The 57,336-nt window shown below is 42.4% G+C and carries 56 protein-coding genes, 5 tRNA genes and 1 pseudogene (1 of these 62 running past the window's edge); 24 read left to right on the forward strand and 38 right to left on the reverse strand.

The annotated features are described in order from the left end of the window. Positions 1-22 precede the first annotated feature (22 nt). Positions 23-487 (reverse strand): CreA family protein, encoded by a 465-nt coding sequence (locus J8Z24_RS12100; RefSeq protein ID WP_125254003.1) that lies wholly within the window; start codon positions 485-487, stop codon positions 23-25. Positions 488-826: 339 nt separating this feature from the next. On the opposite strand from J8Z24_RS12100, the gene J8Z24_RS12105 reads away from it, so the two are divergent. The 3 genes from J8Z24_RS12105 to J8Z24_RS12115 are packed head-to-tail and all read left to right on the forward strand — an operon-like array spanning position 827 to position 5,936. Beyond that, complete coding sequence (locus J8Z24_RS12105; protein WP_252094758.1) at positions 827-3,274, forward strand: TonB-dependent receptor; 2,448 nt, start codon at positions 827-829, stop codon at positions 3,272-3,274. A gap of 54 nt (positions 3,275-3,328) precedes the next feature. Then, a complete protein-coding gene (locus J8Z24_RS12110; protein WP_252094759.1) occupies positions 3,329-4,813 on the forward strand; it encodes a tetratricopeptide repeat-containing sulfotransferase family protein in 1,485 nt (494 codons plus the stop codon). A gap of 46 nt (positions 4,814-4,859) precedes the next feature. Continuing rightward, positions 4,860-5,936 carry a hypothetical protein gene (locus tag J8Z24_RS12115; RefSeq protein WP_252094760.1) on the forward strand — a complete coding sequence of 359 codons (1,077 nt, stop codon included), beginning with the start codon at positions 4,860-4,862 and terminating at the stop codon, positions 5,934-5,936. Between the two features lie 3 nt (positions 5,937-5,939). Here the strand turns inward: J8Z24_RS12115 and J8Z24_RS12120 are convergent, their stop codons facing one another. Beyond that, positions 5,940-6,521 carry a YqaA family protein gene (locus J8Z24_RS12120; protein WP_252094761.1) on the reverse strand — a complete coding sequence of 194 codons (582 nt, stop codon included), beginning with the start codon at positions 6,519-6,521 and terminating at the stop codon, positions 5,940-5,942. Positions 6,522-6,682: 161 nt separating this feature from the next. Here J8Z24_RS12120 and J8Z24_RS12125 point away from each other — a divergent pair, with 161 nt between their 5' ends. After that, positions 6,683-7,270 (forward strand): acyl carrier protein phosphodiesterase, encoded by a 588-nt coding sequence (locus tag J8Z24_RS12125; RefSeq protein WP_128732213.1) that lies wholly within the window; start codon positions 6,683-6,685, stop codon positions 7,268-7,270. 13 nt (positions 7,271-7,283) lie between these two features. Here the strand turns inward: J8Z24_RS12125 and J8Z24_RS12130 are convergent, their stop codons facing one another. Then, positions 7,284-7,661, reverse strand: coding sequence for an MmcQ/YjbR family DNA-binding protein (locus J8Z24_RS12130; protein ID WP_252094762.1), 378 nt, complete (start codon positions 7,659-7,661; stop codon positions 7,284-7,286). A 178-nt stretch (positions 7,662-7,839) separates the two neighbouring features. Here J8Z24_RS12130 and J8Z24_RS12135 point away from each other — a divergent pair, with 178 nt between their 5' ends. From J8Z24_RS12135 to J8Z24_RS12155, 5 genes are all read left to right on the forward strand, one after another. Then, positions 7,840-8,157 carry a hypothetical protein gene (locus tag J8Z24_RS12135; RefSeq protein ID WP_125254010.1) on the forward strand — a complete coding sequence of 106 codons (318 nt, stop codon included), beginning with the start codon at positions 7,840-7,842 and terminating at the stop codon, positions 8,155-8,157. Between the two features lie 28 nt (positions 8,158-8,185). Beyond that, positions 8,186-8,920: a helix-turn-helix transcriptional regulator gene (locus J8Z24_RS12140; protein ID WP_176032834.1), complete on the forward strand. Its 735-nt coding sequence runs from the start codon at positions 8,186-8,188 to the stop codon at positions 8,918-8,920. Positions 8,921-9,037: 117 nt separating this feature from the next. After that, the gene (locus tag J8Z24_RS12145; RefSeq protein ID WP_252094763.1) at positions 9,038-9,592 is read left to right on the forward strand and encodes a hypothetical protein; all 555 of its coding nucleotides are present in this window, start codon (positions 9,038-9,040) and stop codon (positions 9,590-9,592) included. Between the two features lie 334 nt (positions 9,593-9,926). Beyond that, positions 9,927-10,676 (forward strand): hypothetical protein, encoded by a 750-nt coding sequence (locus tag J8Z24_RS12150; RefSeq protein WP_252094764.1) that lies wholly within the window; start codon positions 9,927-9,929, stop codon positions 10,674-10,676. A 108-nt stretch (positions 10,677-10,784) separates the two neighbouring features. Then, positions 10,785-10,943, forward strand: a complete 159-nt coding sequence (locus J8Z24_RS12155; protein ID WP_167508253.1) for a hypothetical protein — start codon at positions 10,785-10,787, stop codon at positions 10,941-10,943. A 162-nt stretch (positions 10,944-11,105) separates the two neighbouring features. Here J8Z24_RS12155 and J8Z24_RS12160 read toward each other — a convergent pair whose 3' ends face one another. After that, a complete protein-coding gene (locus tag J8Z24_RS12160; protein ID WP_176032831.1) occupies positions 11,106-11,288 on the reverse strand; it encodes an alternative ribosome-rescue factor A in 183 nt (60 codons plus the stop codon). Positions 11,289-11,531: 243 nt separating this feature from the next. Here J8Z24_RS12160 and J8Z24_RS12165 point away from each other — a divergent pair, with 243 nt between their 5' ends. Beyond that, complete coding sequence (locus J8Z24_RS12165) at positions 11,532-12,461, forward strand: alpha/beta fold hydrolase (RefSeq protein ID WP_252094765.1); 930 nt, start codon at positions 11,532-11,534, stop codon at positions 12,459-12,461. 410 nt (positions 12,462-12,871) lie between these two features. On the opposite strand, the gene J8Z24_RS12170 is transcribed toward J8Z24_RS12165, so the two are convergent. Genes J8Z24_RS12170 through J8Z24_RS12180 form a run of 3 tightly spaced genes read right to left on the reverse strand, consistent with a single transcriptional unit; the run spans position 12,872 to position 16,055 of the window. Beyond that, positions 12,872-14,002: a sodium ion-translocating decarboxylase subunit beta gene (locus J8Z24_RS12170; RefSeq protein ID WP_128732224.1), complete on the reverse strand. Its 1,131-nt coding sequence runs from the start codon at positions 14,000-14,002 to the stop codon at positions 12,872-12,874. 10 nt (positions 14,003-14,012) lie between these two features. Next, positions 14,013-15,794 carry a sodium-extruding oxaloacetate decarboxylase subunit alpha gene (gene oadA, locus J8Z24_RS12175; RefSeq protein WP_147389805.1) on the reverse strand — a complete coding sequence of 594 codons (1,782 nt, stop codon included), beginning with the start codon at positions 15,792-15,794 and terminating at the stop codon, positions 14,013-14,015. A 12-nt stretch (positions 15,795-15,806) separates the two neighbouring features. Then, positions 15,807-16,055 (reverse strand): OadG family protein, encoded by a 249-nt coding sequence (locus tag J8Z24_RS12180; RefSeq protein ID WP_176032829.1) that lies wholly within the window; start codon positions 16,053-16,055, stop codon positions 15,807-15,809. A 458-nt stretch (positions 16,056-16,513) separates the two neighbouring features. On the opposite strand from J8Z24_RS12180, the gene J8Z24_RS12185 reads away from it, so the two are divergent. After that, complete coding sequence (locus J8Z24_RS12185) at positions 16,514-17,014, forward strand: YcxB family protein (protein ID WP_128732226.1); 501 nt, start codon at positions 16,514-16,516, stop codon at positions 17,012-17,014. Positions 17,015-17,275: 261 nt separating this feature from the next. Here J8Z24_RS12185 and csrA read toward each other — a convergent pair whose 3' ends face one another. The 6 genes from csrA to J8Z24_RS12215 form a co-directional block, all read right to left on the reverse strand. Further along, positions 17,276-17,461, reverse strand: a complete 186-nt coding sequence (csrA, locus tag J8Z24_RS12190; protein WP_010375935.1) for a carbon storage regulator CsrA — start codon at positions 17,459-17,461, stop codon at positions 17,276-17,278. A gap of 90 nt (positions 17,462-17,551) precedes the next feature. Further along, a complete protein-coding gene (locus J8Z24_RS12195; protein WP_125254023.1) occupies positions 17,552-18,775 on the reverse strand; it encodes an aspartate kinase in 1,224 nt (407 codons plus the stop codon). Positions 18,776-18,782: 7 nt separating this feature from the next. Beyond that, positions 18,783-21,386 carry an alanine--tRNA ligase gene (alaS, locus tag J8Z24_RS12200; protein ID WP_252094766.1) on the reverse strand — a complete coding sequence of 868 codons (2,604 nt, stop codon included), beginning with the start codon at positions 21,384-21,386 and terminating at the stop codon, positions 18,783-18,785. Positions 21,387-21,390: 4 nt separating this feature from the next. Then, positions 21,391-21,879, reverse strand: coding sequence for a regulatory protein RecX (locus J8Z24_RS12205; protein WP_125254025.1), 489 nt, complete (start codon positions 21,877-21,879; stop codon positions 21,391-21,393). Further along, positions 21,879-22,676, reverse strand: coding sequence for a BPSS1780 family membrane protein (locus J8Z24_RS12210; protein ID WP_125254026.1), 798 nt, complete (start codon positions 22,674-22,676; stop codon positions 21,879-21,881). Before J8Z24_RS12210 ends, J8Z24_RS12205 begins: the two co-directional genes overlap by 1 nt. 261 nt (positions 22,677-22,937) lie before the next feature. Further along, on the reverse strand, positions 22,938-23,564 hold the full coding sequence (locus tag J8Z24_RS12215; protein WP_128732228.1) for a GTP cyclohydrolase II: 627 nt from the start codon (positions 23,562-23,564) through the stop codon (positions 22,938-22,940). A gap of 162 nt (positions 23,565-23,726) precedes the next feature. Between J8Z24_RS12215 and J8Z24_RS12220 the strand changes: the two genes are divergently transcribed. From J8Z24_RS12220 to J8Z24_RS12230, 3 genes are read left to right on the forward strand one after another with little or no spacing between them, the layout of a single operon-like run. Beyond that, positions 23,727-24,947, forward strand: a complete 1,221-nt coding sequence (locus J8Z24_RS12220; RefSeq protein WP_252094767.1) for an AsmA family protein — start codon at positions 23,727-23,729, stop codon at positions 24,945-24,947. Beyond that, positions 24,947-25,369 carry a type 2 periplasmic-binding domain-containing protein gene (locus tag J8Z24_RS12225; RefSeq protein WP_252094768.1) on the forward strand — a complete coding sequence of 141 codons (423 nt, stop codon included), beginning with the start codon at positions 24,947-24,949 and terminating at the stop codon, positions 25,367-25,369. The genes J8Z24_RS12220 and J8Z24_RS12225 overlap by 1 nt, the downstream gene beginning before the upstream one ends. Further along, complete coding sequence (locus J8Z24_RS12230) at positions 25,362-26,948, forward strand: sensor domain-containing diguanylate cyclase (protein WP_252094769.1); 1,587 nt, start codon at positions 25,362-25,364, stop codon at positions 26,946-26,948. The genes J8Z24_RS12225 and J8Z24_RS12230 overlap by 8 nt, the downstream gene beginning before the upstream one ends. Before the next feature lie 111 nt (positions 26,949-27,059). On the opposite strand, the gene J8Z24_RS12235 is transcribed toward J8Z24_RS12230, so the two are convergent. From J8Z24_RS12235 to J8Z24_RS12245, 3 genes are all read right to left on the reverse strand, one after another. Then, complete coding sequence (locus tag J8Z24_RS12235; protein WP_353507000.1) at positions 27,060-28,937, reverse strand: DUF3413 domain-containing protein; 1,878 nt, start codon at positions 28,935-28,937, stop codon at positions 27,060-27,062. A 190-nt stretch (positions 28,938-29,127) separates the two neighbouring features. After that, positions 29,128-29,634, reverse strand: a complete 507-nt coding sequence (locus J8Z24_RS12240) for a DUF3087 domain-containing protein (protein ID WP_125254032.1) — start codon at positions 29,632-29,634, stop codon at positions 29,128-29,130. Between the two features lie 415 nt (positions 29,635-30,049). After that, a complete protein-coding gene (locus tag J8Z24_RS12245; RefSeq protein ID WP_252094770.1) occupies positions 30,050-31,426 on the reverse strand; it encodes a Na+/H+ antiporter NhaC family protein in 1,377 nt (458 codons plus the stop codon). A gap of 212 nt (positions 31,427-31,638) precedes the next feature. Here J8Z24_RS12245 and J8Z24_RS12250 point away from each other — a divergent pair, with 212 nt between their 5' ends. Further along, complete coding sequence (locus tag J8Z24_RS12250; RefSeq protein ID WP_125254034.1) at positions 31,639-32,487, forward strand: MurR/RpiR family transcriptional regulator; 849 nt, start codon at positions 31,639-31,641, stop codon at positions 32,485-32,487. Positions 32,488-32,541: 54 nt separating this feature from the next. Here J8Z24_RS12250 and J8Z24_RS12255 read toward each other — a convergent pair whose 3' ends face one another. The 12 genes from J8Z24_RS12255 to xerD form a co-directional block, all read right to left on the reverse strand. Further along, a complete protein-coding gene (locus J8Z24_RS12255; protein WP_147389819.1) occupies positions 32,542-33,699 on the reverse strand; it encodes an exo-beta-N-acetylmuramidase NamZ family protein in 1,158 nt (385 codons plus the stop codon). A gap of 509 nt (positions 33,700-34,208) precedes the next feature. Beyond that, positions 34,209-34,285 (reverse strand) — tRNA-Arg (locus J8Z24_RS12260). Positions 34,286-34,339: 54 nt separating this feature from the next. Further along, a tRNA-Arg gene (locus J8Z24_RS12265) sits at positions 34,340-34,416 on the reverse strand. Positions 34,417-34,718: 302 nt separating this feature from the next. Beyond that, a tRNA-Arg gene (locus J8Z24_RS12270) sits at positions 34,719-34,795 on the reverse strand. A gap of 54 nt (positions 34,796-34,849) precedes the next feature. Further along, positions 34,850-34,926 (reverse strand) — tRNA-Arg (locus tag J8Z24_RS12275). Positions 34,927-34,948: 22 nt separating this feature from the next. After that, positions 34,949-35,041 (reverse strand) — tRNA-Ser (locus tag J8Z24_RS12280). Between the two features lie 119 nt (positions 35,042-35,160). Then, positions 35,161-35,346, reverse strand: a complete 186-nt coding sequence (locus J8Z24_RS12285) for a hypothetical protein (RefSeq protein WP_147391061.1) — start codon at positions 35,344-35,346, stop codon at positions 35,161-35,163. A 529-nt stretch (positions 35,347-35,875) separates the two neighbouring features. Beyond that, the gene (lysS, locus tag J8Z24_RS12290; RefSeq protein WP_128731925.1) at positions 35,876-37,426 is read right to left on the reverse strand and encodes a lysine--tRNA ligase; all 1,551 of its coding nucleotides are present in this window, start codon (positions 37,424-37,426) and stop codon (positions 35,876-35,878) included. A gap of 27 nt (positions 37,427-37,453) precedes the next feature. Beyond that, positions 37,454-38,552 (reverse strand): peptide chain release factor 2 gene (prfB, locus tag J8Z24_RS12295; RefSeq protein WP_125250840.1). Its coding sequence is split into 2 segments (ribosomal slippage): positions 37,454-38,476 and positions 38,478-38,552, totalling 1,098 coding nucleotides; the frame shifts between segments, so codons are not numbered across the junction. Positions 38,553-38,729: 177 nt separating this feature from the next. Continuing rightward, positions 38,730-40,454 (reverse strand): single-stranded-DNA-specific exonuclease RecJ, encoded by a 1,725-nt coding sequence (gene recJ, locus J8Z24_RS12300; protein ID WP_252094771.1) that lies wholly within the window; start codon positions 40,452-40,454, stop codon positions 38,730-38,732. Positions 40,455-40,553: 99 nt separating this feature from the next. After that, on the reverse strand, positions 40,554-41,285 hold the full coding sequence (gene dsbC / locus J8Z24_RS12305; RefSeq protein WP_147391064.1) for a bifunctional protein-disulfide isomerase/oxidoreductase DsbC: 732 nt from the start codon (positions 41,283-41,285) through the stop codon (positions 40,554-40,556). Between the two features lie 97 nt (positions 41,286-41,382). Then, positions 41,383-42,276 (reverse strand): site-specific tyrosine recombinase XerD, encoded by an 894-nt coding sequence (xerD, locus tag J8Z24_RS12310; protein ID WP_125250971.1) that lies wholly within the window; start codon positions 42,274-42,276, stop codon positions 41,383-41,385. Positions 42,277-42,386: 110 nt separating this feature from the next. On the opposite strand from xerD, the gene fldB reads away from it, so the two are divergent. After that, the gene (fldB, locus tag J8Z24_RS12315; RefSeq protein ID WP_252094772.1) at positions 42,387-42,911 is read left to right on the forward strand and encodes a flavodoxin FldB; all 525 of its coding nucleotides are present in this window, start codon (positions 42,387-42,389) and stop codon (positions 42,909-42,911) included. 46 nt (positions 42,912-42,957) lie between these two features. Here fldB and J8Z24_RS12320 read toward each other — a convergent pair whose 3' ends face one another. Then, positions 42,958-43,659, reverse strand: a complete 702-nt coding sequence (locus tag J8Z24_RS12320) for a tRNA1(Val) (adenine(37)-N6)-methyltransferase (RefSeq protein ID WP_252094773.1) — start codon at positions 43,657-43,659, stop codon at positions 42,958-42,960. 67 nt (positions 43,660-43,726) lie between these two features. On the opposite strand from J8Z24_RS12320, the gene srmB reads away from it, so the two are divergent. From srmB to J8Z24_RS12340, 4 genes are all read left to right on the forward strand, one after another. Further along, positions 43,727-44,953, forward strand: a complete 1,227-nt coding sequence (gene srmB, locus J8Z24_RS12325; RefSeq protein ID WP_147391065.1) for an ATP-dependent RNA helicase SrmB — start codon at positions 43,727-43,729, stop codon at positions 44,951-44,953. 670 nt (positions 44,954-45,623) lie between these two features. Further along, positions 45,624-46,046, forward strand: a complete 423-nt coding sequence (locus J8Z24_RS12330) for a hypothetical protein (RefSeq protein WP_252094774.1) — start codon at positions 45,624-45,626, stop codon at positions 46,044-46,046. Positions 46,047-46,578: 532 nt separating this feature from the next. Beyond that, entirely contained in the window at positions 46,579-46,809 is a 231-nt protein-coding gene (locus J8Z24_RS12335) for a hypothetical protein (protein ID WP_252094775.1), read from the forward strand. A gap of 145 nt (positions 46,810-46,954) precedes the next feature. Next, positions 46,955-47,281 (forward strand): hypothetical protein, encoded by a 327-nt coding sequence (locus J8Z24_RS12340; RefSeq protein WP_252094776.1) that lies wholly within the window; start codon positions 46,955-46,957, stop codon positions 47,279-47,281. 28 nt (positions 47,282-47,309) lie between these two features. On the opposite strand, the pseudogene J8Z24_RS12345 reads toward J8Z24_RS12340, so the two are convergent. Further along, positions 47,310-48,258, reverse strand: a pseudogene (locus J8Z24_RS12345) (IS110 family RNA-guided transposase). Between the two features lie 338 nt (positions 48,259-48,596). Here J8Z24_RS12345 and J8Z24_RS12350 point away from each other — a divergent pair. Then, positions 48,597-49,130 carry a hypothetical protein gene (locus tag J8Z24_RS12350; RefSeq protein ID WP_168756800.1) on the forward strand — a complete coding sequence of 178 codons (534 nt, stop codon included), beginning with the start codon at positions 48,597-48,599 and terminating at the stop codon, positions 49,128-49,130. Between the two features lie 107 nt (positions 49,131-49,237). Here the strand turns inward: J8Z24_RS12350 and J8Z24_RS12355 are convergent, their stop codons facing one another. Together J8Z24_RS12355 and J8Z24_RS12360 are read right to left on the reverse strand one after the other, a co-directional pair. Then, entirely contained in the window at positions 49,238-49,528 is a 291-nt protein-coding gene (locus J8Z24_RS12355) for a type II toxin-antitoxin system RelE family toxin (protein WP_005377002.1), read from the reverse strand. Continuing rightward, positions 49,518-49,766, reverse strand: coding sequence for a type II toxin-antitoxin system Phd/YefM family antitoxin (locus J8Z24_RS12360; protein WP_005377003.1), 249 nt, complete (start codon positions 49,764-49,766; stop codon positions 49,518-49,520). The genes J8Z24_RS12355 and J8Z24_RS12360 overlap by 11 nt, the downstream gene beginning before the upstream one ends. A gap of 211 nt (positions 49,767-49,977) precedes the next feature. Between J8Z24_RS12360 and J8Z24_RS12365 the strand changes: the two genes are divergently transcribed. Further along, positions 49,978-50,388 carry a hypothetical protein gene (locus tag J8Z24_RS12365; RefSeq protein ID WP_176031917.1) on the forward strand — a complete coding sequence of 137 codons (411 nt, stop codon included), beginning with the start codon at positions 49,978-49,980 and terminating at the stop codon, positions 50,386-50,388. 195 nt (positions 50,389-50,583) lie between these two features. Here the strand turns inward: J8Z24_RS12365 and J8Z24_RS12370 are convergent, their stop codons facing one another. The 4 genes from J8Z24_RS12370 to J8Z24_RS12385 form a co-directional block, all read right to left on the reverse strand. Further along, positions 50,584-51,618: a S66 family peptidase gene (locus J8Z24_RS12370; protein WP_176031918.1), complete on the reverse strand. Its 1,035-nt coding sequence runs from the start codon at positions 51,616-51,618 to the stop codon at positions 50,584-50,586. 71 nt (positions 51,619-51,689) lie between these two features. Continuing rightward, entirely contained in the window at positions 51,690-52,895 is a 1,206-nt protein-coding gene (locus J8Z24_RS12375; RefSeq protein ID WP_217704576.1) for an NAD(P)/FAD-dependent oxidoreductase, read from the reverse strand. Next, positions 52,882-54,291, reverse strand: coding sequence for an FAD/NAD(P)-dependent oxidoreductase (locus tag J8Z24_RS12380; protein WP_252094777.1), 1,410 nt, complete (start codon positions 54,289-54,291; stop codon positions 52,882-52,884). Before J8Z24_RS12380 ends, J8Z24_RS12375 begins: the two co-directional genes overlap by 14 nt. Continuing rightward, entirely contained in the window at positions 54,291-54,602 is a 312-nt protein-coding gene (locus tag J8Z24_RS12385) for a 2Fe-2S iron-sulfur cluster-binding protein (protein ID WP_125250854.1), read from the reverse strand. Before J8Z24_RS12385 ends, J8Z24_RS12380 begins: the two co-directional genes overlap by 1 nt. 376 nt (positions 54,603-54,978) lie before the next feature. On the opposite strand from J8Z24_RS12385, the gene J8Z24_RS12390 reads away from it, so the two are divergent. Beyond that, positions 54,979-55,206: a helix-turn-helix domain-containing protein gene (locus tag J8Z24_RS12390; RefSeq protein ID WP_252094778.1), complete on the forward strand. Its 228-nt coding sequence runs from the start codon at positions 54,979-54,981 to the stop codon at positions 55,204-55,206. A gap of 109 nt (positions 55,207-55,315) precedes the next feature. Here the strand turns inward: J8Z24_RS12390 and J8Z24_RS12395 are convergent, their stop codons facing one another. Both J8Z24_RS12395 and J8Z24_RS12400 read right to left on the reverse strand, forming a co-directional pair. After that, complete coding sequence (locus tag J8Z24_RS12395; protein WP_252094779.1) at positions 55,316-56,062, reverse strand: SDR family oxidoreductase; 747 nt, start codon at positions 56,060-56,062, stop codon at positions 55,316-55,318. Between the two features lie 32 nt (positions 56,063-56,094). Then, positions 56,095-56,583, reverse strand: a complete 489-nt coding sequence (locus J8Z24_RS12400) for an Lrp/AsnC ligand binding domain-containing protein (protein ID WP_125250857.1) — start codon at positions 56,581-56,583, stop codon at positions 56,095-56,097. 404 nt (positions 56,584-56,987) lie between these two features. Between J8Z24_RS12400 and putA the strand changes: the two genes are divergently transcribed. Continuing rightward, a protein-coding gene (gene putA, locus J8Z24_RS12405; protein WP_147390728.1) for a bifunctional proline dehydrogenase/L-glutamate gamma-semialdehyde dehydrogenase PutA crosses the window boundary here: on the forward strand, positions 56,988-57,336 show its start. It continues 3,455 nt past the right edge of the window; 349 of the gene's 3,804 nt are visible here — the first part of the coding sequence; it begins with the start codon at positions 56,988-56,990; its stop codon lies off the right edge, out of view.

Below are 57,336 nucleotides of genomic sequence, written 5' to 3' on the forward strand. Positions count from 1 at the left end.
GTTTACCCTGAGCAAACGTGAGTTAATCGGCTTTGGCATTTCGATAAGCCTGCGTACCCCATAATGGCACTGTCGACAGGCTGTGCTTAAAGCTGCCTGAGGTTTCCTTTGTGGTGTAAGCCAAATACATCAAGGTTTGATTTTTCGCGTCAAAAATTCTTCTCACTTTCATGGATTTAAAAAACACACTTTTTGACTTTTTAAATACCACTTCGCCAGAGTCACTCTTGTCTATATTCGCCAGCATTGCAGGTGTTATTTCGCTCGTTTGACGACAAGAGATAGAACTATCACTTGGGTCTGAAAAACTCAGATCATCTTCAACACTCGCTACATGACAAGTCACGCCTGTAACAACAGGGTCAACCATAGAGTCCAGCTTTATATCTTTAAGCGTAAACAGACCGAGTGATACATCTCCAACTTCACTGTCAGAGCAACCAAGTAATGTACAAGATGCCAACAATGCAAACATCAGCTTTTTCATTATTTTTCCTTAGGGTATTTGACGTACAAAAGAAGCATACGGAGTTAATACTCTAAGCTATTTGAAAATTTTCGCAAATCGATACAACCAAAAAAGAAATAACCATTCAAAAAATCAAAATAATTATTCACAATATAAGAATAAGCATGTTAGCATGCGATGCAGTTTCAGGGTGGATAAATTACCTAAAAAATACACAAAGTATGATTAGCTAACTTGCCACCAGTTGTATGAAATTCTCTCTAAGCTCGGGACAAAAATGCACTATTTGCATAGTTACCCATCTCTAAAGATTGAAATTTCGTCACGTTTAATTCTTAATTTGAGGTTTCACCATTCATGAGTAAGCTCCATCCAAGCTTAGTCGCACTAGCTGTTAGTTCGAGTTTTTTTGTTGTGAATCAATCACACGCTGAAGAGCGCAAGATTCAAGAAAAGTCAATTGAACGAATTCAAGTGACTGCCACTCGACGTGCTGGCACAGTTCAAGAAGCACCATTAAATATTACTGCTGTAGACAGCGATGTGATGAGCGACCAAAATATTGGTGACCTTGAAGATGTAGCAAGGTGGGTTCCTGGTCTTACAATGACAGAACAAGGAGGCCGTGAGGGTTCACCTATTATTGTCCGAGGTTTGAATACTAATTCATCAGAGCGAGCCTCTGACTCGGGTACCGTAGCGACTTACCTTGGCGAAATCCCGATTAATGTCGATTTGCGACTCACTGACATTGAGCGTGTTGAAGTTTTGATTGGTCCGCAAGGCACGCTTTACGGTGCAGGCACACTTGGCGGTGCAATTAGAACCATGCTAAAAGCACCTGTGCTTGATATCATTGAGGGCAAGCTCAGTGGCGACGTATTCAGTATCAACGAAAGTGACAGTAACGGTCATGAAATCGGTGCTGTATTCAATATGCCGTTAGTAATAGATGAGTTAGCTGTTCGCGCTAGCATTAACCGCTATCATAACCCCGGCTTTATGGATTATAGCTATGTGGTTAAACAACCTGGCGTTTCAAACCCAGACCCCGACTGGTCCAATGCTGAGGATGTTAAAGCGAATATCAACGCAGTGGCGGATGCAAATGACGAAACCATCACCACTACGCGTGTTTCTCTACGTTGGTTGGTGAACGAAAATATCGATACCACACTGAACTATTTCCATCAAAAACAAGCAAATGGTGCTAACTCGATTTCACAGTACCAAAGCCTTGGCGCACAACACCCGCTTGCCGACTCTATCAAACCATACGAGTCAGCCTATCGTGTGCTTGAACCTAACGAACAAGAAGATGACCTACTTAGCCTTGAAATCAACGCCGATTTGGAGTTTGCAGATTTAGTTTCGGCATCCGGTTGGTCAAGCAAAGAACAGCAAGGCCAACGAGATCAAACCGATCTCCTTTATGATATTTGGCCAGGCTACGCGGACTTTCCTAGTTTTACCGCTTTGACTAAAGACACTACAGATCAAGACACGTTTACCCAAGAGATCCGTTTAGTCTCTAAAGGGGATGACGCCCTAAATTGGATTGCAGGGGTATATTACAGCAAACAGGAAATTAGCTCAGATGATAGAGAGTACACGCCGGGGCTCACGGAGTTTTGGGGCGACGAAATCAACAATATTGAGCAAGATCTTGAGTATATCGCTCTGACTAATGCCACCAGCAAAGAGTCAGCATTGTTTGGCGAAGTTGGCTACGCATTTTCAGAGGATTTTAATATCACTGTGGGCGCGCGTTTCTATCGCTATGACGTTAACACTAAATCAGCGGCTGAAACCCCGCTCTATTCTGGTGGTCTGCCAAGTCTTGAGCAAATTTCGTTTGAACAAGTCAGTGCCAAAGACAATGGTAGCTTGTTTAAGTTTAATGCCAATTACACTTGGCAAGACGGACTACTGACGTACTTTACTGTCAGTGAAGGGTTTAGGTTAGGCGGTGGTAACGGTTTGGAGTCGTGCCCAGAAACATTGCCTGAGCAACAGATCATCTGTGCACTGCCGCATGAACTTAGCTATAGACCAGACACCACCACTAACTATGAGCTGGGGTTAAAGTCTACATGGCTGAATAATAAGCTGCATTTTAATGCCGCATTATTCAGTGTTGATTGGGAAGATGCGCAGATCTCATCTGTGACGGTAAACGGCCAAGAAATCATAACCTCCAATGCAGGCTCTGCGAACTCGACTGGTATCGAGTTATCAACCCGCGCTATATTGAGCGACCATTGGACAGTTTACGCAACCTATTCTTATGCAAAAGCGCAGCTGACTGATGATGCACCAGCCCTGTTTGCGGTATTCAAAGAAGGTGACTACAGCGCTGAAGAAATCGCGCTTTACCAGCCATACTATGACGGTACAGATGGCGACCGCTTACCTGGCGCCCCAAAACAGCAGTTTTCATTCGGTTTAAGCTACGAACAGGAAGTGTTCGACGACAAAATGCTTAACGTGAATTATGGAGTAACCGCGCAGAGTGACGTATACACTAAAGTCGGGTTAAAGGCTGACGGAGAGGTACTGCCAGGATTTGCCTTATCTAACCTCAGTGTCAAGCTTTCAAGCGAGCAATGGGCCGTCACCTTGTATGTTGACAACTTGTTTGACAAATTTGCTTTCACCTCGGTAAGACGAGACAAATCTTGGGCTGGTGAAGCTAAATTTGCGGCATTAAACAAAGCTTTGCCTGAGCAGCAGCGAGTGTACGGGCACTATGTCACAGCACCTCGTACTATAGGCCTCAAGCTAGACTATCAGTTTGAGTTATAATCAGTAAAAACCAAGATAGAGAGTGAGGCCGCCTTCACTCTCTTGTATATTGCGATGACACCATACAATCAGATCCAAAGCTACATTCAACAGCGCCAATTTCAAGTAGCGCATCACGCATTAGTCGCTCGCATCAATACCAATGCCAATGACCACCAAGCGTACGCTTTATTAGCCGAGTTGAATATGACTCTTGGCAACCTCAATAAAGCGCAAAAAATTTACGATAAGTGCTTAAGTTTATTTCCCTGTGTCCTTTATTCTCTGAGCGCTGCCAAACTTGCGCTGTTTACACAATCACCATTAGCTGCAAAGCGCTATATACAGCATTTACTAGGCTGCACACAATTGTCGGGGTCAGAGCACGATACGCTTGCAAATATCTTACTGAGATTAAATCAATATACTGACGCTGGTTGGCATTTTAACCGTGCCTACACGCACGCACCGCACAGCCCTGAAATCGCGATAAACTATGCAATACACTTGAAAATGTCTGGTGAATTAGCTCAAGCGCGGACGCTGCTTGCCTCTTTAGTGCAAGCAAACTCAAGTAATGCAAAGTGCCAGTTAGCCTACTCAGAGCTTGCTCCTGTGGAATTAGCACCGACTCGCATCACTCAATTAGCTACTGAGATAACAGCGCAAACTACACCACTTGCATTACAGCGGCTTCACCATGCACTGGCACTCGAATACGAAAAGCAAGAAAATTATCCCAAGGCATGGCAAAGCTTTATTGCCAGTAAGCAAGCGATCAGTGCTGAGATTTCCTATTCACCTAAACAGATGACGGATTACTTTCAAGCACTTAGTAAACTTCTCGACAAACCTATTGAATTTGCACCAGAGCCGTCACTTGCACCAATATTTGTCGTTGGGCTGCCGCGCTCAGGCACCAGTCTGATGGAGCAAATTTTAGCGCAATTGCTGTTACAGCCACTGGGAGAGACCAGTATATTGCCTCAAGCACTTAGATTTTGTCATGATTATAACAGCAATATTCAACGCCTAAGCCGCGCCTATGAAGAGGCTAACGCCATTGAGCAATATCGTCTCTTTAGCGCGCAATCCGTTGATGGTGACAAACGTTTTATAGACAAACAGCCATTTCATTTTTTCTTTATCGATTTGCTTGCTAAGGCGTTTCCACGCGCAAAGTTTGTCGTGATGAAGCGAGACAGAACAGATACTTGTATCGCAAACTTCCGTCAACTCTATCAAACGAGCAGCCCCTTTCATGGCTACTCATACCGGATACAAGATATTCAAACTATGTATGATGATACTTATGCGTTTTTGCAAAAAGCCACACAAAAGCATCCGACTCAAATTAAATTTGTGAATTATGAATCGCTAGTAGAAGCGCCCCGATTGACTATGCAATCGCTTTGTCACTTTCTCGAATTGGATTGGCAAGACAATGCTCTTCACTTTTATAAGCGGGGTTATTACTCAGCAACAGCCAGCAAAATGCAGATCAGACAGCCATTAAATAACTCCAGTGTAGGCAAATATCGAAATACATACCCGATTTAGGAATATTGCTCCGTTACGGTGATGATGCTAACGTTAGGAAAAAGGAATGCAAAACAATAACGACATGAAGCAACTACTCCCTACCCTTTGTTTCGCAGCGCTCGTGGCTTGTACACCGGCCGAAATAACAAAAACCGAACACGCGCTTAACCATGCCCAACAACAAAGAGACATAGAAGCACAGGCAAATGCACTTAAAACGCTCAGTGGATACGATAGCACCACATGGCAAGCGATATACCAAGAAACACAACTGGCTTTTGCTTTGCTATTAGATGCAAAAACAGCTTATGAAAGCGCAGATATCGTTACGGCTCAAATAAAAGCGGCACAATCAAAAAGTATTAATAACTCACTACAAGCGGATAATTTACTGCGCGCATTATCTACAGATTACCCACTGACTGAATTGATCGATGTATTGGTGAAACTACACACACAAGCTAGCCAAGAAAAAATGACACTTCATGGTTTTTTTAACCAACCACCCAGTAAGTGGGACATTATTGAAGTTAATGAAAAACTCTCGCTGATCAACACGCATATTCAAGCAATCAAAAAGCAGATTGAGGCGATCCCAGAAGACAACAGGGACAAATTAGCTTACCAAACGGTGCTGGCAGAAGCGAGAGCTCAGGTGAATCTGTTGGGCAAACAGGAAAGTGTGCTGTTGCGCAACCTCCAACAACAATTGAGTAAGCGACATGCAGAGCAATTTGTACGGCTCCACCACACAGTGACAGAGCAGCTTAATAACTTTGAAGAACGAGTGGTAGCCTCGATGATCCGCCAAGATCAAAATAAGTTAATTGAGAAAATGCAGCACCAAAGCGAGCTGCTGTACAACATTGATCTCATGTTAAAGCAGACAGGCTCTGCAAGACATGCTGAGTTTGAACCTTTTTACCTTGCTTATATTCAACTGCTAAATAAGTCCAAAGATTACAGAGAGTATGCACAAAAGGGAAAAGCCGCGCTCACATTATTGAAACGTGCCGACGTTCCAAATAATTATTATCAGCAGTATAAAACGCTCGCATCAACCCCATTGACATTAAGCAATGATTTTTTGATGTTTGCGCGCTCACAACATGAGTCTAAATTTTTATATCGAAAGCATTAATGATTAACGGCTGGCTATCCACCAAGCCAACAGCACCATAGCCGTTGTAAAAACAACGGCTTTTATTTTATGCTTTTTAATTAGCTTTTCTGCCTGATCACCTGCAAAGTAAACGACCGCCGCCAAACCAAAATAGCGCAGTGAACGGGCAATACAAGTTGCAATTAGAAATTGTAAGAGTGAAAATTTAGTAGCACCTGCTGCTAACATGGCAATCTGAAACGGTATTGGTGCTATGCCTAAGGTCAGCACAAACCAAAATCCCTGACTTTGCATCTGCGCTTTCACTTGCTCAAATTGAGACTGACTCGACAGCAGCTCAATAACAGAATCCCCCACTACATCAAATAAATAATAACCCAACGCATAACCAAATAGGGCGCCAATCACACATCCAACTGTTGCCATTAGTGCAATTAGCCACAGCTTTTCTCGCCTTGCTTGCATCAGCGGCACCATCACTGCCTCGAGGGGAATGGGCACGATAGTTGACTCTAAAAAGGATGCAACGGTGATCCCGTTAAGCATATTTTTTGATTCGACCAGTCGCTTAGTCTTTTGCTTCAATTTAGCCTTAACTGCCATTATGCGCTCCCTGTTCACGGTGGAACCTGAAACTCAGATTATGTTATGACTCCAGCTTAATCTAACGTAGATTGCCCCTGACTGAATTAACCCCCTCTTATCTTCTTAAATCCGGCTCAATGAGTTACCCTGTTCACAGCAACATAACTGAGAAGGCTTCCATGAACTATTTGGCGCACTTGTACTTTGCAAAACCCACAGGCGCATCATGCTTTGGTAATCTACTTGGCGACTTTCAAAAAGGTGTTGATGTAAAGATGCTGCCAAACGCCGTGCAGCAAGGTCTGAAAACCCACATTCAAGTCGATAAGTTCACTGATAGTCATGCAATAACCAGAGCTGCGAAACAACTTTTTTCGCCATCACGCCGTCGCTTTGCAGGGATAGCCATAGACGTATTGTATGACCATTTTTTAATTAAGTATTGGGACAGCTTTCATACAACACCTCTACATCAATTCAAACGTAGCCGGTTCGCCTTACTCCAAGACAGTTTAGGTGCTATGCCAACCAACATGCAGCGCGTTGTAACGGCAATGACAACACATGACTGGTTTGCAACTTATGAGTCTGTTTCAGGTGTTGGTCTGGCGCTGGATAACATTGCAAGGCGCATTCGTTTTGCTAACCAATTTACAGGCAGCGAAGCTGACATAAACAAGCATTATCAAGAACTTGAAAGCGGGTTCAACACCTTCTTTCCACAGCTCATTGCACATATCAGTGATGTTCAGGGTGAACTGCACTGATAGCTAGCTATGTTCAACCCCATATATCTTTTTGCTGTTTTTTCGGCATTTTTTCGACCACAAGGTGAAATGAGTTATCCATCATCCGTTCAAGTTCTCCAGTTGGAATGGATCCATCAAGCACCACCGTGTTCCAAAGTTTTTTATTCATGTGGTAACCCGGTAACACCGCACTAAAAATATCTCGCAGCGCTTGTGCTTCATCAGGATCGCATTTGAGATTTACGCGCCAATGGCGATGCTCGTCATCTTCTTTACCCATTTTACCAAGCGCCAAAGTCGCAAACATTCTGTCCTTTACTTTATACACATCAACACCTTCACCAAAAGGCTGACTTACACTGGTACAAGGCTTGGCTAGTAAGTAATCATGTACTTGTTGATGATCCATTGTGCAACTCCTGTTTAATAGAACTTGACGACTCGATATAGTTTGAACCTAATCACTCATAGTGTATATCAGTACATGTTTGGTATCTTATCTATAATACTGTATATTTGAACACTACTGACACTCCCTGACACAGCCCCATGATTTACTGCTCTACGAACTTAATAGGAGACGTACTATGCAACAACATATCGTAGAGATCGTAAAATTTAAATTAGCTATTAGCGCAACAGAGCAGGATTTAATGCGTGTTAACACTGACTTTGCTCCATGGATTGAGCAACAGCCTGGGCTGCTATATCGGTCACTCAGTAAAGATGACCAAACCGATGAATATATCGATGTATTCTATTGGCAATCATTAGCACATGCGCAAGCAGTATCTGAACAATTCCCAACCACTGAAGTATGTAAGCGACTAATGCAGTATACAAACAGTGAAAGTGTCTCCATTAGTCGAAGCCATATCGTCACTCAAACTCAATGTAGTGGATAAGCACTACATCTTTTAAAAAGGAAAATTCGTGCATAAATCCGAACGCCTCTTCCAGCTAGTGAATTTGCTCAAGGGTCGGCGATTAGCTGTAACAGCCAAATCGTTAGCCGCTCACTTTAGCGTATCGGAGCGTACGATTTATCGCGATATTCAGGACTTACAAAGTTCTGGCGTGCCAATTGAAGGGGAAGCTGGTATCGGCTATGTCATTGCCGATTACCCGCTTCCTCCTATGATGTTTAGTTATGACGAATTAACAGCACTCTTGCTTGGCAGTAAAATGGTCAGTGCTTGGACGGATCCCGAACTAAGCGCCCATGCAAAATCAGCCATTTCCAAGATAGAAGCTGTACTACCTGCGCATCTTAAGCAACAACACGAACATTCTCCCTATTTGGTATCTAGCTTTAAACATGGGCCACAACAGCAATCGTTTAGTGCCAAGCTCAGAGCGGCCATCGAAACTCAGCGATGTGTAACCCTTGACTATAAAGATGCCTTACAGCAACACTCTCAGCGCGTTATCGAGCCACTTGGATTAGTCTATTGGGGTGGTAAGTGGACACTCATCGCATTTTGTCAATTACGCAGCGACTACCGCGAGTTTCGTTTGGATCGTATCACTGCGATAAATAAAAATGAGCTGACCTATGCTGTTAGCCCTGATAAAAACCTCAACCATTATGTTGAACTAGTTAAAGCCAAATACGCCGAAGAAATTGCACAGCACCAAGGCCAAGCACCCGATAAGAGTGGTCAATAACCCTAAGCTCACTGCCCGATTCATATTTTGTTACTAATACTTGCATATCTAAAATCAACCTTTTCAAACTGTACCACGACTAATTCTGTACATCAGACTTTTCCCTTTGAGGTGCTTATGAAAACCACAAAATCAATACTCATTATTTCGGTAACACTGGCGTTGAGTGCCTGCGTTGGCTACTCCAAAGCAAATCCAACTGAGGTGCAAACACAAGGCAACTATCAGCTTATCGCTTACCAAGACTGTACCCCAATAATCAAACACACCATGGACTCCGAGCAGGTTGGTGCATATAAAGCACTTAAAGCGGCAGAGCGTGATATGTCAGCTAAAGAGTTACCAATAAGAGATATTGAGGACAAGCTTGCACTGCTGAGCAAAGAAATAGAGGCCATTAGTATAGAAGCGATACGAGAAGACGACAGTCAACTTGTGATCAATAAAGCGTTATTGGCTAAACAAGAAGAAAAGGCCAAGCAGATTGAAGCAATAATTGAAAATCATAGCGACAGTTTTGATGCTATTGGTGACTATGCCGAAAAAATCGAAGCCGCAGCAAATCGTTTTGATAAGGCGCTAAAACCTATAATAGGCGACTTAACAGAGGTCAATATTAATATCATCGAACCTGGTGAAACCCCCAGTGTCCGTTGCCTCGTTTCAAGCTAAGTGAGCTGAACTAGCTGAATGGAGGAAACTATTCCTCCAACTGTATTTACATTGAAGTTAGCGGCAGATGTCCGGTTGACATTAGCTGATTTAATTTCTTTATGGACTTGCAATTTAACTTCTATGTTCTTTTGCAGTAAGTCTACACCTGCTGGACTCTTCGTTTTAAGTCGTAATCGCCATTGGAAAACAAAAACACCTTAATCATAATTTTGGTGCATATTTTGCTCTATATATTTGCTTGCAACGTGGAAGGAATCTCAATGCCTCACGCAAGCAATCCTAATTGTGGTAGAGAACTACCCATTCATTTTTTACTAAGGAGTAGAGCAAAATGAAAAAACTGTTAACCACCGGCGCTTTTATTATCACCAGCGCGCTTAGCGGTTTTGCACACGCCAACGACATCAACCCGCAACTACAAGCAAAGCTAGATGAAGCTAATTACTTATATGAGTCTGGCCGCTATCGAGAAGCGTTAGATATTGTTTATTGGCTTGATGAGAAAGGAGTAGCAATTGACCATGATTTTTATCCGGTACGTTTAGGCACACTTTTGCCGCTCTGGAAAAGATTATCCTCATCATATAATCCTGCCCGAACTAGTTACAATTCAAAGTTAAAAGTCACCATTTTTGATACGATCAATAACCCTCAAAATTGCACGAGTTATGACGACACACAAGTAATGCTCGACATCAATGGCAGCTATGATGAGTTTATTACTTTATTAGAAAACAAAGAAGTTGATTACCCGAGAGTGTGGCAGCGTTGTTGGGATCAAGCTAGTACGTTAGCAGCAGTGGAACATGCTTCGAAACCGCTAATCGAGTCATACTTAGTTGACTTATCTGATCACTTTGACTCTTATTTTGTGCCGTTAATTGATGGCTTATACTTACAATGCTCAGATTATGATGGTGATGAAGAAACAGAGTGTCAAGACGGTGTCAAAGACTATCTCTTAGGTATATCATTATCATACCAAAACGCGGCTATGATCCATTATGGGCTATCAGAAGCAGGGAGTATAGGTGGGTCGACCTTAAAGCTACTTTTAAAATGGCAAAACGTAGAACTTTAACTTCATAAACTAACGTGATGGCGCGGGGGACACCCTGCGCCGCAAGCTTCACATTCCAAGCCTTCAATACGTGCTTTACACTTGATTATGGCGATAACAGCCTATTTTATGGATTGCACTACTAATACGGGACAATTTTGGCTTGTGCTTAGTGGCTTGTTTGTCACTACAAGATATTGGTTCAGCTACGAGCACGTAGTAGTTGACGATGAGTTTGCTGCCCTGCGTCTATTTGACGACACACAACCTGTAGAAGCAAAAGCATAACAGCGGTAACAACTATACTATTCAACATTCTATCGTTTAGTCATGGGAGACAAAAGGTGGCAATTTGAGGTAGTGCCGGGCGGTATATGACCAACACCCAATATCAACAATTTAATCACACATGACATACAAATGTATCGGCAAAAAACCTTATCTTAAAGCTCAGGCTGCCTTAAGGTAAGGCTCTTGGCCTTTGTGTTTTGCGCTGCGTTGATAGCTGCCTTTTCCCTTTTTGCTCTTCTCGGTTTTTGCTCTGAACAAGGGGCTGGTTACCAACGCTTTTAGTGCATTATCTTTAATTTCACCACGCTGATGAGCATGTTGAACCTTACTTTTTTTAGTCATTATCCACTCCGAATAAATGTATAAATAGAAACGAAATTAATAAGCCTACTGTGGTCTAAATAAGCACGGTAGACACTGCACGGATAATAACCTAACGCAGTTAAAGCGCAATGCTTTGACAACAAATATTTTTAGCTGCTGATAGAAAAGTATAGCAGCTAGGTTAAGTAAAAATGGTATAACCGCAGTTGTCATGCCTATACTTAACTTTAGTGCAAAAGGCCACCCAATCTATTTGTGATAATGACCAATATTAAGATAGCAACCGGGGTTGAATTACATTACCAAGACGAAGGAGAGCGATGCGCACCTGTCATCATTCTTATCATGGGTCTTGGTGCACAAATGACTGTATGGCCAGATGAGTTGTACTTTGGACTTGTAAACAAAGGGTTTCGCGTGATCCGATTTGATAACAGAGACTGCGGTTTATCAAGCCATTTAGATAGCCTAGGCTCACCTAACGTGATCAGAACAATACTCAGTAAAAAATTTCCGATCCACGCTCATATTCCCTACACCTTAGACGATATGGCGTCAGATGTAATAGGACTCATGAAAAGTTTAAAGATAAAGCGCGCACATCTAGTTGGTGCGTCCATGGGGGGAATGATTGCGCAAATAGTTGCGGCCAAACACAGAAAAAAGGTAGTGAGCTTAACGTCTATTATGTCAACTTCGGCGTATCCTCAGTTTACTTTTTCTAACCTCAAAGTGATGTTACAGCTCGCCAAGGCAAGGCCTAAACCAAACTGCCGACAATCAGCTGTACAGTATAATATCAAGCTCAACAAACTGATTGGAAGCCCCGCCTACCCACAAGATGAAATGACACTTCACCAACTCGCAAAGCAAAATATTGAGCGCGCCCATAGCCCTGAAGGGTTTAAACGCCAACTCACAGCAGTAATAGCAGGCCGTTGTCGCCAACATGCTTTATCACAAATCAAAGCGCCAACACTTGTCATCCACGGTACGGATGATCCCATTTTCCCTATCACTGCAGGGTTACAAACTGCAACGCGTATCCGAAAATCAAAACTCAAATTAGTCAATGGCATGGGGCATGATTTTCCACCAGTTTTAATGCAAAAAATAGCAAAATGGATAGCAAAGCACGCTTTCAAGGCGGAACAAAAACGGTATAAAAAGAGTTTACATAAAGTGATCTAAGGTCTCGTGTGGGTATATCAAATTATTACGACTTTTCATGAGACATACTTTTTAGCTTAATTGCGAGTCCACATGCAAAATATACTTTCACCACACCGACTACCATTTAATGAAAATTCGCACGGGACAAGAGGTCAAAATTATAAATACTAGCTATGATTAACTTGGAGTAAGTGGCCAATTCAACACACCAGTGATAAAGGGCAAGCCCCTCTTTTATTATGCCAAACACAATCAAACCAACACCGGTTAAAAATAGCAATCGACAATACCACACTGCAGTTTCTAAACCCGGACATTGTAAGTTTCGAAATGGAATAAACTTCATACTCTTTCAGCTTCTGCATATTTTGGATCAAAAATACGTGGCAATTAAATCATTGCCACGTTAATGGTTGGAGAAGCTAAAATTATCCAACTAGTGCAAGCAAAATACCAGCAGCGACCGCACTGCCTAATACGCCAGCAACATTTGGCCCCATCGCGTGCATCAATAAAAAGTTATGTGGATTACTCTCAAGACCGACCTTGTTAACCACTCGCGCTGCCATCGGCACTGCGGATACTCCTGCCGCACCTACCAGAGGGTTAATCGGAGTATTGCTAAAGCGGTTCATGGTTTTTGCCATTAATACCCCGGTTCCTGTGCCAATACCAAAGGCAACAGCCCCTAACGCCAGAATTCCCAATGTTTCTATCGTTAAAAACTGATCTGCTGCTAATTTTGAGCCAACAGCCAGACCGAGGAAAATGGTTGTAATATTAATAAGCTCGTTTTGTGCCGTTTTACTAAGGCGGTCTACCACACCACACTCTTTCATCAAGTTACCTAAGCAAAACATACCAACTAGTGGTGTTGCGGCAGGTAAAAACAATATCGTCAAGCCAAGTACAGCGAGTGGAAATAATATCTTTTCTGTTTTCGATACGTGACGTAATTGCGGCATTGCTATCTGACGCTCTTCTTTTGTGGTGAGCGCTTTCATGATCGGTGGCTGAATAATCGGCACCAACGCCATATACGAATATGCAGCAACGGCTATTGCGCCCAATAGTTCAGGGGCTAATTTTGATGCCAGAAATATCGCAGTTGGGCCGTCAGCACCACCGATAATCGCGATTGCAGAGGCATCTTGTAGAGTAAATTCAAACCCTGGGATAAAATTAAGTAAAATAGCGCCGAATAAGGTTGCGAAGATCCCAAACTGAGCCGCTGCTCCTAATAACAGCATTTTTGGGTTTGCAATCAATGCGCTAAAGTCTGTCATCGCGCCAACCCCCATAAAAATTAATAAAGGGAATACACCGCTATCTATGCCAATGTAATAGACGTAATATAACAAGCCGCCGGGATCTCCAAGCCCTGCAACGGGAATGTTGGTCAAAATAGCCCCAAAACCAATTGGCACCAAAAGCAGCGGCTCAAAACCTTTTGCAATTGCTAGGTACAATAGCCCACAACCCACGGCCATCATACACAATGCAGGCCAGGTAAAATTCGCAAGCCCTGTTGCTTGCCACAAATTAATCAACCCTTCCATTTTTGCTCCCTTACGCTAAAGACATCATAGCGTCACCAGCACTGACTGAGTCACCTTCGGACACCAATAACTCTGCGACTCGGCCGCTGTGGGTAGCACGAACCTCTGTTTCCATTTTCATCGCCTCCATCACAAGCACAACATCGCCCTCTTGTACTTCATCTCCGGCGCGTACCATTAACTTAAAAATGTTACCAGCAAGCGGCGCATTAAGAGTTTCACTTGAACTTACTGAAGTTGACTGTGGGATGAGTTCACTGTCTTTTACTTGTACCTCTTGCAACTCGCCACCAGGTGCCACAACAACGTCATACACTTTGCCATCAACTTTTACGCTATAACGCTCTGGAGTTGATGCTTTACCTGTTGCAGGGGTTGCTGTTGTTTTTTGCTCTTTGCTCTCAAGTTGCGTGGGCTTTGGTTCAAAAGCATCAGGGTTGTTGCGGTTTTTTAAGAATTTAAGGCCAATTTGAGGAAATAAAGCGTAAGTCAGTACATCATCAATAACGTCTTCGGCCAACGTAACCTGTTCGCTTTTCGCGGTCGCTATCAATTCACTTTGTAGGCTATCAAGTTCTGGCTCAATTAAATCAGCTGGGCGGCACGTGATAGGCTCCTTACCTTCCAGTACACGCTGCTGTAAGGCGTGGTCAACATCAGCGGGAGTCGCACCATATTCACCTTTTAGTACACCTGCGGTCTCTTTGGTTATCGACTTGTACCGCTCACCTGTAAGTACATTCAATACTGCTTGTGTCCCTACAATCTGCGAAGTTGGTGTAACTAACGGCAAGTAGCCAAGTTCTTTTCTTACACTTGGGATCTCTTTTAAAACAGCATCAAGTTTATCTCCAGCTCCTTGCTCTCTTAACTGGTTTTCCATATTGGTAAGCATACCACCCGGTACTTGAGCCGAGAGAATACGACCATCCACACCTTTTAAACTGCCCTCAAATGCTGCGTATTTCTTTCTCACTTCACGAAAATAAGCCGCTATTTCCTCTAATGCGAGTAAATCTAAACCGGTATCACGCTCAGTACCTTCAACAATTGCAGCAATGGTTTCTGTTGCACTGTGACCATAGGTCATGCTCATAGATGAAATAGCTGTGTCGAGCATGTCAATGCCTGCATCAATGGCTTTTTGATAGGTCGCAGTACTCAACCCAGTCGTAGCATGACACTGCATTGCAATCGGTATTGATACTGTCTGCTTTAGCCCTGAAATCAGTTTCTCAGCGTCATAAGGCTTTAATAATCCCGCCATATCTTTAATACAGATTGAATGACAGCCAAGGTCTTCAAGTTGCTTAGCTTGAGTTAACCACATCTCCAACGTATGGACTGGGCTCACAGTATACGAAATCGTTCCTTGCGCATGCGCCCCCACCTTTATCGCTGCTTTGATAGCAGTTTCTAGGTTACGCACATCATTCATTGCATCAAATATTCTAAAGACATCAACGCCGTTATGGTGAGCACGCTCGACAAACTTTTCAACCACATCATCGGCGTAATGCCGGTAGCCTAAAAGGTTTTGGCCACGTAACAACATTTGCTGTTTGGTTTTAGGCATCGCAGCTTTCAATGCACGGATCCGTTCCCAAGGATCTTCTCCCAAATAGCGAATACATGAGTCAAAGGTTGCACCTCCCCAAGATTCAACCGACCAATACCCCATATTGTCGAGCTGTTCAGCAATCGGAAGCATATCTTCTAATCGCATTCTGGTTGCTAATAATGATTGGTGCGCATCGCGCAACACAAGTTCAGTAAGCTTTAACTGTGACATGCAAGACCCCTATTAATTATTTTTTCTGTAGGTTGCAACAGCTGCACTAATCGCTGCAATATGTGCCTGCGGCACCCCTTGTGAAGAAGCTGTTTTGGCTATTTTTTGCCGTGAAGTGCTAGACTCAACCTCTTTGAGCTGAGCGGCGAAGTTTGCTAAAAGCCGCATCGCAAAAATCAAAATAGACAGAAACAAAAACACACCAACCATACCAGTTAACATTAAGTTTCCTGCTTGCAATAACTGTGCGCCAATATCCATTTTTACCCCTTACTTGCTATCCGGTTTTATTCTTCGCGTTAACGAACTGATACAAACCTTCACTTTTTATCGATATTTATTCACCTTATAACAAAAAATGTTTCGCTGTAAAGCTTATTGTAAATTGGTAATACCAAAAATATTAAACTTATTCCAATCATATAGTTAGCTATAAAAACCACCTAAAATATTGGTGATATGCACAATAAATATGAAAAATATTCAAAATAGTAGCAGGTAATAGTCAAGATCTAGGTCTCATTTAATGAAAATTTGGTTATCTTAATTATATTTGTCAATTGGACTGACCAAAAAGGTAAGTTTACGTAAACGTTAAGCTGTAGCGCTTATTTTCCGGTCTGTGTAATAAATTTGTTTTAATTACTCTAACCTAGCATTACCGCTTTGAACCTGTATAAAGGTATAATTAAGGTAAATTTTCACTAAAGTAATTACGTATGTCATCGCCTAAAGAAAATGAAAATTTATCTTTCCAAAGTCAATTTAAGTTAGATAAGGCCTATTACAAAGAGTGCTTTGAAGAATCTGAAGCAAATGGACTGGCGATAAAACCTAAATATGGTCTATTAATACTGCTTGTCGCGCTCGGTTTTTTCGCTATTTATGGATTACAAGAGCACTACCTTGGCAACTTTCTTATTTTGCTAGCCGTAGTCGAATGCTTAGCCTTTTATTATCGTAAAGCTTGGTGGGTAACTAGGCAGGCACTTTCACGAGCCGCTGGCAATGTGGTTACAGTATCAATTACCGATAACCAGATCATCACTAAAGCCAGTCATGCTGAGTTTTGTTATGCTTTTAATGCTATTGAAAAGTTAATTGAAACAGAGCGAGGTTTTTTGGTCTTTCAAAGTAACAAGCCAAGTTATATTAGTAAGTCAGGGTTAAGTGCAGAAGCCATCGAATTTTTGTCACAGAAAGTGACAAAGAACATATAGAAATGATAAACCCCACATTCGTGGGGTTTACTTATGCAAGTTAAACTAACTTGCTTAATAAAGTGAACAATATTCAAAGCAAAAAACCTTGTCGATAATCTCAAGAGGCTTTAGCTCTATCGGCATAAAAATTTGCTATTCAGTTGTTCTAAATAAAATTTTTACGATGTTAACGTCAGGTTTATATCTTCAAATTGAGCAAGTATTAAGACAAACTAGGTATCAAGTCACCTTAACTCACATACTAATTCAATACCTTGATCACATATTGCCTGGGCTAGATTTCTCAGCCTGAATACGCATATAGATTTCTTCACGGTGTACTGAAACATCTTTAGGCGCGTTTACACCAATACGTACTTGGTTACCTTTAACACCTAGTACTGTTACAGTCACTTCATCACCAATCATCAGGGTTTCACCTACTCGACGAGTTAGTATTAGCATTCTCTTGCTCCTGTTATTCCAAAATTTAAAAGATTCCGCATCAAATCCATTTTAAATAAAACTTCCCAGAAAAGTAAGCAAAAACTTAGTTTACTCAGTACTTTCCAATTCGAACTTGGCATGTAATGCTCTCACTGCCAGTTCGAGATACTTCTCCTCTACAAGTGCTGAGATCTTTATCTCAGAGGTAGATACAAGTAGAGTGTGAATGCTTTCCTCGGCCAATGCCATAAAAAATAGACCGGCGACACCAGAGTGAGATTTCATCCCGATCCCAACCGCCGACACTTTTGCCACGTTAGCATTAACCTCCATTGTTGCACCACCAAAATTTTGTAGATGTGGAAGTAAAACTTCTTGTGCCAACACAGCATCATTAACCTGCACAGTAAAAGCATAGTCTATTTTTTTATCACTGTGGTTCAAATGGTTAATCATGTCAACTTCGATATTATATTCACCTAAAAGCGTGAGAATATTAGCCAAGTTGCTTACTTTTACGTCGATATTTTTAACTAAGATCAATACTTCATCTTTGACACTTGCTATCCCAGACACAATCTTAGTATTTTTCATCTTTGCTTCCTCATAGCTAATTAAAGTGCCATTATCAGGGGAAAATGATGACAGTACTCGCAGCGGTACATTGTATCTACCAGCCGCTTCAACAGAGCGGATCTGCAATACTTTTGCGCCAACGGACGCTAACTCCAGCATTTCAGAAAAAGTGATATGTGATAGCCGCTTTGCATGTGGCTCAATGCGTGGGTCGGTCGTATAAACACCATCAACGTCGGTATAAATCTGACATTCATCAGCCTGCAAAGCACCTGCAATTTCAACTGCTGAGGTGTCTGTACCGCCTCGCCCAAGCGTGGTGATATTACCTTCCTCGTCACGGCCTTGAAACCCAGCAATAATAGCAATCCGATTATGCTCTAGCTCTTGCCTTAAGCGCGTTGTATCTATCTGGGTAATTCGCGCTTTAGAAAACATATTGTCAGTTTTGATACCAACTTGATCCGCCAGTAAGCTAACCGCTGAGTGGCCTCGCTTAATAATAGCCATTGCCAATAGAGAAATTGAGACTTGTTCACCCGTCGTGATCAACACATCTAGTTCACGGGCGCTTGGACGTGCATCGATTTGTTGTGCAAGAGAAATTAGGCGATTTGTCTCACCCGACATTGCAGACAATACGACCACCACTTGGTGGCCTTGTTGTTGTGTTTTAACCACGAGATCAGCGACTGCCTCGATACGCTCTATAGAACCTACCGAGGTGCCGCCAAACTTTTGTACAATCAGCGCCACTTGCTGATTACTGCGTTACTTCATTTAACCAATCAGAAACACTATTGAGTGCTGTGTCAAGGTTTTCTGGTTGTGAGCCTCCAGCTTGCGCCATATCAGGACGACCGCCTCCTTTACCACCAACCTGAGAAGCCATATGATTAACCAGTTCGCCAGCTTTAACCTGACCGACAAGATCTTTCGTTACACCTGCAATCAGGCTTACTTTTTCACCGTTCGCAACACCCAGTGCAATTACACCCGAGCCAATCTTGTTTTTCAGATCGTCAACCATACCACGTAAGGCCTTAGACTCAGTGCCTGCAACATTAGCTACCAGTAACTTAATACCATTCACTTGAGTTACCGAGTCTAGTAGTGTTGCACCCGCAGCACTTGCAAGTTTGTCATTTAACTGTGCGACTTGCTTTTCAAGGCCTTTTGACTTTTCAAGCAGTGCCGTTACTTTTTCCAATACCGATGAGGTATCACCTTTAACTAATGCCGCAATTTCTGATAACACTTGCTCTTGTTCATTCACATAAGCAATAGCATCAGCACCAGTTACCGCTTCAATACGACGAACGCCAGCTGCAATACCACCTTCTGAAACTATCTTGAAGAGGCCAATATCACCTGCACGCTTCACGTGTGTACCACCGCAAAGTTCAATTGAGTATTCACCAATTGATACGACTCGAACTTCATCGTCGTACTTTTCACCGAAGAGCGCCATCGCCCCTTTGTCTTTTGCAGCATCAATATCCATCAGCTCCGTTTGCAGAGCAAAGTTACTACGGATCTCAGCATTCACGGCGTCTTCAACTTGTTGTAGCTGTGCTTTTGTCACACCTTCAAAATGCGAAAAGTCAAAGCGCAAACGATCAGGTAGTACCAACGAGCCCTTTTGAGTAACATGGTCGCCTAGTAAGTCGCGTAGTGCTTTATGTACCAAGTGTGTTGCGGTATGGTTTTTCTTCACTCGCTCACGACGCTCAGCGTCAATACGTGCATCCGCCTTGTCGTTGATACCAATACGGCCAACAATATGACCATGATGTGCAAAAGCATTACCTAATTTCTGGGTATCTGTTACGACAAATTCACCATTCGCCACTTTAAGTACACCAGTATCACCTACTTGGCCACCCGACTCAGCATAGAAAGGCGTACGATCAAGCACAACGACACCGTGCTCGCCATCTTCTAGCGTATTCGTGTGCTGACCTTCTTTGAAAATTTCAATCACAGTTCCAGTATAGTGCTCAGCATCATAGCCTTTAAAATCAGTGTGTTTTTCTGACTTGAGACGCTCATTGTAGTCAGCGCCAAATTTACCAGCTGCTTGTGCTTTTTTACGCTGCTCTTCCATACATGCTTGGAAACCACGCTCATCGATTGTCATAAAGCGTTCACGTGCCACATCTGCGGTCAAATCTGCGGGAAAGCCGTAGGTGTCATAAAGCTTAAACACCAAGTCACCAGGGATCACATCGCCTTCAATGCCTTCAAGATTTTCTTCTAAAATGGCAAGACCACGATCCAGAGTTTTACCAAACTGATCTTCTTCTATACGCAGTACTTTTTCGATGATAGCTTGTTGTTTAACTAGCTCCGGATAAGCTTCACCCATTTGCTCAGCCAGCGCAGCGACTAATTTGTAGAAGAATGCGCCCTTCGCGCCTAACTTGTTACCATGGCGAACCGCACGACGAATAATACGACGAAGCACATAACCACGGCCTTCGTTAGAGGGCATGACGCCATCTGCAATAAGGAATGCGCAAGAGCGAATATGGTCAGCAACAACTCGTAGTGATTTATCTTCTAAGTCCTGAGCATCCGTAACTTTTGCTGCTGCTTGGATGAGCGCTTGAAATAAATCGATTTCGTAGTTTGAATGTACACCTTGCATGATCGCTGAAATACGCTCTAAACCCATGCCGGTATCAACCGACTGCATTGGCAGCGGCTCCATTGAACCATCGGTATGACGGTTATATTGCATAAATACTAAGTTCCAGATCTCAATAAAGCGGTCACCATCTTCTTCAGGCGAGCCAGGAGGTCCCCCCCAAATGTGCTCACCATGATCATAGAAAATTTCCGAACATGGGCCACAAGGACCTGTGTCGCCCATTGACCAGAAGTTATCAGATGTCGCTATGCGGATAATGCGCTCTTCAGGCACTCCAACTTGCTTTGACCATATGTCAAATGCTTCGTCGTCCTCGTGGTAAACCGTTACCAGTAGTTTTTCTTTCGGCAGCTTAATGACGTCCGTCAAAAATCCCCATGCGAACTTAATGGCATCCGTTTTAAAATAGTCACCAAAGCTAAAGTTACCTAGCATTTCGAAGAAAGTATGGTGTCTTGCGGTGTAACCCACGTTTTCAAGGTCATTATGTTTACCACCAGCACGAACACAACGTTGAGAGCTTGTTGCTCGTGTATATGCTCGTTTTTCAGCACCTAAAAAGGCATCTTTAAACTGCACCATACCGGCGTTAGTGAAAAGTAGTGTGGCATCGTTGCCCGGAATCAACGAGCTTGAAGGCACCACTTGGTGCTGTTGTTTAGCAAAGAAATCTAAGAAGCTTTGCCTAATTTGTGCGGTAGTCATATGCTGCATGTGATCATTCACCCTTTATTGCTTCTTGCTCTGCTGCGTTCATTGCAGCTTCAATTGCAAAATCTATTTCATCAAAACTAAAGCCACGATAGCTCATATACCGTACGCGCTTTGTTTTTTCTTTATATTCTAACGGTTGCTCGCAAACACCATACTTTTTTTGATAGGTTTTTGCAGCTTGCATGTACCAGTCAATTTCGCGTTCAGCGAACAACGCATGCAATGTATCGCGGCTAACTCCTTTTTGCCCGGCATCTAGTAAGATACGCTTTGCTCCAAGTCCTTTGGCTATTTGTCGATTCAAAAAGCTCTCTGCAAAGCGATGGTCATTAACATAGTCTAGTGACACAAGCCACGACACCAGTTGTTGAGCAACTTCTGCCGTCGCCCCTTTTTGCAGCAACTTTTGCGTCAACCCAGTTTGTGAATACTCTTGTCGAGATAACAACCAAACTGCGTAGTTTTTTAGTTTTTTTACTTCTAACTCGTCCATTACGCGTCGAAACGACCCGCATCAGATTGACCGTTACTTTTATGTGCCTCAAGTTCATTTTTATCAATAATTGTAGGCATAAACATAGCCTGAAATGACACAAAAAAGCCTATCATGGCCACAGGCATAATAATAATCGCTGGGATCATTGAAAGTGGAATAGACGCAACGATTAATGCGGCGATAACCAATCCAAAAACCGTCAACGCCCCCATGTTGTGATAGAAGGCTGCTAATGAGCATTTCATTGCATGGAAAATGCGCTTTTCGCCTTGGAAGAAAACTTGTGGCACAACAAAAGCAAATGCCATCATTACTGTGGACTGTGCGATCACAAATAGAGCCACTTCTAGAAAGTTCATGTTACTCGCTACCAACTGGATCAATTGCTCCGGTGAGGTATTTGGCCCTGCACTTTCTATGGCCGTTGCCACATCACTAAATAACACGCCAGCAACCATAGTTAGCAGCAGCGCCCCCGCCATCTGGTAAATACCAACACGAAATAAATTCAGACGTCGACCCTTTGCTGCAAATGGGTCAAAAATATCAGCAAGCTTTGCTGCTTTATTCGTTTGTTTGTTGATAACAGCAAGATAAAAGCCTGCGCTTAAAAAAGGCCCGGATAAGGCAGCGATAAGATGAAAAACTGGCGCAAACAGCGGCAATAAGCTGACAACTGCCATGAAGATATACATCAACATAAAAGTCAAAGGTTGAGTTTTAAAAATTTCCCAACCCGCTTTTACCCATTGGATGCCCATATTTGCTTTGAATGTTCGAATAGGAGTCGACATAGTCCACTTAATTTAAGCTATAACGTCCTTGATTATACTGATTAGAGGGTCTGGTGAAAAGTCATGTAAACAGGATTTGTCTGGGCTTTTTCGTAATCCCTAGGCTGCTTCGCACCCATCTTTCAAATTTATACGAAATTAAGTTTGGATTTAACCAAGTGGAGAGCGCAGATAGTCACTTTGACCTTAAAGTGGTAAGCCGAGTAAGGCCGCCACCACATCAATACCAGTCATTGTTCAGAGAATAAGGGCAAAAAGCCCTTAGTCCGCTTTTGAAATTTTCTTGATATCTAACATATGAGCACCGTGTTGTATTTTAGTTTTTAAGTATTGCTCATTGCCGGATACTCCAACTTTAACATGGGCTTGTGTTCCAACGACCTCATCGACTGTAATACCAGCGCTTCTCAGTGCTTTTAGCTTTTTTGGGTTATTTGTCATTAACTTAACGTGGTTTAGCCCAAGTGCTTGTAACATCAGTACCGCATCTGAGAAATCCCTTAAGTCATCTTCAAAACCAAGATGATTATTGGCTTCATAGGTATTCATGCCTTGAGATTGCAAAACGTACGCATCAATTTTGTTGTATAAGCCAATACCGCGGCCTTCTTGACGTAAATACAGTAACACGCCTCCTTGTTTGTGCATCATTTCAATGCACTCATTCAGCTGTTCACCGCAATCGCAACGTGAAGAATGGAAGACATCACCAGTCAAGCACTCAGAGTGCATACGAATAAGGGGCACAGACTGATTGCTGTCAGCATTATTAAATACTAATGCAACATGTTCTTGGCCATCATGTAGCCCTGAAAAAGAAACTATTTCCGCAGGGATATTACTGTGCTGCCCTACGTTCAGCTCGACTCTCGCTCTTACTTCTGCCACGTCTTAATCTTGCCTAATGTGATAATATAACAATATGCTACCATAAAAGAGATATGGTGTCTTTACTGGCATTATACAAGGCTAAAGGTAACATCGCATTGGTAAATGGTAAAAATCAAACTAGTCTGAAAGGTAAGGAAGATAAACTCTCACACAAATTTTATGCGTTCAGTATTCGTATGCTTGTTGGCTTTCACACCATTAAGCCATAGTGCAAATGCCGACTTTAGCGGTTTTGCGACGCTTAAAGCGGTAAAAACAGACTCTCGCACGGCTAAAATTAGAGAAACAATCTCACAACCAAGCGGAGTAACGACAGATGAACTTGACTTTTCATTCTCTTCAATTGGCTTACAAGCCGAATGGAAAATAAACAGCTCATTTGATCTAGTCGGACAACTGCTAATCAAAGACCAACGCAATGATAAAATTAACAATACTCTGAAATTGGCTTTTTTACGCTACAGTGCAAGCTCAAATTGGCAGTTTCGTGCTGGACGTACCGGGCTCGATTTGTTTTTAATGACCGAGTATCGAGATATTGGTTACTCTATGGACTTGGAGCATCCGCCAGTTGAGTTTTACGCCATCATTCCTCACCAGAACTTGGATGGTATTGATCTTCAGTACCGCGCGCCACTGAGCCATGGTGTAGCAAGCATAAAAGCATATTGGGGAAGATCTGAGTCACCGCTTTACAGTGACAATGGCTTTTTTTGGAATGTGGAGCTCAAGTCTATCTTAGGCGTAGTGGCACAATATGAAACACTAAACTGGCTATTTAGAGCTAATTACACCACAACAAAGTCGGCTAATGAACACGAACAACAAGGCCAATTACGTGACGCCCTAGCCAAAGTGCCACTCTCATTTTGGCCTACTAAATCACAATTGATCGACTCTCTTTTTATACAAGATAAAGATTTTACTTATAACGCATTAAGCATGCGATATGATGATTCAAATTGGCTAGTACAAACTGAAGCCTCTCTCACCGACTCAAATTCAAGTGTCCTTAATCATCTCAAGGCAGGTTATATTACGATAGGTAAGCGATTTGATTTGAATACGCTCTCAATAAGTTATTCCATTGCCAAATCCGATAATAAAGAGGTAGAGCCAGGACCCACAGTACCGTTACCTGAGTTAGTAGAGTTGTATCAAGCAGCGTCAATGCACTCTGGATTTTACCAACTTGATCAAAGCACAACCTCTTTAACTTGGCGGCGCGAGCTCTCAGCAACACTGGCTTTAAAACTTAACTGGCAACACACCACAACCCACCGATTACCCAGCGCATTTTATTTACATCGAGCGGATCAGTTTGAGGAGCCTGACCTTTCGTTTAACACCTTCACCTTAAGCTTTAATTGGGTGTTTTGATGAAAGAGCTGAGGTTTTTACTTTTACTTGTTAGTGTAAGCCCTTTATTTGCTCATGCTGATATTGCCGTTATCGTCAATAAAAGTAACCCGATAGATACCGTTTCACAGCGGCAACTTATTGATATGTACATGGGAAAATATGTAGCGTTTCCTAATGGGGAAATGGCGGTTACCTATGATTATGAAAAGTCCCACCCCATGAGAGAGCCATTCTTTTTTGCGCTTACAGGACGAAATGAAAGTCAAATCAATGCGTATTGGTCAAGGATCAAGTTTAGCGGTAAGGTATCTCCTCCTCAGTACTTTTCATCTCCTTCGGCTATACTAAAAAATATCGTAAAAACACCTAATGCCATAGGTTATATACCGATGGAGCTTGTGACTGACGATGTTAAGGTAATTTATCAGATCAATGACTAGATATGGATTGATTGTCCGACTAGCACTGGTGCTGGTCATATCAACATGCGTATTTTCGCTTTTATATGCCAAGCTATATCACGATCACATTTTCGAGCGTGAATTAGCGCGTTCCAGTACTATTATTGGACAAATCGGTCAAACGGTTTCGGCTTCTTCATCTATTGCTACGTATCTTAACGATAAGGATTTGGCAGTAGAGGTAATAAATGGCTTGATCAGTAACGATGTTATTTCCTCTGCTGCAATGAAAAGTGAGGAAAAATGGTTGGCACAAAGCGTGGGCTTTAAGACCGACAACGCGACTATCATCAAGCTCAACCATCCATTTCTGTTTAATGAAATTGTTGGTGAAATCTATATCCAGCCAAATTCCATATTTATTGAACAAAACGCCAGAGACATCGCTCGGTCCAGCGTCAAGACGTTAATGATCGTCATTATTCCTATTCTGGTCATTTTTACTATCCTGACACACTTTCTAGTCACCAAACCCCTGAGCATTTTGAATAAACAGATTGCCCAGGTCATTCCTGGTGCGCCACTCAAGCTGGAAATACCAAATGGCCATGACTCTAGCGAAATAGGTGATATTGCTAACAATACTAATCAGCTTATCGCGAAAACCGCCGCGATGTTCGAACAAGAACGTCGCCTCAGGGCTGACATAGAAGCACTGGAAAAACGCTTTCGACTGATGTTTGAGCGTTCTTCCTCGCCGACATTATTAGTGAAAGACAAAGGAGAGGTGCTCTTGGCCAATGACGCTGCTTGTGATCTGCTTGCCGGAATGGGAATTGACTTAGAAGAGTTTTTTCCTGAGAGCTTCGGCCGTTATTGCCAAACTCCAGATATACTATACACCTTTACTGAACACACGCTCGCCCTTAACCAGCCCACACAATCTGAGTTTGAATTTATCAATCCGCTCACAGAGCAACCCGTTTGGCTCAGCATCATTATGCTGCGTTTAGAAAGCAACGGACAACTTTATCTGCAAATTTTCCTCTCTGACATCACAATGAGAAAGACTGTTTTCCAAGAGCTGAATATAAAAGCGAACCGCGACAAGCTTACTGGGCTGTATAACCGTCACGGCGCTGAAATCAAGCTTAATGAATGGCTCAATGACGCCTTACCCTTTAGCCTATTTATCGTAGATTTGGATGAGTTTAAGCCGGTAAATGATATTTATGGCCATAATGCTGGGGATAAAATGTTAAGACATATAGCCAAGCAAATAACGAAGCGCGTTAGAGACAAAGACATTGTTTGCCGCTGGGGAGGGGATGAGTTTTTAATTGCCCTACACTGTGTCGAAAAAGAAAAATTACACCAAATTGCGGCAAATTTATTAGCAGCTATCAACACCGAAATGCTGTGGCAAACTAACGAGACTAAAAATATACATCTTAGTGTTGGCGCTAGTATTGGTGTTGCGAGTTACCCAAAAGATGCCAAAGAGCTGGGGCAACTTATTGAGTATGCAGATAAAGCCATGTATGCCGTAAAACGAGGTAAAAAAAATGCGTTTGCAGTTTATTCAATAGATGATGAGAATAATACTAATCTAACCTAAGCACGGGAGCATCAAGGTAGCCGGTAGACAGATACTAATTGATTAAAGCTCCCATCATACTTGGCTTTTAGAAAGGAAATTCCATTGAATTGGTATCAGATAGTTCAGTTCTTATTGGAAGTGTCGACTTTGCTCCAAGGCATGCTGTACATGCTTGTAGTTTGGAACTTGCTCAGTTGGCCTGTTACTATGATCAAGTACCTCGTAAGTCCCCAATGTTGATACTTCTATAATCTGCTGCCTGTTGACAATGGCGTATTTGTTGTAACTACTCAATAACAACCATTCCCTTTCTTGGGCGGGCTCTGTAAGACTCATGCCAAGTGCAAAGTCCTGTACCTCATTTTTTACCCCCAAATACGTTTTCATAATAGTAGGTGCTACATCTAGGTGGCTGGTTGTAGCACGGGATGTTTTCCAATGACGCCATTTTTCTACTTTTGGCCCTACTACAATAAACGGGACCTTCACTTGAGGAGTTGAAAAGTTACTATTATGGCCCCAATAGTTCAGCTTGTTGTCATTTAATTCCTCACCATGATCTGAGGTAATAATTACCAACGTATTTTCTCTATTAATCTTCGCTAATACTGACGCAACTAAACTGTCCACAAAGTGAGTACTTGTTAAATAGCGATTATAAACTGGCTGTCTTTCGTAGTTATTGTGTAGCAACATATGGTTGATCGGACCATGCATTGGCTGAAATCCAGCTTGGTAGCCATCAGGCACAGCATACCCATGAATTGCATCGTAAAAGAGAAAGCTAAATGAGGGTTGCGCTGGCGCTTTGTTGTCATACCACGACAGCCAGTTTTTGGTTATTTGCCTATCCCTAGCCAATACATCATCACCCTCAGTGTGGGTTTGCAATCCATTTATATTAGAAAAAACGGTTTCGTTAAACTCAGGGCGGATCAGCTGCGCTGAAGAAAAAATACCAAATTGATAGTTTAATTCGCGCATTCTATCCATCCATAGCGGAGCGGCACGATTGTTGTAAATATCTTGCCAATAGGTTCCTGTTAAACTGTAAAATAAGCCAGTGATCCCAGTTCTAGTTGAGTTACCGGTCGAGAAGTGCTGCTCAAAGGTCAGGCCATGTTTGGCAAACGCCCAGATATTAGGAGTGGCACTTTTTGTAAAAGCATCGTAGCGCCAAGAGTCAAGTACAATAACGACAATATTAGGAGCAGTAACAGAGTCTGCCTCAAGCCGATGAAGCGGATAATTAAACTGCCCTTTTACCAAAGACATGCTTTTTTGTTGTGCAAGCGCTGCTTCATCTATTAACTCATATTGCCGCAAAAGTGTATTCGCGGTGGCTGGCTTAAAAAGCGGTAAGTACTTGCTGAATCCAGTAATTGGTTGGTATACGTTAGCACTTGCCCAAACGTGAATTGTGTTGCTTGCTAACACGGCGGCGCAGGTGGCTACAACATATTTTCGCCCCAGCCGCATACTCATTAGCCGTTTTGGTCTACTGCTCCACTTAACAAGTATGTATTGACACACAAATAAGAGGACAAAAATAACACTGGCTTGTATCCAAGCATGCACCGATAACTCAATCACCTGCCCTGCTAACAACATATCAATAATGACACCATTGATATGAAATTTGTATAGCTCGAAACACAGACTGTTGGCTATTAGTAACGCAAAGAAAAAAGCATAAAAAGCTGAAAAACCGAGCGCCCTGCAACCTTCTGACTTAACCCAAACCAATGGCAATAGCACCAAACTAATAGCGCCTGTGAGCAATGCCATATGCCCCCATGTCGACACTGTAGCGTAGAAGAGAGTCAGGCCCTGGTAGCTATTCGGGTTAGAATTAACAACATTTGCTGCTAGTAAGATAGAAAAAAGTGAGTTAATTAACACTAACCAACCAAATTGATGCAGTCTATGACGTAACGACACTACCCTACTCGTCCCACTAATAGAAAAAACGAGCGGTATATTATTCTTTTGACATATTAGTGTCACATTAAAAAATGTGAAAAATTGCAAACCTTACTTATCAAAGGTTTGCCTAGGATTTGTTTATCTTTCAGGTTTGTTTTTGCAGCAGTTTGGATTCACTTTAGCGCGTTTTGCTCATTGTTGCATAGGTTGCTAGGCGGCAAGTCGAGTGTCGCAACCAATAAAATACTCAAAAAACAAAGATCAACACACCTTAATATTTATCTAAAATAGACTCATGATAATTTTCTGCTCGAATTTCAACTTGGTACTTGCTAGCAAGTGCATCAAGTTCACTTTGCCATAGTGCTAAGTCATCCATCGTTATGGTGTTATCGTCAAGTTGCCAAAGCTGCCTTGAGCCTGCATAACTGTATTGAATCGCAGTCATTGCTTCCACCTCTCCGTTTGCTGCGGCTTGCTTTAGTTTAGACATCTTTCGTGTAATTTTATTGAGTGCCTGCTTCAAATCCCATACATAACTCACTTCGGTCATAAACGAATGGGATTTGTATTTTTTTAAGACACCAGCAATTATCAAACAGGCCACGACGACACCTGATAAGTTCCAATGGAAGTGGCTACCATCAGCATCTGGAAACAAATAGATAAGTAGCTGCGCTACGCCTAAACTAATCGCAGTCAATGCAATAACACATGCCACAATAACCTGATTTAAGTGCTTTCGATAACGGGCTTTATCTATCTCTATTAATGTCATAACTCACCACTCCCCTAAGTTTAACTCAAGACGCTACGTGCCTTTTCAACCCGCGCATTCTAAACCAAGGCATCACATCATACCAAGATTCATATCAACGAAATAAGAAATTTCCATCATCTTGGTCATTGTTGATCGTTTTTCCTTTAACGATTTATTTTAAGGAGCAGCACCATGACAGCAAAAATGATATCAATTTGCCTAATTAGGTGGTCTATTTTGAGGCGAGAAAATCTTGTCGATAACCTCGCTACCTCGTCCTGCTATCGCCAAGGTACCTACATCCGCAGAGGGACAAATCATCGACATAGAAAGCATGGGACATAGCCGGATACCGGCTTGCCCCCCAGATGTCACTCACGCTAACTAAAATGAGGCTGGTATCAAAACAAAGTCATATAGCTGGAGCCTATAACTAGATCATAACGAAGCTTGCAATCATAAAGCAAACAATTGCAGCCCCTCCTCCTACTAGCGCATAAGGGAGCTGAGTTTTAACATGAGTGAGTAAATCACAGCCCGAGGCGAGTGCAGAAACTGCACTAGTATCAGAAATTGGTGAGCAGTGATCTCCAAATATACCTCCACTCAAAATAGCGCCTATCACTAAGGATGGTGGCAATCCTAACGTTTGGATCAAGGGCACACCTATCGGTATAAGTATTGCAAAAGTGCCCCAAGAAGTTCCTGTAGTAAACGACATTATCGCTCCTGTGATAAAAAGCACAGGTACGATTAAATACACAGGCAAATAGTCACCCACCAAAGATGCAACGAAAGTCCCTGTACCTAAGTCCTTCAGGCTTGCACCCAGCGTTAGAGAAAGGAGCACTATGCTAACAAGTGGGAGCAATTCTCCCATTCCTTTAAAACCGATATCCATTAATTGATGATGGTTAAATCTTTTACCGGCTAATAGCAGTATGTATGCGACTGTTACGGCCAATATTGTGGCGTAGAGCACAGACTTAGACCCACTTCCATTTGCCAACTCACCATTTCCGGTTACAAACATAAACCCAACCATACTTATGATCAGCGTCAATAATGGTATTAACATATAACGAGACTTGGTGGCTTGAGGGCCACTATCTAATTCAACAGATTGATGCTGGAGTTCCTGCTCAGCCTTTTTCATAGGGCCGTGGACTTTATCAAAGATAATTGTGTAAAACACAATTAAGAGTGCGATAATCGCGTAAAAGTTAAACATTACGCTACCCCATAAAATACTGACTGGAGATTGCGCCAACTCATAATTACTCAGCAAACCGAGAACATATGCTCCCCATCCATTTAATAAAATTAAAATACAAACAGGAGCGCTGGTACTATCAATAATGTAAGCTAAACGTGCTCTGCTCATGCTGAACCTGTCAAATAGTCCCCTAGCAACAATGCCTGACGTTAGTACGCTCATATTTGACTCTATAAATACGGCGGTACCTGTAAACATTGTCAACAGCCCAACTTGACGTTTACTTTTTGCAACCCCTCGGTTTAGTAGCATATTTACCGTGGCAGCAACTCCACCAGACTCTCGAATATAAGCCAGCAGTGCTCCAATCACGATACTGAAAATTAATATTCTACTATTACCTGCCGAAGTCGACACTTCAATAACACGCTCAACACTACCAACAAAAGTCGCCCAAAGTAATGGCTGCTGGCCATTCATTGCCAACAGAAGCTCAGATGAAACTAGCGCTAATATCAGTGCGATGATGACTTCTTTACGCCAAAACACGACCACTATCGCGATCAAAGGTGGTAAAATTGAGTACCAAGCCATATAGTTTAGTCTACGAATTCAAAACACCTAGCTTAAGTTAAGCGATTTAAAACACCAAGTCTTTATGAATAAATTAAATTTAAGTCAACATTTAACCCCAAAACTGGTACAATGAGTGTGTTTTGTGCAATGATATTCCTTTTTGGTCTATCGTAACGTTACAATTGAACCTATAATATGGACAGATTAATTTAGTTCGGATTGAGTATCGCATGTCTACATTTGTCAAAATCAAAGCTCTTCGTCCATCGCTATCAAATAGTGAGGCTAAGCTCGCTGACTTTACCTTGAACTCGGGCGATAAAATCCGTGCGCTTTCTTCTGTTGAGCTGGCGCGTGAAGCTGGTGTTAGCCAATCTAGCGTCGTGAAATTTGCTCAAAAGTTAGGTTACAAAGGGTTTCCTGCTTTTAAATTAGCCGTGGTGGATGCACTTAACGAGCAAGCAGATACAAGCTTGCCAATTGATGAGCTAATTTCCAGCAACGATTCTATTGAGTTAATTGCAGATAAATTACAACTAAAACAGCAAAATGTTATCTCAGAGACTCGGAAATTAAATTCAGCTAAACAGTTTGAATGCGCAATTCAGCTGGTAAAAAACGCCAGAAAAGTAATAGTTTGTGCGCTGGGCAGCACCTTTACGATGGCACAAGATTTAACATGGAAATTACAAAAACTAGGGATCCCAGCCATTGCACAAGTTGATGAGATCAGTGCTTCTAGCTTTATCGCTACAATGGGAAAAGATGATCTACTGATAGTTATTAGTAATACAGGTACAAGTAAAAGCTTGTTAACGCTAACGAATCAAGCACTAGACAATGATTGTAAGTGTTTGGCTATTTCAAGATATGGCAACCATGCACTAGCCGAAATGGCGGACGCCACGCTGTACTGCATTAACGAAGGAGAGCCGCTTAAGCACTCAGGTATGTTATCACGTACTTCACAAGCTTATCTTATAGATGTATTGTTTACATCGCTGGCACAGTCGAACCTTCACTGGCAAAAACGCGTTGATAAAGCAAACGAAAACATGCAGGTATTGCGCAGCGAGTAATGATGTTTTACGGCAGGCTACCTGCCGTGTTTTAGTCGTTTTCAACTAAGTCGCTCACCGTGGGTACAACAAGTACTGTTCTCGTAGCTTTATAAAACGCTGAACATCCTGCTGCCACAGTGTGCGGATCTCTGAGGCAGTCAACCCTGCCTCCATGGCCTTGCGGACTTTGTCTGTTCCTGCTAATTTGTCCATAAAGCTCGGGGATTGAAAAAACTCCACTCCCTCATGGCTGAATTGCTGATAGGCAGCAATAAACCAAGTTAAATCAAATCCTCTCACTGAACTGTCCCTTAAATCTTCACCATAAGCAATCACACCATTTAGTTTTGGGTTAGAGGCCGCACCGATGACAGGCTTAGGGGTAAAATTAAACTTTCCTAGTTTAGGGTTTGAATGGCCAAATACTTGAAACGGAAAGTCTGTGCCTCTTCCTACCGAAACTGGGGTCGCTTCAAAAAAGCAGAGCGAAGGATATAGATAAATAGCGCGTTGATTAGGTAAATTAGGACTTGGCGGTATTGGGGTTTTGTATTGGGTTGCACTACTGTATTGCAGCATAGAAACCACGCGAAGGCGCAATTTATTGTTACTTACCAACCAGCCTTCTCCATTAATCATCAAGGCAAGCTCCCCTACCGTCATACCATGTAGTACTGGGATCGGGTGCATGCCCACAAATGACCGAAACGGCTTTTCTAATACTGGGCCATCTATATAGTTCAGATTTGGGTTTGGCCTATCAAACACCCAAAACTCAATACCAATATCTGATGCTGCTTCCATCGCGAGGTGCATGGTGCTGATATAAGTATAAAATCGTACACCGACATCTTGAATATCAAAAATAAGAATATCGATGTCCTTAAGCTGATCAGCTTTTGGCTTTTTATTCTTGCCATAAAGCGAGATGATTGGCAGTCCGGTTTTCACATCTCTTTCGTCTTCAACTTGCGCGCCTGCATCTTGGTTTCCACGAAAGCCATGCTCTGGGGCAAATACTTTCTTAACATCAACACCTTGTTTTATTAAAAAGTCTACAAGATGATGATCTGCGACTCGGGAGGTTTGATTTACAATGAGTCCCACTCGTTTGCCTTTCAAAGCAGATAAGTAGTCTTCAGCTCGCTCAGCACCTAAGGTAAGCGCATTGAGGCTGAATGATAAGAAACCAAAAATTAAGATCACCAACGTGATGAATGACTGAAACATAGAAGCCACTGAGAATTTAGACAATATTATCAACTCAACAATAAATGAAAAGGCATTCATTTTCAAAGGTTTCCGAAATGTCCAGGTACAAAAAAACCGACTTACGTCGGCTTGTGTATCTCTTTATTTTACCACTAGAGGGAAATGACAGACGCAGGACGTACTTTGTGGGGAGTGAACCTCCGACCGCTTGAGCATCCATTTGGCGATGAGTAACGGTGAAATTAAAGATCGCAGGGTAAACCTGCTCCTACACTGTATATTCAGGCACAAAAAAACCGACTTACGTCGGCCTATGTATCTCTTTATTTTACCACTTGAGGAAAGTGGCGGACGCAGGACGTACTTTGTGGGGAGTGAACCTCCGACCGCTTTAGCATCCGTATGGCGATGAGTAACGGTGAGATTAAAGATCGCAGGGTAAACCTGCTTCTACACTGTATATTCAGGCACAAAAAAACCGACTTAAGTCGGCTTGTGTATCTCTTTATTTTACCACTTGAGGAAAGTGGCGGACGCAGGAGGATTCGAACCTCCGACCGCCTGGTTCGTAGCCAGGTACTCTATCCAGCTGAGCTATGCGTCCGTTTCGAATGTATAGTTTTTCAACTTCTTTATTTTTTACCACCTAAAGAGAAAGTGGCGGACGCAGGAGGATTCGAACCTCCGACCGCCTGGTTCGTAGCCAGGTACTCTATCCAGCTGAGCTATGCGTCCGTTTTGAATGTATAGTTTTCCAACTTCTTTATTTTTTACCAATTAAAGAAGAGTGGCGGATGCAGGACGTATTTTGTGAAGGTGAACCTCCGACTTCCTGTTTCCTACCTTTATTTTTTACCACCTAAAGAGAAAGTGGCGGATGCAGGACGTATTTTGTGAAGGTGAACCTCCGACTTCCTGTTTCCTACCTTTATTTTTTACCACCTAAAGAGAAAGTGGCGGATGCAGGACGTATTTTGTGAAGGTGAACCTCCGACTTCCTGTTTCCTACCTTTATTTTTTACCACCTAAAGAGAAAGTGGCGGACGCAGGAGGATTCGAACCTCCGACCGCCTGGTTCGTAGCCAGGTACTCTATCCAGCTGAGCTATGCGTCCGTTTTGAATGTATAGTTTTCCAACTTCTTTATTTTTTACCACCTAAAGAGAAAGTGGCGGACGCAGGAGGATTCGAACCTCCGACCGCCTGGTTCGTAGCCAGGTACTCTATCCAGCTGAGCTATGCGTCCGTACAAGATAACCATTATAAAATGGCGGAGGGGGAGGGATTCGAACCCTCGATAGGGCTACAAACCCTATACTCCCTTAGCAGGGGAGCGCCTTCAGCCACTCGGCCACCTCTCCGTCTTGTGGGGCGTATAATATAGGTTAGAAAAAATATGTCAAATACTTTTCTTGTAAAAAAGCACTGAATGGTGATAGATTGTGCAGTCTGCCTAGTTACTCAGCACTAACGCCAAATTTTACTCATTTTGTAGAGAGTTAGAGTCATTCAACTTGGTTTCACCTAAACGTTTTTGGCTGAATGTTTCATCTAAAAGTGCTTCTTGATAACCTAGCTGTTGAAACTCAGCAATACAGGCTCGATAATACATTATTCTCGCTTGCTCGTGTTCGTCGTCAGCATCAATATGTTCGTGGCGGTTCATTTTATTTCCCTTCGTCCGAAACCAAGCGTACCTAATAGCCATCCAATTTTTACAGTTAACTTCTATCTTAATTTTTTGGCAGTTGCTTACTAAACAAAGCTGACAGCTCAATTAAGTGTCTCGGTATTATTATTGTGAAGTATTCTCAAACTTGAAGAAGGTTAGTTAATAAAGCTAGATAATCAAGTATCAAATAAGGAACTGCATTATAGACTGAGTGAATGCTCACATAGCCCTACAATACCAATTCGACTTAATTAGTGAGCGATTTTTATGCAAGAAGATCTAGTTCATAACCGCTGCTAGAGAACCAGCTATTATCCCAAGTTTAGGTTATTTAGTTGTTCTCATTAAGAAACTTTTAACGCCGTTAGCGTCAGATTTACGTCTTCAAATTGAGCAAGTTTCAAGGCCAACAAGTATAGAGCGCATGATGCTTTGAATACGCAATACGCTTTTTCTCACACAAATAACAGAAAAGCGCCATAAGGCGCTTTTCTTAATGTAGCTTCAAATGACTTGAAAGTACTTATTGCTCAGCTTGTACTTCTGGACGCATATGTGGGAACAAAATAACGTCTTTGATAGTCGGTGAGTCTGTGAACAACATCACTAGGCGATCGATACCAATCCCCTCACCTGCTGTTGGCGGTAAACCATGCTCTAGCGCACGGATATAATCCGCATCATAGTGCATTGCTTCATCGTCACCTGCATCTTTTTCTTCCACTTGACGAGCAAAGCGCGCAGCTTGATCTTCAGCATCATTAAGCTCAGAGAAACCATTCGCCAGCTCACGACCACCAACAAAGAACTCAAAACGGTCAGTGATAAATGGATTTTCGTCATTACGACGCGCAAGTGGAGACACTTCCCACGGGTATTCAGTGATGAACGTCGGTTGGATAAGTCTATGTTCAGCAACTTCCTCGAAGATTTCACATAAGAACTTACCTGGACCCCATACACATTTTTCAGGGATCTTAACGTGTACTTTCTTCGCGTAAGCTTTCAGTGCTTCAAAGTGGTTTTCTGGATCTTTGAAGATTTCAGCTTGTGCTTCAGCATCAGGACCATATTGTAGAATAGCATCAGCCATTGATAAGCGCTGGAATGGGCTGCCAAAGTCATACTCAATCGTCTCAGTTACTTCGCCTTCAGCATTCTTCACGGTATTAATCACCGTCGTGGTGCCTAAAACGTCTTGTGCAACGGTACGTAGCATGTCTTCAGTTAGGTTCATCAAATCATTGTAATCCGCGTATGCTTGATAAAACTCAATCATCGTGAATTCAGGATTGTGACGTGTAGATAAACCTTCGTTACGGAAGTTACGGTTGATTTCGAACACGCGCTCAAAACCACCAACCACTAGGCGCTTAAGGTATAGCTCAGGCGCGATACGTAAGTACATATCGATATCTAGTGCATTGTGATGGGTTACAAATGGACGTGCAGAGGCACCGCCAGGAATAACCTGCAGCATCGGCGTTTCCACTTCCATAAAGTCACGCTCTGCCAAGAAACGGCGAATACCTTCAATCACTTTAGAGCGAATACGGAAAGTTTCACGCGTATCCATGTTAGTAATTAAATCAACATAACGCTGACGATATTTCGCTTCTTGATCTGTCAGACCGTGGAACTTTTCAGGCAGTGGACGTAACGACTTAGTCAGTAGCTCATACTCAACCATGTCTACGTATAAATCGCCTTTACCTGACTTATGAAGCGGACCTTTAACGCCAACGATATCGCCGATATCTAACTGGCCATACTTTTCTTTTAGGTCTTTCTGTACGTCTTTTGAAGCATAAGCCTGAATGCGACCTTTCATGTCTTGTAATACTAAGAAAGGACCACGTTTTGCAAGCAGACGACCCGCAACTGAAACATGATGGTCAAGCTCTACAAGTTCTTCTTTCGATTTATCACCAAACTTAGCTTGTAGATCTTGCGTGTAGTCTTCACGGCGGAATGAGTTCGGGTGGCCATTTGCAGGGCAATTCTCACGGATCGCATCTAGCTTGCCACGACGCTCAGCAATAAGTTTATTTTCGTCTTGATTGTGATCTGTCATTGTTTAGCTCTTAGTTTAGCTTGTGGATTAAAGGCCTGATTTCAGGCTTGCTTCGATAAATTTATCTAAATCACCGTCTAATACGGCTTGGGTATTGCGGTTCTCAATACCAGTACGCAAATCTTTAATACGTGAATCATCGAGCACGTATGAACGGATTTGGCTGCCCCAACCAATGTCAGATTTTGCATCTTCTTGGGCTTGCTTTTCAGCATTTTGCTTTTGCAGTTCAAGTTCAAACAATTTCGCCTTTAACTGCTTCATCGCTTGATCTTTGTTTTTATGCTGCGAGCGGTCATTTTGACACTGTACAACGGTATTCGTTGGTAAGTGTGTAATACGTACCGCCGATTCTGTACGGTTAACGTGCTGACCACCAGCGCCCGATGCACGATATACATCGATACGAAGATCTGCGGGGTTAATATCAATCTCGATATTATCGTCAATTTCTGGGTAAACGAATACAGAGGCAAATGAAGTGTGACGACGACCGCCTGAATCAAAAGGACTCTTACGTACTAAGCGGTGTACACCAGTCTCAGTGCGCAGCCAACCATAGGCATACTCACCACTCACTTTCACGGTTGCACCCTTAATACCGGCAACATCGCCATCTGTCGCTTCAACGATTTCAGCTTTAAAGCCTTTCGCTTCAGCCCAGCGTAAATACATACGAAGCAACATGTTACACCAGTCTTGTGCTTCGGTGCCGCCGGAACCTGACTGTAAGTCGATATACGCATCGTTGGCATCTTGATCGCCCGAGAACATCCGACGAAACTCTAGCTTTTCCAGTTGCTCAACAAGGCCGTTAACTTCTTGCTCTGCTTCAGTGAAGGTTTCTTCATCTTCAGCTTCCACAGCAAGCTCAACCAAACCTTCTGCATCATCAGCGCCGGCTACAAGGTTATCGATGGTTTCAACGATGACTTCTAGGTTTGACTTTTCTTTGCCCAGTGCTTGGGCTCTTTCCGGCTCATTCCATACAGCAGGATCTTCTAATTCGGCATTAACTTCTTCTAAACGCTCTTGCTTTAGAGCGTAGTCAAAGATACCCCCTAAGAAGCTCTGTACGCTCGCGAATTTCCTTGATTTGGTTAATCACAGGATTCACTTCAAACATTTACCATTACTCCAGAACTAAATTTGTGGGTTTGTGAATTCACAAACAAGCCTGACAATCTGCCAGACTCTAGATTTAAGCGACCAATAGTATCAAATAATAACCGCGCTTAGCATCCCTTAAAGGGAGAATTTTCGTAGTTTTTCTAAAACGCCGCTGACGACGTGCTTACTAACTCTACTGTGCTTGAAGCTCACGAACAATGAGCTGTAAATTATATTTACCACGAAACTCATTAATATCGAGTTGATAAGCAAACAAAGCATGAATTGCTTGGTGATTTGGCCAAGCCCGAACATCAACATTAAACGCTATTGCATCAACCAGACGACCAGAGCGGTGCTTAAGCACAAGTTTTAGGTGCTTCTCACCAACAATGCGCTGCTGCACCAACTCAAATATATCCTGAAATATAGGCTCGCTAAATTGTTGTCCCCATGGTCCTGCCTGTTGTAATTCAAAAGCAAAATCCATGGTGAAACAATCACCTGGTAATTCTCCATCGGTCAAGAGAATGCTTTGTTTTGCTTCCTCAGTCAGGGTTGCACTGACTCGTTGCTCAAATATCCTCTTAAAATTGGCAAATTCAGCTTCTTGAATAGTCAGCCCCGCCGCCATCGCATGACCGCCAAACTTTATAATTAAATCCGGATGCTGGGTATTGATTGACTCAAGCAGGTCACGCATATGCAGACCTTCAATGGAGCGACACGACCCTTTGATCTCACCATTGTCGCCTTGTGCAAAAATAATACATGGACGATGATATTTTTCTTTTAGGCGTCCAGCCAGAATACCTATTACCCCTTGATGCCAATCATCTTGATATAAACACAAGGCGTCTGGCACGGCTTGGCTTTTCAATACTAGCCGTTCCAATACCGCTTGCGCTTCTTGTTGCATGCTTTGCTCTATTTCACGACGTTCAATATTCAAACTATCGAGTTCAGACGCAATACGGCGTGCTTGATTAATATCTTTTGACAACAAACAGGCGATCCCTAAACTCATATCATCAAGGCGACCTGCCGCATTTAACCTTGGAGCCAAAGCAAAACCAAAGTCACTGGCGCTCAACCTTGCAATATTTCGATTCGCAACTTCAATCAAGGCTTGGATCCCAGGCCTTGTTTGACCACTACGGATCCGTGCAAGCCCTTGGTGTACCAGCGTACGATTATTCGCATCCAGCGCCACCACATCAGCAACGGTACCCAACGCGACAATATCAAGTAAAGAAGCTAGGTTAGGTATTGGCTTATTTTGCTCAGTAAAATAATTCTGCAAGCGCAAGTAATGTCGTAGCGCGATTAAGAGATAAAAAGCAACCCCCACTCCGGCGATAGATTTTGATGGAAACTCACAATCAAGGCGATTAGGGTTTACGATTGCATCGGCATTCGGCAGGACATCACCTTGTAAATGATGATCGGTAACAATAACTTTAATGCCCGCTTGCTTGACAATTTCTACACCACGAATGCAAGAAATACCGTTATCAACTGTTATCACTAAGTCGGGGCTAAGCGATACAATTTGCTCAGCTAAAGCAGGGCTTAATCCATATCCCAAACTAAATCGGTCTGGTACAACGTAGTCGACATGCAAAAAGCCAAACTGCGCTAACCCCTCCATCAATACCGCTGTACTGGTAGCACCGTCGGCATCAAAATCCCCTACAATGAGTATTTTTGCTTGCTCTGCGAGTGCTTGCGCTAAGATTTGGCTTGCCAGTTCAATGTCTTTGAACAGCTTAAAGTCGTGTAGCGTTGCCGCACTATTATCTAACTCAAAAGCTGCTTTCACCCCTCTTGCGGCATAAAGCTGCTTGATCACCGGATGTAACGATGATGGTAAATGACTGTCGTCAACCCGCTCTCTCGGTTTAATTTCTGTATACATAACCTTTCACAAACAAAAAAGGCCATAATGGCCTTTTGTATTTTTTATTTCGCTATTTTACCGAGTTCTTGTCGTGAACTCCATCGCTGCGTAGAAGCCTTAAGACTTAGGGCTTTGTGCGTCTAGCATCTGTGAAATTGCAGCAGCTGGTTGATAGCCTGGGATCATAGAACCGTCTTCAAGAATGATGGCAGGCGTGCCCGAAATACCAAAGCTCTGACCTAGTTGATAATGCTCAGCAACTGGTGCTTGACAGTTTTCAACTACTTTTACTTCGCCTCCAGCCTTGGCATCTGTTAAGGCTGCTGCAGCATCTTTGGCACACCAAACATTTCTGAGGTCTTCATAGCCCGAGCCACGTAAGCCACCACGTGGAAAAGCTAAATATTTTACCGTGATCCCTGCTGCTAGATACTCCTCTAACTCACGGTGGAGTTTACGGCAGTAGCCACAGGTAATGTCGGTAAATATAGTGATCTGATGCTTCTCGTTTTCTGCCTTATAGACAATCATTGAATCTTCATATTCAGCAATGCCTTGCTTGCGCACGCCACTTAACGCATCCTCAGTGATATTTCGACGGTTATCAAGGTCGATCATCGTGCCCTGGATTAAATATTTTCCGTCAGCACTTGAGTACAACACTCCTTTATCAGTGATCACCGTCTTCAAGCCCGCAAGCGGGCTATCTTTAATCTCTTTCACCGCAATTCCTAAACCACTAAATTGCGCAGTAATTGGATCAACACTGGTAGTTACTTGATTTTCCGTTTGCTCGGCAAATGCACCGAAGCTTAATGCCAGTGATGCGGCGATAATTAATTTTTTCATGTTATTCTCTCTAAACCTTTTATGACAGGAGACGCACTCCTTGTTGCTACCCACTATGACCGGAGTAACCTGTAAATAATTCCCAAGTAACAAAAATTTAAGCTCTTGGATGATGCTGCTGGTGTAAAGTTTTGAGGCGTTCACTGGCAACATGCGTGTAAATTTGAGTCGTTGACAAGTCACTGTGGCCAAGCATCATTTGAACAACGCGCAGGTCGGCACCATGGTTTAGTAAATGTGTTGCAAAAGCATGGCGTAACGTATGTGGCGATAACGGCGACTTCACGTCTGCCAAAATAGCATAGTGTTTAATTCGATGCCAAAAAGTTTGTCGCGTCATGCCAATGCCGCGCTTTGATGGAAACACAAAATCGGTCGCATGCTTAATCATCAACCCCCGACCTTTTTTAAGAAATTGTTCCAACCAGTGCAATGCTTCCTCTCCCATCGGTACTAAACGTTCTTTATTACCTTTACCCCGCACAAGTACCACAGCTTGTCGCATATTGACCTGCTCCATCCTTAGCCCCACCAGCTCAGTCACTCGCAGCCCTGTGGCATAAAGGAGTTCGAGCATCGCTTTGTCTCGCAGGCCCATAGGGTCTTCACAGTCTGGAGCATTTAACAGTGCCTCTACCTCTGCTTCACTGAGGGTTTTTGGTAATGATGGTGTTGTTTTAGGCTGCGCAATAGTATCTAGTGGCGATTGACTGATTTTTTTTTCACGTACCCAGTATAAATAAAATCGTTTTAATGCGCTGATCGCCCTTGCGCTACTTTTCGCTTTTAGGCCCTTATCAACACGATAAGCAAGATAAGCTTCAATATCTTGAGACGAAACGGCTAATAACGATGTACTCACCTTTTCTTTGGTTATGAACAAAAGAAACTTTTCTAAATCGCTGCGGTAGGCACTAATCGTATTTTCGCTTAGTCCTTGCTCCAAAAAAAGCGCATCGAGAAAGGCTTCAATCAATTGGGTGTCGGACATCTCAAATGGGTATGGTTGGTGTTCGCTCACTGGGCACCTGTATTAATTAGCTACGTCATGATGTAAACTTAGCGGCCATAATACCAGTCAAATTGAAAGTGATAAATACAATGCAAATTGGGTTATTTTACGGCTCCACTACCTGCTATACAGAAATGGCCGCAGAAAAGATTCAAGAAATTATCGGCAAAGACACCGTAACCTTATTTAACATTAAGGATGAGCCGTTAAAAAAAGCAGAGCAGTTTGACTTCCTAATTTTTGGTATCTCTACTTGGGATTTTGGCGAATTACAAGAAGATTGGGAATCTCACTGGGACGATATTGAAGCCGTTGATTTAAGCGGTAAGGTCATTGCGCTATTTGGTATGGGAGATCAACAAGGATATGGTGAGTGGTTTCAAGACGCCCTCGGCATGCTGCACGATAAAATTGCACCACAGCAAGTGACTTTCTTAGGTTATTGGCCAAACAATGATGAATACGAGTTTGAAGCATCAAAGGCGCTTACTGAAGATAACGCTTATTTTGTTGGACTTGCGCTGGATGAAGATAGCCAATACGACAAAAGTGATGAGCGCATCGCCACTTGGATTGAGCAGATCATGACGGAATATACCGAGTTGGAGCAGTAGTACTCACCGAGTTAACACGGCAACCGTGTTAACTCTCCCCTCTCGTTTACATTTTTAAGTAAAACGCTTGGCACAAAGCAACGTACTCTTTGCTGTATTGATTATTTTCATCATAAATCACCAGCCTTTGCTCATCTTTAGTATGGTGACCAAGTTTACTAAATAGCATCAAGCGCCTTGACGGTGCCTTTTTTGGAGTTGTACTGATTGTACAGGCCGAAATGAGAGAGAGATTTCTTTTGTCAGCCAATTGATTAAACAGCAAACTTTCCTGATAAGGCAAAATCACAGCCAACTGACCCAGAGGCGAAGTCAATCTTTCAAACGCAGACAATAAATCGTCAAAGCTTAGGCTGTCTGTATGCCGCGCTCGGTTTCTGGCAGGGTCTTGGCTTTTCAAGCTGGTGTTAAAGTAAGGCGGATTAGACACCATTAAGTCAAACTGAGTTTCGCATTCAAACGCTTGAATTGCAGTATCGCACAACTTAATGTCTGGCCATGGGCTATGGGTAATATTATATTGCGCATCAACGAGTGCCGCTTGGTCCAATTCAACAGCATAAATACTGCTATTTGGGTTGCGCTGCTTACACATTAACGCAACCAAGCCAGTCCCCGCACCAACATCCACAATTGACCTAGCATTCGATACCGGTGCCCAAGCACCAAGTAAGATCCCATCCGTTGAAACTTTCATAGCAGCATGGCGCTGCGTCACTGAAAATTGTTTAAATGCAAACTGAGACATCCTATACCTTTGAGAAAATGCAATAGCAACGTATAATTCCGCTATTGTCCTTTATTTGTGATGCAATATGCAATTTACTGAATTTGATTTAGACGGCAAGCTGATTAGTGCTATTAAGAAAATGGGGTATGAAACTCCTACCAGCATTCAACAGATGGCTATTCCTGAAGCCCTGATTGGTCGAGACATTCTCGCCAGTGCACCAACCGGTACGGGTAAAACCGCTGCATTCTTGATCCCTGCGATTCAGTATTTGCTAGATTTTCCGCGCAAAGAGCCAGGTTTTGCCCGCGTGCTGATCATGACGCCTACTCGGGAGCTTGCCTACCAAATACATGAGCAATGTGAGTTACTGGCAGCAGGTGTTCACCTCAAAATTGGTGTAGTAACCGGTGGAATTAACTATGGTACTCACAAAGAAATTTTTGAGAAGAACAACGATATTCTCATCGCTACACCTGGTCGCTTGATGGAATATCTAGAAACCGAAAACTTCCACGCTGAAAATGTTGAGTTGCTTATTTTAGATGAAGCTGATCGTATGCTAGACATGGGCTTTCGCAAAGAAATGCTACGGATTTGCTCGGAAGCCGTTAACCGTCGTCAGTGTTTTTTGTTCTCTGCAACATTGGAAGGCGAGAGCGTCGAGAAATTTGCTGAGCGTATCTTGCAAGACCCAGCACTACTTGAAGCGACCCCTTCTCGTAAAGAAAAAGGCAAGATCCATCAATGGGTTCATTTAGCTGACAGCTATGAGCACAAGGTTAACCTATTAGCGCAGTTGCTCGATGATGAAGAAGTCACTAAAGCCGTTGTGTTTGTTAAAACCCGTGAAAGACTTGAAACACTGGTGGGCGAACTATTTGCCAAAGGCATAAAAACAACTTGGCTACGTGGTGAAATGCCACAAGATAAACGTATGACTGCTATGGCAAGCTTCCACAGTGGCAAAACAAAAATTCTTGTCGCGACGGATGTTGCCGCCCGTGGTATTGATGTTGCAGACATCAGCCACGTATTCAACTTTGATATGCCACGCACTGCGGATATTTATGTACACCGTATCGGGCGTACCGGCCGTGCAGGGAAAAAAGGCACCGCAGTTTCTTTGGTTGAAGCCCATGATGTTGAAATACTCGGCAAAGTTGAGCGTTATACAGACCAAAAACTTAAGCGCCGCGTAATTAAAGGCTTAGAACCTAAACATAAAGAAGCCAAGGCACCGAAAAAGAAAAAAGATCCCGCTAAAATCAAAGCGAAAAAGAAAGCTGCCAAGGTTAAAAAGAAAAAGTAATAAAAAAACCAGCGTCAATACGCTGGTTTTTTTATGCCCAATTTGATCAAGTGCTAATCTGGATAAGCCTTAGCTTTTTGACTTAGCAAAAACTCACATTCTCAGCTCTAGCATTACTTACTGCTGTATTTGCAGCACTTTGTCATGCGCGAGAACCCGGTTTTAGTGTAGAGATACGCTTCGCGCTAAAAGTCGGCCTATCGGAAAACGCTTTTGACCAAAGTGATAGAAGTGTTTACATGCTTTTTACTTCACTTCCTCAGCTTGAATGTTAATCTAGATGGGTGTCACTTATTTTCTCTGCTATTCCTAAATCGAAAATGCCCCAAAACAAGCTAGAAAACTTTGCTCAACGGGGTATCATCGGTTCTAACCGAATATTGCTTAGTCAGCATAAATTTGACGATATGGTTTAAAAATGGCGAACGAGCTTTCATTGAGTTAGCTCTAAAAGTTGACTGTATTTATATACAGTTTCGCCGTACTTCTCCTATAGTCAAGAAAACGACCCTCAGGGTCGTTTTTATCCTTTTCATAATGATGAAAAATATCTGTATAGCAACAAGTTAGTTATTATGATAAAACTGGTACAATGAGATTAATGACCCATGACTCGGTAGAGAAACGACCCATTGGGTCGATATTAAATTGTTATAAGGCGTAGGCAATCATGGATAAACAGTCGAGAATGGAGCTAAGGAGAAAGGCTGGATGTAGAGATTTACCAAAACCTCAAGTGAAATATCAGGGTCCTGAGTATTCAATGTCTTTTGCTTGTTGTGAGTGTAGAACTTCGAATATGCGCCAATTTAATCTTACTCCATGTGATTACCCTGAGACCATTGAATGTCCTATTTGTAAGGGAGTTGCAGTTAACTTAGGTCGTCACTTTAAACCACCTAAGAAATCGGATTTAGCTCAGTGGAAAAAAGTTAAATTTTTAATTGAACACGGATTCCTATTTCAAAAAATTCGTACTACTAAAAACAGCTATGAGAGTGTTCCTTACCCAGAAACCCTAGCTCAAGCAAAAAAATTCGTAGTAAAGTACCGTCAGTATGCGGTGCAATCGCCTTATAACAAAGCAAATTAAAGTGCGGACAAAAATCAGTTGGCTTTGTTCGTACCTCACAAATTTTAGCCAACGATTTTTTGCCGTTTATTTGCGGCGTTATATGCCATACAGGGTTTCGTCGAATGGCATATTTAAAATAAGTAGGTATAGCTGAAATTGAGCCAGCTTTAATAATTATGACTACTAGACAAAATGATAACTAAGCGTAAGTTACTGTTTCAATACTTACTATTATACCCAGCGTATACAGTTATAGCGCTGGCAGTACTTTGTGGGGTTTTATCTATTGCTTATGGGTGGTCTTATAGTTACACAAAGTCATTTTTCTTAGTTTCTTCTATTTTTCTTGTTGTGTTGTTTTATATACTAAATTTCAGGGCGATAATTCAGGCTCTGTTAGCTAAGAAATTGAAGTAATTTAATAAATGGCATATAACAAGTGCCTAAACCAAAAGGGACGCAAAATAGCAGGCTGCGCTCCTTCGTCGCTAAGTTTAGCCTGCTATTTTGCGCCGGTTAGGCAAGCGTTATATTTCCTTTGGAGTCTGTCGTGATTCTTAACAATGAGTATGAGGTCACGATTGCAAGTGATGTCAGTAACGGTCGAGACGGAATAGGAGTTGAGATTTACTTCAAGGGTAAGTTGATACTTGAGATATTTCGTGATGACACAAAAAAGTCGCGTGAAGTGACAAGTTATAACAAAGATATACCGCTAGAGGTTGTTGAAGCTTCTATAGAATTATTTAAAAAAGAAATACCTTGGGATTTCCAAGGTTAGTTCATTGGAAATATAACAAGTTAATTAAACAATGGACGCAAAACAGCAGGCTTGCGCTCATTCTTCGCTTGGTTTAGCCTGCTATTTTCCGCCGTTTATTAAGGCGTTAGGGTAAATAGTCAAACTTCCTAGGGAATTTTAAAGGATGGAAATTTATATTTTAATTGAATGTCAGCAGGATGAACTATCGCCCTTAAATACTAGATTGATCGAAATTGAGAGAGTTAAGGGCAAATTCAAATTAATTCGTTCAGAGTATAATTATTTGGGTGAGGGGATTATTGACGCCGAAATCGATGAGGATGAAGACGGGTTATATTATTTCTCATTCACCACACTCGAAAATGAGCCTCGGCAATTCATTTGTGAAGGTGCAGAGAACTCAGAATATATCCATGGTGACATATTGTCTGACGGAATAGAGTGTGGTGAATTTATTTTAAGAAACATCACCAATGTGTCGTTACCCTAACAAGAGACTATGGCGTCAATAGCTAATTTTAAGCTGTTGGCGCTTCCCACATTACACCTTCCCTAAGCATAGAATTTAAGATCACAATCATTTTGCGAACGCACGCAATAAGCGCCACTTTTTTCGGTTTTCCGGCAGAAACTAGCTTTTGATATTGACCTTTAAAAACTGGGTTAGATTGTATTGCTGACATCATGGCCATGTATAAAACAGTCCTAACTTGATGGCGACCTCCTTGTATTTTTCTGAGACCTTTGAAGCGACCGCTCTCTCTATTTATCGGTGCAACTCCAACTAATGCGGAAGCTTGTTTGTTGGTCATATATCCCAGTTCAGGAGTTACTAATGATGGATGCTGCCGCGATTTTTCCAATGCCTTTCATGCTTTGAAGTAGATGATTTTTAGCCTGATATTCGGGACATGACTCGATTAATTTGACGATTTTATTTTCTATTTTATTTATCTGATTTTTAAATGCAGTGAGGATAGGCTTTATTGTCATAGCGAGTTCTTTTGGCAATATCTGAAGACGGTTTTTCTCCATTGTTTGCATGACGAGTAACTGGTTTCTGCGTGCTACTAAATCGCTCATAAGCTGCATAGTTTCGGGCTTTAACTGAGATAACGATGGTTTAATAGCTTCACCATAGTGAGCAATAAGTTTAGCGTCGAGCTTGTCCGTTTTAGCGCGTTGCCCAATAGCGCCAGCAAAGCGTTTTACATGAACTGGGTTAGCAATTACAAAAGGTAAACCTGCTTTAGCACATGCCATAATGAATGGCATTTCTAATCTACCGGTAGCCTCGATAATAATGCGTTCAGGTTTATGCTTTTTAATCTTATTAACGGCTTCACTAATGCCTTTATCATCGTTGGAAACAGTAAAGTAAATATCTAAAGGTCGAATATAAATATCGAGTTGAGATTTACCGGTATCGACACCGATGTTAATGCTTTGATTTGTTTTAGTATTCATATAAGCTAACCCTTGCTTGCATAATGCGGGCTCGAGGCCCAGTAGACTATTCGAGTGTGGTGCTTGGAGTCTTTTACAGCGTTCTTTCTTGTTATCGGTCTCTCAACAGAGGAGCCTTTGCTCAATCGAACTACTGTAAAAGAAGGCTTTAGTTGCAGCTAAAGCTTGGGCCTCACCTTACCCTAAATCGGTATAAAAAGAACAATTAAGATGGGTGTATTATCCATACAAGGCGCTTAACACGTGTGTCACTGCGTGCCACACTGGGACACAAACGCGGCGCGCCTTCGGCATTATAGCGCCACGTTCGTGCCCGTTAGCTTAGCGTTAGGTTTACTATGGATAGGTTCATCTTCATCACATTACTGTTTATTGCAATATCTGGTTGCTCATCAAAAGGAGGTTTTGTTAAATATGCCAATCCTGATGAGCAATTTATTGATATTCATGGAGATATTGAGAAACCTTTGACATATGAAATCAAGGTTGAGTACAGAACACACTCACAAGTAAGCCAATGTAATAATTATCATATAGCGCTCGGTAGAGACGTAGCTCAACAATTTGAAATCAATTATCGGCCTGAAATAATTGGTGAATTACATTCGATAAGAGTTCCATTACAAGAGTTAGATCCTACTACTATTTGTAAATGGAAACCCGTAATGGTCTTTGTTTGCATTGGTTCAGAAACTAAAGAACCTACAAGCTGTACTAGTGTATTTTCATTTAGAGGCGTTCACGATATTGATCCGATTACCACTTTGGAATGTTTGGAAAATAGCTTTTGTTTCGACAGTAAAAGTAATATTAAGTCAGGTGCTATTAATGAGTTTAACAAAAGTTATCAACTGAACTTGGTGGTAAAGTAAACCTAACAAACGCATTAATGAATGGACGTCTAAAGCTTGGCTGACGCTCGTTCCTCGCTAATTTTAGCCAAGCTTAATCCGCCCATTATGCGGGCGTTATACCGTAATCAATCATCTAGCCTTTTCATAGCTTTACGGTAAACATCGCTACGTTCGCGTTTTCCGACTGCTAAGACGGTTACAATGATGACATCGTCTTCAACTTTGTAGACGAGACGGTAGCCCGATTGACGCAACTTAATTTTATACATGTTGTCAGCTCCAGAAAGCTTTGAAGCCGGAACATGTGGGTTATCTAAGCGCTCGATTAGCTTTTTCTTAAATTGTTGTTGTAGAGTAGAGCCAAGCTTTTTCCACTCTTTGAGTGCGCTCTTTTTAAAGTCGAGTTTATAGGTCATCAATATTTACCGAAATGCTTTCTTCAGATTCACGCTCTTTAGCGATAGCTAGTAGTTCAAGATCTTCGAGTCTGTCCATCATCATTTCGTACGCTTCGGCAGGTACGCAATAAAATGCCGGCTCATTTCGGTTTAGTACAGCAACAGGTTCGCCATAAGCACTAGTTGCAACTTTCATAGGGTTAGCTTTCAACTCAGTAATGCTTGCAGCAACATCGGCTAAAATTCTAGTGGTCATATAATCGGTCTCTTAGGTGGTCTTTATGTTGGTCATTTTAGTCTCAACCAAGCGGTATAACAAGGTGTTCAAGTGGGATTTGGCACGCGTGGCATTTTTAATATGCGTTGAGTTCAGTGTTTAAGGCGCGTTGCAGAGGCTTTTGTATTGCGTGCCAGCACCCCTTAACGCGGCGTTGGTACCTTTATCACTTCTTAATTAAAGGTGAATCATGAGTAACTCACTGTCTCTCAAAGACTGGATCGACTTGTTAGAAAAAAACCACGATAAAGTAGTTACCTTGTGGACTATGTATTTAACATTTGTAGTAGCAATATCCGCAGGAGTTATTAGTTCAGGAGAGAAACTTAATACAAGTGGAAAATATCTAGTAAGTATTTCTTTCTTGATCTTCACAATAATACATTTGGTTGAACTGATGCGCCGTTATAAAGCCATGAACATAATATCTATCGAAATTAAGTCTATTAGTGAAAGTGATGAAAGCTTGTTAGATAGTTCCAAAAACTGGCTAACAAATATAAATGTTGTGTCGCCAAGTATTGTCTTTGGCATTAGCATTGTATCGACACTTTTGGTGATGATATTGATAAACTATTTACCTTCTACCATAGGTACATAACAGCATGATTAAGCTGTTGGGCGTCTTATCATGACGCAAGCCCATAGAATTTTTATGCGAAATTCACCTAATACAGCCAACGGCGCAAAGCGTTTCTGTCCAAAAAGTGTAAGAGCGAGCCTGTTTCTCGCTCATAACAGCCAATCAGATAAGGCCTAAATCCTTCACCTTCGCAATAAGGTCGAACATGAGCCATTAGAGTAAGTCAAATACCGGCTCTATCGCTTCTAGACTGAAGTTGTCCAGATCCAAGCGGTGCTGTATTCCTAACGGCAAAATCCACTGCGGATCAGTGTGACCAAAATCAAGCCGAGTTATTACAGGTAAACTCTTACAGCCAAACTCATCACGAACCACAGATACAATCACATCATCAAGCGCCGTCATCTCCTGCTCGCTGTAATCCCGAGCGCGGCCAATCATCAAGCCGGATATTTTTTCAAACACGCCCATTACGCCATAGTTACGTAACCAAAACCGAACATAGTCTTGACTGGGTTTATCCTCAGAGGTCTCTAAGAACAACAATTTTCCCTGCCAAAATGACGGTGATGGCCAGTATTTCGTGCCTTTTAGCATCTCCATCACTTCAAAACAGCCGCCAAATAGCTGCCCTTCTACTTGCCCCGCCCCTTGCAGTACTTTTGGGCCATTTGTCGCGATTGTGGGATGTAATTTACCTACATTTTCTGGTATCGCCCACTCTGGATAGCCATGAGAATAGCTTTTAAATATTGGATAGTGGATTTCACCGAACAGTGCCTGCGCTAAATATGCTTGATATTCAGCACTAGCGTTGTGGCACTGGGAGAAACCGGCCATGACCGACGGGCCGTTAAAGGTGACTAGGCCCCATTGGTTCAGGAGTGTAGTGAGGGTAGAAAAGTCAGAATAGCCCATCATAAATTTGGGATTATTGATGATAACGGATTTGTCTAAATAAGGCAGGATCCGCGCTGAATCGGAGCCACCAATAGAAGAAATTATCCCGGCTATATTCTGATCTGCAAAGGCGTCATTAATGTCCTTTGCGCGTAGCTGCGGCGATGAAAAAATCACATCTGCGGCCAGTCGCGTCGAGGGCATCTCTACTACATTCAGCCCAAGCGAACGCAGGTTTTTTACGCCTTGCTCAAAAATGTGGGGAAATGTGCCTGGGCCTCCCCAGCTAGGCGATACCACTGCGATGGTATCGCCTTTGTTTAGCCTCTTTGGCTTGAGTAACTGCACCGTAAATTTAACCTTAATAGCGCTTTTGGTATGTACTACCCATATCCTATTAAAGCATCTAAATCAACTGGTTAGTCAAACCTCTCAACTCGAAATGGAGTTAGGTCAACGGAGGTTGGCTTACCCATAACCAACTCTGTTATAAGCTTACCCGTGATTGCAGACATGAGTATTCCTGTTCTGAAGTGGCCACACGCATTGATATACCCTTCTACACCCTCTACATGTCCTAATATTGGCAGCTCATCAGGCGTACCTGGCCTGAGCCCAGCCCAACATCGTTTTATACTCGACTCTTTCAATACGGGTAAACACTTCATTGCACCTTGAGACAAGGTTTGAATTTTGTCTAGGCTATTGGTCGTATCAAAGCCTTTTTCTTCTGTTGACGAGCCAATTAAGATCTCTCCATTGTCTTTTTGGGCAATATAACAATCGCTAGTACTAATACAGCCATTCAATACCTTGGGCATACGCTCTGATAAAACAATTTGCCCTTTCACTGGGTATACCGGCATGTGCTTGTCCGTTGCTTGATGATAAATCTCATCAGCCCACGCACCAGCGGCGTTAACCAGCGTATTACAATATAGGGTATCCGTTGGTGTTTTTACCCCGATTACCTTGTGACCATCACGTAAGACTTCGACTACTTCGGTATTTAAAAAAAGCTCAACACCATTTTGACGCGCCCCTTCTGTGTAGGCGTCAACCAAGCGGTATGGATTAACTTGGTGATCGCAAATAAAGTCTATTGCACCAATTGCATCAGGCGTAATATAGGGCTCTTCTTCTCTTAATTGTTGCTGATCTAACCACCTTATTTGCGAAGATAAATGTGGGATCCCAGAAACAATACTGTCTGCATAAACTTCATCATCACGATTGTACATTATGAACTTGAGCCCAGTCCGCTCAAATTTAAAATCCACTTCGTGTCTTGTAAGCATTTCTTCGTGAAGCGCTGGATATAGCTCATTTGACTTCAATGCTAATTCAAAAAAGCACTCGGGCAGCTGGTGTGGTCGCAATGTTTCTGCGGCAGCGGTGTCACCTTCACTTTGCAATTTCGACAGCGTTTTAAAAAAGATGACCCCACAACCAAGCCCTACAGACTCGCCGATTGCCCACAGCCCACCAGCTGAAGCGCGCGACGCGTTTCCTGGCTTTTTTAAGTCTACTAGTGCTATCTTCAAGTCAGTATCACGGCTAAGAAAATAGGCACAAGCAGCCCCTATCACTCCGCCACCGGCAATAACGACATCATACTGCTTCATTATTATTCTCCAGTAATGTAAATGGTATTGGGTCGAGCGGAAATCTGGGTCTGATCACCCCAAGTGTTTCAATGTGCCCTTCTGCATGTAATCTATCTAGCGCATAGCTTGAACACATCTTTCCTTGGCAATCTCCCATGCCAATTCGGGTTCTCATCTTGATACTAGATAAGTCTTTTGCACCTTGCGCTAATGCGACATCCAGTTGTTGACGCTTCACTTGCTCACATCGGCAGATAACAGTATCAGGTTTAGTCAGAGCTAATAACCCTTCACGTCTTGCCGAAAAGCGGTCAAATCCGGCTCTAAACTTTTGAACTTGTTTACGTTGACGTTTTAGTTTGCGCATTCTGCGATGATACTGTGCTTCATTAAAGCAGTGCTGTTCATAAGCCAGTGCTGTCGCCGCAATTTTTCCTTCAATAATGGCAGCTTCGGCACCTAACAAACCATTACCATCACCACAAACATATACGTCATCTAGGCTACTTCGCAGGTTGTCATCAAGCATTGGTATGTAACCATTAGTACCAGTATATTGATGCGAAAGTCCTAGCAACATCGCCAACTGGGTTCTTGCAACAAATCCATACCCCACACCAAGGCTATCAACTTCTAAGTGCTGCGCTTTTGAGACATTTGCATGCCAATTCTCATCAAATGGTGCCACGGTGATCCCTGATAGTTGGCTTTGACCTTCAGCTTTGACAATACCGTATCCATACTTGAACGGGATTTGATGCTTTTTCAAATACGCCAACATACTTAAACCAGACAAAGTCAGCGTTGGCCGCTGCAAAAGTGCAACGGTTTCTTTTGCTAAATCGCTAAAACGGCTGGCTTCAAATACGCCAACAACTTGCGCTCCAGCTTTATGTAGCTGACAAGCAACCAAAGGCAATAGCGGCCCAGTTCCCACCAACGCAACTTTACGCCCTGGGCGGACTAAACCACTTTTTAGCTGCAACTGCATCCCACCCATTAACATCACACCAGGTAATTGCCAACCATCAAAAGGGACACTACGTTCATGGCAACCTGTCGCGAGAACTAGCTTGTTATATTCAATTTGTGTGATTTTCTCTTGAGCTTGCAATAACAAACAATTCTTACCCTCAGGACCAAGTACTTTGGTTTGAAGTTGCAGTGTTATATCCTGTTCATACTGGGAGTATCGAACTTTAAGTGCCGCCATAGAGCGCTTCAAATTTTCATCCAAATGTGGCAATTTCGTGGTCTGGCGTAACGGCCCCCGATAAATTACCCCTCCGATTTTTGAAGCCTCATCAATTAAGGTACTTTTTAGTCCATATTTAGCCAGCTCTGCCGCGCAGCTCACACCCGCAGGGCCTGCCCCAATAATAACTATCTTTTCTGGTTGGTCAGCAGCCATCATCAAGCTCCCACCTGCTTAAAACGATTTTGTTTTGTTTCAATTTGCATATTTGGTTGCACCAAAGTTTGACAGGCTTTTTGTTTGTGTTGTTTATTAATAGTCACCTGACAACAGTGACAAACGCCCATCCCACAGTAAGCGCCTGACACCACTTGACGATCATTTTCCATAATCTGTTTGTAATTTGCTGCCAATAAAACCGATAGGACCGTTTCGCCATCACAGGCGTTAACTGCAATTTCATCAATTTTGATTTTGAACTGCAAACCCTCTGGTTCCGTTATATCTTGTGTTCTTGATAGTTCCGACATGAAACATACTCCTTCAATAAATTCGCACAAATTTTACTACTTAAACTTAAAAAATAAACATTTTATTTACTTTATTTACTGCAATTTGATCTGAATTAAACTTATAACTGGACCGCTATAACTTTGATCAATTCGGTGCAATGTATGCTTTGTTATCACTAAAGTTGTGCAATCCACGTGAACAAACAAGAATAAAAAGCATATAAATCATAAACTTGAGTTTTGGCATGGTTCTTCCTTATTCCCTGTTGCATTCACACAAGGAGCAACATCATGAATACCATCTATCAAACTATGTATTTACTTTGGCATGTTGACGTTAGTGTCTGGCCCATACATGACACGACAATTACGCTCAGCAACGAGGAGTAAATTTATGACGACCTCAAAGTTAAAAACTGCAATACGTGCAGTAAAAAATGACATGCTCACCCCATCACAAGCGGCGCAGACTTTTGGCATCCCAAAGCGTAAGCTATATGATGCGCTGCGCCAGTCTGATCAAAAACAGCAAACACATTGGCAGAAACTAATGCAAGAAAAAGCCAACCTTGAACGCAGCTTGGCGAAGGTTAATAGGGAGTTATATGAAAAGTTTATCTAGAGCAGCTGTATGAATAACAGCACACGAAGCACCTTAATTAACAATAATAAAGTTAGGACTTTCGTTGGTGAGCGTGGTAGCTATCATGCTCACCATCTTTTACTGCACGTTACTTACCACCAGCCAGATCAATAAACCCACCAGTTGTAAAACTTGCTTCATTACTGAGTAACCAAGCGATCGCATTGGCAACTTCTTCTGCGGTTCCACCACGTTTTAGCGGCAGTGCACTTGCAAGTCTATCGACTCTTTGCGGCTCACCACCATCAGCGTGAATATCGGTATAGATACAGCCTGGCCTGACACCATTTACGCGGATCTGCTCAGCGGCGAGTTCCAAAGAGAGACCTTTAGTAAAACTGTCTATTGCCCCCTTGGCCGCAGCATAGTCCACGTATTCATTAGCGCCACCTAAATAAGAAGCTGCCGACGATACATTCACAATAGCGCATTGTGATGGATTAGCGCTCAAACGCATGTGCTTGATAGCTTCACGCGCACAAATAAAATAAGGAGTAACATTATGGGTCAGCATTTTATTGATGCGTTCTGCGCTCATGTGCTCTACTCTCGTCTGAGTACTCAACACTCCAGCGTTATTGACCAAATGCGTTACCATGCCGATATCGGCTTTGATTTTATCAAACATCGTCATCACAGCTTGCTCATCGGTGATATCTGTTTGAACAACGAAAGCTTTACCACCACTGGTAATAATGCTGTTAGCGACGCTTTGTGCCGCTTGATGATTTTGTTTATAGTTGATGATCACCGTATAGTTACGTTGACCTAAAAGACGTGCGGTCGCGGCACCAATTCCACGACTCCCACCTGTAATAAGTACGACATTTTGCATTCACTATTCCTTTATTGGCTTAAACTAACATACTACTGGTAATTCAGCACTTCTACACCCATATCTTCTTTAACGTGTTCAATTACCATATACGTATGGTTAGTACCAACTCCCGGTATTTCAACAATTTGCCCCAACACTTCACGGTATTGGCGCATGTCCTGAACTCGGATTTTAACCAAGTAATCGAACCCTCCCGCCACCATGTCACAAGAAACAACATTGGGAATGTGGACTATATGCTGTTTGAATACTTCAAACACCGCTTCTGTTGAGCTCTTTAACGTGATCTCTACATGTGCGACTAAATGCTGTCCTAATTTTGCCGCGTTTAATCTGGCGGTATACCCTTCAATATACCCTTCCGCTTCAAGTTTTTTTACTCGATCAAGACAAGGACTTGGGCTCAAATTTACCTCTTTTGCCAAATTTACATTGGAGATCCGGCCATTGCGTTGCAACGCATCTAAAATCGCTAAATCAATGCGGTCAAGTACCCGAGTTTTAATAGAAGTCGTCATATCAGCATAAAATTTTGTGAGGCTGTGAGATTACCCGCAAATTTACCGTATTCCTTAAAAATAAAACAGCATATTCTGCTGTCTTTTCGATAGAATGCCCGCGAAATTAACGATAAAAGACAACGCTGTACATTTCACGTTTTTACACAGCCTTGTTTGAACATTTACATTGTGCATTCTGGCTAAAATTTGAACGCATCTCTAGGTGTGTTATGGTTAGCAATGTGACTGCATCATTTTGTCGTAATTGCGTCTATCTATAAAAGTGGAACTACATATTAATCCAACTTGCCAGCTTGGGTATGCTTTTATTTGGAATGGTAGTGCCGAGTTCACGTTAAGTGTAACTTTTTAGGTAGATTCGAATTACATGTATTTTTGACTCCAATTTTTGAGGGTTGCTTATGCTTTATAACGGCGATTTGACAACTAACTGTCCTATCCGACAAAAGATCCGTGACTTTTACCGCATTGATGAAAACGCAGTAATTGATCATATTTTACCTTTAGCTGAGGTAGGCGTTACAGCTCGAAGCCGAGCATGGGAACGTGCACGTCAAATGGTTTTAAATATCCGTAGAGATCAAGATGGTCAAAACGGCGTTGACGCGCTTTTAAATGAATTCTCTCTTTCTACTGAAGAAGGCGTGGTGCTCATGTGCTTGGCAGAGGCCTTGCTTCGAGTACCAGACAAAGCGACACAAGAAAGCCTGATCCGCGACAAGCTGGCAAAAGGTGATTGGAGCTCACATT

This window comes from Pseudoalteromonas sp. SCSIO 43201 (assembly GCF_023716725.1).
Lineage (GTDB): Bacteria > Pseudomonadota > Gammaproteobacteria > Enterobacterales > Alteromonadaceae > Pseudoalteromonas > Pseudoalteromonas peptidolytica.

Excerpts from the sequence above, each read along its gene's own strand:
- J8Z24_RS12100 (WP_125254003.1), bottom strand. The coding sequence starts at position 487 with ATGAAAAAGCTGATGTTTGCATTGTTGGCATCTTGTACATTACTTGGT.
- J8Z24_RS12105 (WP_252094758.1), top strand. The coding sequence starts at position 827 with ATGAGTAAGCTCCATCCAAGCTTAGTCGCACTAGCTGTTAGTTCGAGT.
- J8Z24_RS12110 (WP_252094759.1), top strand. The coding sequence starts at position 3,329 with ATGACACCATACAATCAGATCCAAAGCTACATTCAACAGCGCCAATTT.
- J8Z24_RS12115 (WP_252094760.1), top strand. The coding sequence starts at position 4,860 with ATGCAAAACAATAACGACATGAAGCAACTACTCCCTACCCTTTGTTTC.
- J8Z24_RS12120 (WP_252094761.1), bottom strand. The coding sequence starts at position 6,521 with ATGGCAGTTAAGGCTAAATTGAAGCAAAAGACTAAGCGACTGGTCGAA.
- J8Z24_RS12125 (WP_128732213.1), top strand. The coding sequence starts at position 6,683 with ATGAACTATTTGGCGCACTTGTACTTTGCAAAACCCACAGGCGCATCA.
- J8Z24_RS12130 (WP_252094762.1), bottom strand. The coding sequence starts at position 7,661 with ATGGATCATCAACAAGTACATGATTACTTACTAGCCAAGCCTTGTACC.
- J8Z24_RS12135 (WP_125254010.1), top strand. The coding sequence starts at position 7,840 with ATGCAACAACATATCGTAGAGATCGTAAAATTTAAATTAGCTATTAGC.
- J8Z24_RS12145 (WP_252094763.1), top strand. The coding sequence starts at position 9,038 with ATGAAAACCACAAAATCAATACTCATTATTTCGGTAACACTGGCGTTG.
- J8Z24_RS12150 (WP_252094764.1), top strand. The coding sequence starts at position 9,927 with ATGAAAAAACTGTTAACCACCGGCGCTTTTATTATCACCAGCGCGCTT.
- J8Z24_RS12155 (WP_167508253.1), top strand. The coding sequence starts at position 10,785 with ATGGATTGCACTACTAATACGGGACAATTTTGGCTTGTGCTTAGTGGC.
- J8Z24_RS12160 (WP_176032831.1), bottom strand. The coding sequence starts at position 11,288 with ATGACTAAAAAAAGTAAGGTTCAACATGCTCATCAGCGTGGTGAAATT.
- J8Z24_RS12165 (WP_252094765.1), top strand. The coding sequence starts at position 11,532 with ATGACCAATATTAAGATAGCAACCGGGGTTGAATTACATTACCAAGAC.
- J8Z24_RS12170 (WP_128732224.1), bottom strand. The coding sequence starts at position 14,002 with ATGGAAGGGTTGATTAATTTGTGGCAAGCAACAGGGCTTGCGAATTTT.
- oadA (WP_147389805.1), bottom strand. The coding sequence starts at position 15,794 with ATGTCACAGTTAAAGCTTACTGAACTTGTGTTGCGCGATGCGCACCAA.
- J8Z24_RS12180 (WP_176032829.1), bottom strand. The coding sequence starts at position 16,055 with ATGGATATTGGCGCACAGTTATTGCAAGCAGGAAACTTAATGTTAACT.
- J8Z24_RS12185 (WP_128732226.1), top strand. The coding sequence starts at position 16,514 with ATGTCATCGCCTAAAGAAAATGAAAATTTATCTTTCCAAAGTCAATTT.
- csrA (WP_010375935.1), bottom strand. The coding sequence starts at position 17,461 with ATGCTAATACTAACTCGTCGAGTAGGTGAAACCCTGATGATTGGTGAT.
- alaS (WP_252094766.1), bottom strand. The coding sequence starts at position 21,386 with ATGCAGCATATGACTACCGCACAAATTAGGCAAAGCTTCTTAGATTTC.
- J8Z24_RS12205 (WP_125254025.1), bottom strand. The coding sequence starts at position 21,879 with ATGGACGAGTTAGAAGTAAAAAAACTAAAAAACTACGCAGTTTGGTTG.
- J8Z24_RS12210 (WP_125254026.1), bottom strand. The coding sequence starts at position 22,676 with ATGTCGACTCCTATTCGAACATTCAAAGCAAATATGGGCATCCAATGG.
- J8Z24_RS12220 (WP_252094767.1), top strand. The coding sequence starts at position 23,727 with ATGCGTTCAGTATTCGTATGCTTGTTGGCTTTCACACCATTAAGCCAT.
- J8Z24_RS12225 (WP_252094768.1), top strand. The coding sequence starts at position 24,947 with ATGAAAGAGCTGAGGTTTTTACTTTTACTTGTTAGTGTAAGCCCTTTA.
- J8Z24_RS12230 (WP_252094769.1), top strand. The coding sequence starts at position 25,362 with ATGACTAGATATGGATTGATTGTCCGACTAGCACTGGTGCTGGTCATA.
- J8Z24_RS12240 (WP_125254032.1), bottom strand. The coding sequence starts at position 29,634 with ATGACATTAATAGAGATAGATAAAGCCCGTTATCGAAAGCACTTAAAT.
- J8Z24_RS12245 (WP_252094770.1), bottom strand. The coding sequence starts at position 31,426 with ATGGCTTGGTACTCAATTTTACCACCTTTGATCGCGATAGTGGTCGTG.
- J8Z24_RS12250 (WP_125254034.1), top strand. The coding sequence starts at position 31,639 with ATGTCTACATTTGTCAAAATCAAAGCTCTTCGTCCATCGCTATCAAAT.
- J8Z24_RS12255 (WP_147389819.1), bottom strand. The coding sequence starts at position 33,699 with ATGTTTCAGTCATTCATCACGTTGGTGATCTTAATTTTTGGTTTCTTA.
- J8Z24_RS12285 (WP_147391061.1), bottom strand. The coding sequence starts at position 35,346 with ATGAACCGCCACGAACATATTGATGCTGACGACGAACACGAGCAAGCG.
- lysS (WP_128731925.1), bottom strand. The coding sequence starts at position 37,426 with ATGACAGATCACAATCAAGACGAAAATAAACTTATTGCTGAGCGTCGT.
- recJ (WP_252094771.1), bottom strand. The coding sequence starts at position 40,454 with ATGTATACAGAAATTAAACCGAGAGAGCGGGTTGACGACAGTCATTTA.
- dsbC (WP_147391064.1), bottom strand. The coding sequence starts at position 41,285 with ATGAAAAAATTAATTATCGCCGCATCACTGGCATTAAGCTTCGGTGCA.
- xerD (WP_125250971.1), bottom strand. The coding sequence starts at position 42,276 with ATGTCCGACACCCAATTGATTGAAGCCTTTCTCGATGCGCTTTTTTTG.
- fldB (WP_252094772.1), top strand. The coding sequence starts at position 42,387 with ATGCAAATTGGGTTATTTTACGGCTCCACTACCTGCTATACAGAAATG.
- J8Z24_RS12320 (WP_252094773.1), bottom strand. The coding sequence starts at position 43,659 with ATGTCTCAGTTTGCATTTAAACAATTTTCAGTGACGCAGCGCCATGCT.
- srmB (WP_147391065.1), top strand. The coding sequence starts at position 43,727 with ATGCAATTTACTGAATTTGATTTAGACGGCAAGCTGATTAGTGCTATT.
- J8Z24_RS12330 (WP_252094774.1), top strand. The coding sequence starts at position 45,624 with ATGGATAAACAGTCGAGAATGGAGCTAAGGAGAAAGGCTGGATGTAGA.
- J8Z24_RS12340 (WP_252094776.1), top strand. The coding sequence starts at position 46,955 with ATGGAAATTTATATTTTAATTGAATGTCAGCAGGATGAACTATCGCCC.
- J8Z24_RS12350 (WP_168756800.1), top strand. The coding sequence starts at position 48,597 with ATGGATAGGTTCATCTTCATCACATTACTGTTTATTGCAATATCTGGT.
- J8Z24_RS12355 (WP_005377002.1), bottom strand. The coding sequence starts at position 49,528 with ATGACCTATAAACTCGACTTTAAAAAGAGCGCACTCAAAGAGTGGAAA.
- J8Z24_RS12360 (WP_005377003.1), bottom strand. The coding sequence starts at position 49,766 with ATGACCACTAGAATTTTAGCCGATGTTGCTGCAAGCATTACTGAGTTG.
- J8Z24_RS12365 (WP_176031917.1), top strand. The coding sequence starts at position 49,978 with ATGAGTAACTCACTGTCTCTCAAAGACTGGATCGACTTGTTAGAAAAA.
- J8Z24_RS12375 (WP_217704576.1), bottom strand. The coding sequence starts at position 52,895 with ATGAAGCAGTATGATGTCGTTATTGCCGGTGGCGGAGTGATAGGGGCT.
- J8Z24_RS12380 (WP_252094777.1), bottom strand. The coding sequence starts at position 54,291 with ATGATGGCTGCTGACCAACCAGAAAAGATAGTTATTATTGGGGCAGGC.
- J8Z24_RS12385 (WP_125250854.1), bottom strand. The coding sequence starts at position 54,602 with ATGTCGGAACTATCAAGAACACAAGATATAACGGAACCAGAGGGTTTG.
- J8Z24_RS12390 (WP_252094778.1), top strand. The coding sequence starts at position 54,979 with ATGACGACCTCAAAGTTAAAAACTGCAATACGTGCAGTAAAAAATGAC.
- J8Z24_RS12395 (WP_252094779.1), bottom strand. The coding sequence starts at position 56,062 with ATGCAAAATGTCGTACTTATTACAGGTGGGAGTCGTGGAATTGGTGCC.
- J8Z24_RS12400 (WP_125250857.1), bottom strand. The coding sequence starts at position 56,583 with ATGACGACTTCTATTAAAACTCGGGTACTTGACCGCATTGATTTAGCG.